The organism is Achromobacter sp. HZ34 (genome assembly GCF_002209485.1).
GTDB lineage: Bacteria > Pseudomonadota > Gammaproteobacteria > Burkholderiales > Burkholderiaceae_B > Bordetella_C.
The window spans coordinates 230687-288220 of record NZ_NJIX01000008.1; the positions used below are offsets into that span (position 1 = coordinate 230687).

Consider the following 57534-nt stretch of genomic DNA (forward strand, 5'->3'; position numbering starts at 1 on the left):
CTTCGCTGGTCATGAAATTCTGGTGGCACTCCGGCTGGCAGGACAGGTTGCGGCCCACCATGTCGGAGCTGTTGGCGATGTTCGACATCAACAGCAGGCGGGGCGTTTCGATCGAATACGCGGCCAGCACGAAAGCGCGCGCCGTCAGGCGGTGATCCGTGCCATCGGGCGACTTGTAGCGCACGGCGACGATCTTGCCCGCGCCATCGGCCTCCACCTGATAGACCACGGCGTCGGTCATCAGCTTCACGCCCACGCTCTCGGACTTGTAGGCGTGCACCGAACCGTTGTACAGCGCGCCGATGGGGCAAACCGGCGTGCAGGAGTTATTGCCCTGGCACGTGGGCCGGTCGTCATAGGGCCGCGAATTGCGTGCCGTGGGTTCGTTGAGGACCTTGAAGCCCGCCGCGCTGAGGATCTCGTCCGCGCGCTGCTGCATATAGGGCAGCGGCTGGGCCTTCATCGGATATGGCGTGGAGCGCGGGGGATAGGTACCGGCGCGGCCCGTGGCGCTCTGGTCGGCATCGTCCGGACCCGAGACACCCAACTCGACTTCCGCCTGCGCGTAGTAGGGCTCCAGCTCGTCATAGCCGATCGGCCAGTCGCGGCTGACGCCATACAGCGTCTGCATCTTGAAGTCATTGGGCAGGAAGCGATAACAGGCGCCCGCCCAGTGCCACGTCGTGCCGCCGACCAGGCGCAAATAGCTGGGATTGTTGATGGTCTTGCCGGTTTCTTCCAGATAGCCTTTGCTGTCCGACTTGGGCGCGTAGGCGGTGTCCGGATAAGGACCGTTGGGATTGCCCTTGACCGGGGTGTTGCGGAACTTCTCGACGATTTTCCAGCGTGGCACGCGCGGTCCCGCTTCCAGCAGGATGACGTGCTTGCCGGCTTTGCCCAGGCGGTGCGCGGCCAGGCTGCCGCACACACCGGAACCGACGACGATGACGTCGGCATCAAATTCTGTAGACATGAAAACTCTCGCATAGCTCCCGCCATCGGCCAGGCCGTGGACCTGCGCTGCGAAGCGGGACGTGGATCAGGCGGCGCTGACGGTCGGAAGGGGGGCGGGGGGTGGCTGCGGTACCCAGTAGCCGTAGCCGCCAAGCTGGTAGCTCGGTATCGTGGTGATGCCGGCGGTGGGCCGGTACATCAGCGCTTCGTGATAAGCGATCAATTGGGTGCTGGGGCCGCTGCCCACACGTCCCAGGTACCAGGCGCTGACGATCGCCACGGCGGTGGCGCGCAGCGCGGCATCCTGGCCGACGGTAGAGGTGTCGAACGCGGCCATGGTCGGCAAGGTGCCGGCCTGGCGCGCCCCTTCACAGGCCGCTGCCAGCGCGGCGTAACGTTGTTCGAAGTCTTTCTCGCCGGCGATGAGCGCCTGGAGGGTGCGGCGGGCGATGACCGGATCGAGATCGGACTTGCCGGTCAGGAAACTCGACAGGTCCAGAAATCGCTGGCTGGCGTCGGCGGCCGGCACCTGGGCCCAGGCAGCGGTCGACCAGGTCGGCGCCACGACGGTGGCCACGGACGCCAGCGCGGCGACCAGCAGATCCCGGCGGGCATATCTGGCCGGCGCCTGCGAGGCGCGGGAAGGGGCGGTTTTGCTCATGTGCTTGATACCGGTGAGAAGAGGCCTGAAATCTATGGCGAACTCGTCTCCCGCCCTGCTCCAGATGTAGGCCGGCCGTTCTTCCGGGACCGGTGCTCTACAGCGGAGATTGTATGAATCAGCAATAAATCCAAAACGACAAAGAACGGCAATTCAACGTCGTTCTTTGAAATTGAAGGTGAAATATCAGCTATTTGTCAGCCAAAGCTGAATATTTACTGAATAAAACGGGAGCAGCAAGCGATCCCGCAGACGCCCTCATCGGCTCCCCCTTCATAGACAGGCCCCCGCCCGCCGCGGTCCCGTTCAATCGAACAGATCGGGATCGGAGCGCGTGACGGCGTCATAGATAGGCTGGAAATGCAGCCATGCCATGAATGGCGTACCCAGATGCTTGGAGGAATGACGCGCGGCCTCTTCATTCATGGACAGCACGGGCGAACCGGTGGCTTCCGCCTTCAACTGGATCTCGCAGGCGCGCTCCGCCGCGATGAACCACCATGCGGCTTCCTCCACGCTTTCATGGCCCGCTGAAAACAGGCCGTGGTTCTGGTGAATGGCGATCTTGTTGTTGCCGAAGGCCTGCGCCACGGCATGTCCCGCACTGCGCTCCACCACCACCGCGCCAGCCTCTTCCTTGATCACGGCGTGCGCTTCGTAGAAGCAGGCCGCCGTCTGCGTGATGGGATCCAGCGGCCGGCCCAACGCCGCCCAGGCCATGCCATGCGTGGTATGGGCGTGACACGATGCCACCAGATGCGGATTGGCCTCGTGGATTGCCGCGTGCAGCACGAAGCCGGCGCGATTGACTGCCCACGTACCCTCCAGCACCGTGCCCTCATGGTCGACCAGCAACAGATCCGACACCCGCACCCGCCCAAAATCCATGGCGAAGGGGTTGGTCCAATAGAGGTTCGGATGCTCAGGATCGCGCACGGTGACGTGACCGGCGAATCCGTACTCATAACCGTAGCGCGCGAAGACGCGGCACACCGCGGCCAGACGCTCCTTGCGATGGCGCCGTTCCGCCTCGACGGACGCGTGCTCGGGATACTTCGGAAAATACAGGCCTTCCTGGCGAGGCCGATAGACGGTCTTGGGTTCTGCACTGCTCAATTCGATTCTCCTTGTCGCTACTACTTAAGATGCGCGCTGGTGCAGTTGCTTAGACCGCGTGTAAGCCTCGATGTCCGCGGCGGGCTGCTGACCCAGGCAGGCTTCGATCGCCTGGGCCAGCGCCAATGCGCGGAGTTCCTCGCCTTGCGGAACGACGATCTGCAAGCCCGCCGGCATGGCGCCCGGCCGCGGCAAGGGCACGCTGACCGCGCACAGATCCAGATAATTGACGGGTTGCGAGCACTGGGTCATGCCCATGGCCAGCGTCCAGTTGCGTGCTCTGTCTTGCAGTTCGGAAACCGTCGGCGCCGCCACGGTGGTGGTGGGTGTGATCCACGCCACGCAGTCCGCGAAGCGCTTGCCGGCCGCGGCCGCGTGGGCGGCGCGCCCGGTTTCCAGCGCCGCCAGTTGGGCGGCGGTCACGGTCAGGCCCCGCTCGCCCCGTTCAGCAACCAGCGGATCCATGTTCTTGCGTTGGGCAAGGAAGCGATCGGCGCCCATCAGCTTGATCAGGCAGGCAGGCAAGGCAACGGGAAAATAAGCGTCGCGGCCGCTGGCTTCGGGCACGTCGATGTCGTGCAGGACCGCGCCGGCGCGGCGCAATGCATCCAGCGCCGACTTCGTCGCCTCGGCGATCTCCGGTGCCAGGTCGCGATAAAAATAAGCGCGTGGCAGCCCCAGGGCCAGGCCCCGCAAGTCTTGCAGGGGTGGACAGGCGACGCCTTGCACCGCGGCGTAAACCAGGGCGGCATCCGCGGCGCTGGCGCTGATCAAGCCTATCGTGTCCAAGGCATGGGACAGCGGCAACACACCGTCGGTCGCCCACCGGCCCGCGCCCGTTTTCAGGCCGACGCGCCCACACAGGGCCGCCGGCACGCGCACGCTGCCGCCCGTATCGGTACCGAACGCCACGGCGCAAAGCCCCGCGCCCACGGCGGCGGCGGCACCTGAACTGGAGCCGCCGGTAACCCGCTCCCGCACCGGATCCCAAGGATTGCGGGGAGCGCCGCGCGGGGTGCTCAAGCCCGTGATGCCCAGGGCGAACTCCACGCTGCGCGTCTTGCCCAGGATCACGCAACCCAGCTCGCGCAAACGCTTGACGATACTGCCTTCCTCGCGCGGCATCAGGTCTTCGATAGGCACGCGGGTGCCGGCGTATGCCGGCATGCCCGCCACCGCGAAGTTGTCCTTGATCGAGATGGGCAAGCCGGCCAGCGGACCGGGATCGGCTCCCGCCGCCAGCATCGCATCCACCGCGCGCGCAGCCTTCAAGGCGCCGGCGGCATCCACGTGTTCGTACGCGCGTATCGCGCCATCCACCGCCGCGATGCGAGCCAGGTAGGCGGAGACGGCAGTTTCCGCGCTCAATCTGCCTTCCCGCAAGGCGCGTTGGTAGGCCGCGATGCCGCCCGCCGCGACGATGGGATCAGCTGTCAAGGACATGGCCGGCCCCCACTTTCACGGAATTTGCGCCAGCGGCTGGCGCATCCACGGTGATGTCGCGGCGGCTGGTTTCCGGTGACAGCCAGGCCGTGACCAGGCTGACGATGGCCGAAAGCGCGATGAAGCCGCCGATAGGCCAGATCGAACCCGACCACGCCGTCAAGGCCGTAGCCACCAGCGGCGCGGTGCCGTTGAAAATCGCGCCGCCGAATTGGTAGCCGATCGAGGCGCCGGAATAGCGCACCTTGGTGTCGAACAACTCCGCGAAGTAAGCCGATACCGAGCCGTACTGGCCGTAGTTGGCGACGCCCAGGCCCAGCGCCATGGCCAGCCAGAACAGCGCGGGAACACCCGAGTCGATCAGCCACATGACAGGGAACACGATCACCATGGCAAAGGTGACGTAGGCCATATAGACCCGCCGGCGGCCGTAGCGGTCGGACAGACGGGCAGCGATAGGCACCGAGATAAGGCCGACGGCGCCGCCAATCACATTGCCCATGGTGCTGACACTGGTGGAAAAGCCCAGATGGCCGACCGCATAAGTGGCGGCGAAAAAGGAATAGGTGCTGGAGCCAACGCCGTCGATACAGCGCAGCAAGGCTACCCGGATGATGTTGCCGGGGCTGCGCAGCACTTCGCTGACCGGCCGTTCAGCCTGCCCGCCCGCGGCCTTCAGCTTCTCGAAGGCGGGGGACTCGCTGATCTTCAACCGGATGAACAGTCCCACGCACAGCAGCACGACGCTGAGCAGGAAGGGAATGCGCCAGCCCCAGGCCAGGAACGCGTCCGGCGGCATCAGGGCGAAGGCCGCGAAGGTGCCGGTGGACAGGATCAGGCCGGCCGGTGCGCCCATATGCGCGGCGCTGCCATAGAGCGCGCGCTTGTTGGCTGGCGCATGCTCCACCGCCATCAGCACCGCGCCGCCCCATTCTCCGCCGACGGCGATGCCCTGCAGCAAGCGCAGCACCAGCAGTCCGATCGGCGCCCAGATGCCGATGCTCTCATAAGTGGGCAGCAAACCGACCAGCGTGGTCGACACGCCCATGATCACCAGGGTGGTCACCAACACCGACTTGCGGCCGATGCGGTCGCCGATATGGCCGAACAGCGCCCCGCCAAAGGGTCGCGCCAGATAGCCGACGGCGAAAGTCGAAAAGGAAATCAGCGTCCCGACCAGGGGATCGTAATTGGGGAAAAACAGCTTGCTGAACACCACGGCCGATGCAATGCCGTAGAGAAAGAAGTCGTACCACTCCACGGCCGTGCCGATAAAACTCGCCCAGGCCACGGTCCGGGCAAGATTGCCCGATGGGGTTTGCGCCATTTTCCGCCTCGCAATGTAATTGAATTAGTGCGGGCTACTCTACGCGCTACCCCATGCGGGGGAAATTCACGAATTCATGCCAGGCCATAAAGCCTGCTTATGTTGCGGTGCGTGATGGTTCGCCGTCAGATGGTTCGCCGTCAGCCAGCATCGCGCGCAAATGGGCAATGAATTCATCCATGATGCGCGAGACGGGACGGTGCTTGTGTTTGAGCAGGACGCTTTGCAACTGGATCGCCGGAGCCAGAGGCCGGCTGACCAGTCCTGGCAGCGGCATCGCCGACAAAAGGTCCGGCTCGACCAACGCGACGCCGGCGCCATGGTAAGCCAGCATGATCCCCGTGACGGACAGGCCGGTTTCCACGCTGATTTCCAGCTGGCAACCGGCCTGCCTGCAGGCCCGGTCCACGTAGGGCCTGAGCAGGGCCTGCGGCATGTAGGTGATGACCGGCGTTCCAGCCAGGTCGGAGATGCTGATGGAGGCCTGGGCGGCCAGCGGATGGGTGTCGGGCAGCACGCACGCGATACTGGCTGATGTCAGGATGCTTGCGTCGACGGCGGCATTGTCGATGGGTTGGTAGACGATGCCCAGATCCACTTCGGACTGCATCACCCGCTCCACCACCAGCGGGGAACTGAGCGCCTGCAGGGCAATGCGCACGCCCGGCCGTTCCCGCGAAAAGGTCGCCACGGCGCGTGCCAGGAAACCATTGGCGATGGGCGACGTCGCCGCTACGCTCAGCGTGCCCTTGAGGCCGCCGGCCAGGTCCTGGCTCAAGCGCTCGACCGCGCTTAGGCGCTCGAAGATCGCCGCCACGTCGGGCAACAAGGCCTGCGCCTCCGGCGTGGGCGTCAGGCGGCCGTGCGAACGCACGAACAGCGCCATGCCCAGCCTGGCCTCAAGATGCTTGAGCACGGCGCTCACCGCCGGCTGCGTCACGTTCAAGCTGCGCGCGGCGCCGGTGATGGAGCCGGTGTGCATGATCGCGTAAAAGACTTCTATATGCCTCAGGTTGATCATGGTCGGGACGTCGAGCGAATGGGAACGGCGATTTGGACCCCATCGTAGCGCACCCCGGCAGACGTCGACGACGCTGGATGATGGGCCTGGCAGGCATGAAGCCGTCAGGGCCAGCGGCCTTGCGACGGATCGGCCAGCAAAAGTGCGGCATCGAGCCAGAGGGCTGCCTGCGCGCCCGTCGGGTCGGCCAGCCTGGGGATGGTCCCGAGCAAGGGCGCGCCGTGGTGGCGCGCCAGGCGGTCGCGCAGGGTGTCGATGTTCTGCGGTAGCAGGCGCATCGATGGATCGACGGTGTTGGCGATCCAGCCGGCCAGGCGCAGGCCGCCGCGGACGATGGCTTGCGCCGTCAGCAATGCATGGCTCAGGCAGCCCAGGCGCATGCCGACGACAAGAATCACGGGAAGGTCCAGGGCGACGGCCAGGTCGCCAGTGTCCTGGTCGTCGTTCAAGGGCACGCGAAAGCCCCCTACCCCTTCCACGATGGTGACGTCGGCGTGCTGGATGACGGCGCGATGGCATTGGACGATGTAGTCCATGTCCATGGTCACGCCGGCCTGCCTGGCCACCAGGTGCGGCGCGGCGGGTTCGTGCAGCAGGTAAGGCGTGGACAGCGCGCGCGGCACGGACACCGTGACATTGGCGGCGAGCGCTTCCACGTCCTCATTGCGCCATTCTCCATCGGCGTCCTGTTCGGCACCGGCGGCGATGGGTTTCATGGCGGCCGTGGCATAGCCATGGGCCGCGAACGCGTGAAGCAGGCCGCAACTCGCCAGCGTCTTGCCGATTTCGGTATCGGTGCCGGCGATGAAGTACGACAGGCGGCGTGGTCGGGCTGTGGCGGGCGCGGTCGTGGCGGGTCGCGCTGTGGCGGGCGGGATCGTGACTGGCGCGGTCGTGGCGGGTCGGGTCATGCGAACAACACCTCGCAAAGGTGTTCGATCTCTGCTGCCTCATGGGCCGCGGACAGGGACAGGCGCAGGCGCGCGGTGCCCGCCGGCACGGTCGGCGGGCGCACGGCGGGAACCCAGAATCCATGCGTCAGCAAACGTTCCGCCAAAGCGAGCGCGGCGTGGTTCTCGCCAACCAGTATCGGCTGAATCGCGGTGTGCGATGACGGCAAGCGCATCGCGTTGCCTGGCGCTGCAAGCGTGGTCACGCGGAGGCCCTGGGCGCTGATGGATGCGGGGACGGCCGCGGCGGCGCCAGGGACGATGCCTGCCGAGGCCTTGTCGTGGTCGGCAAAAGTTGTCGAGGTGGCGGCAGCCCAGGACGACCCCATACTGCGCCCCAGCTGCGTCCGTATCGTTTCGATATGGGCGTTCAAGCGAGCCCGGCGCGCGGCGCCCTCGTCGCTGCGCATGATGGCTATGCTGCGGAGCGTCGCATGCGCCAGCGCCGGCGCCGCCGCGGTCGTGAAGACGTAGGTGCGCGCCCGCTGGATCAGCCATTCGATGACGGCGTCTTCCGCGACGACGAAAGCCCCTGCCGTGCCGGCGGCTTTCCCCAGCGTGCCCATGTAGATCAGCAGGGATGATCGCAACCCCAGCGCCGCGACGCTGCCGGCGCCATCCTGGCCCTGCACGCCGAAGCCGTGGGCGTCGTCGACGACCAGCCACGCCTGGTGCTGCTCGGCCAGCGCGAGCAAATCCGCCAGCGGCGCGATGTCACCGTCCATGCTGAAGACGGCGTCGGTGACGATGATCTTGGCGCCGTTGCCGTTGCCGTTGCTGTTGCCGCGGCCATTGCCATCACGCTCATCGCGATGCATTTCCTCGCCACCGCACTCGTCCGCCGCCAGCATCGCGCCCAGTGCTGCCGTATCGGCATGCGGATAGACGCGCACGTCGGCGCGGGCCAGGCGCGCGCCATCGATCAGCGAAGCGTGGTTCAGGGCATCGGAATAGATCGTGGCGCCAGGTCCGGCCAGCGCGGTCAGCATCGCCAGGTTCGCCATATATCCAGTGGAGAACGTCAACGCGCGCGGCTGCCGGGCGAAGCCGCCGCAGTACTCGGCCAGCGTGTCCTCCAGCAACGCATGGGCGCGCGAATGCCCGCCCAGCAGATGCGAGCCACCACTACCCACACCGTAGCGCCGCGCACCGTCCGCCAAGGCCTCGACCAGATCGGGATGATTCGCCAGGCCCAGGTAATCGTTGCTGGCGAAGGCGACCAGATTCCGGCCATCGATGCGGATGCGCGGCGCGCAGGGGGTATCGGCGATACGGCGCCGGCGGGTCAGGTCGCGCGCATCCAGATCAGCCAGGCCGGCGCGCAGGACATCGATGGGGGAACGGGTATTCATTACGTGGACTCCATGCGGGAGTGGCAGTCATGCCATGAACGGCCTCTGCCTCGGGGAAGGGATCAACGAACGGAAAGGCTCGTCAAACGAAAGGGCTCAACGAACGTTGGTGGAAAATGGGCGAGGATCGTCTCACCGCGCGTTTCACTGGCCTTCGCTCAATGTCTTTTCAAGCGCAGTGAGGGTGGCTGCGGCCAACTGCGCGATTTCTTCTTCATCCAGGATGTAGGGCGGCATCAGGTAAACCGTGCGCCCGATGGGACGCAGCAGCGCGCCCGCGGCCAACGCATGCTGCGCATATCGTTGGGCGAAAGTGGCCTGCCCCGCCTGGGCGGAAAAGGCCACGTCGAACGCGATGATTGCGCCCTGCCGCCGCAGGTGCTTGACCTGCGGGTGCGTGCGCAGCTCGCTCAAGGCCTGTTCCAGGGCATCGAAACGGACTCGATTGCCGGCAATCGCATCGGTCGTCTCGAACAGGTCCAGGGTAGCGAGGGCGGCCCGGCAGGCGAGCGGATTGCCGGTGTAGGAATGGGAGTGGAGGAAGCCGCGCGCGACCTCGTCCGCGTAGAACGCGGCGTGTATGGTGTCGGTCGCCAGCACCACGGACAGCGGCAGATACCCACCGCTGATGCCTTTGGACAAGCAAAGGAAATCTGGCCGGATGCCGGCCTGTTCGTGCGCGAAGAACGTACCGCTGCGGCCGAAACCGACGGCGATCTCGTCGGCGATCAGATGCACACCGTGTTCGTCGCAGAGCTTGCGCAAGCCGCTCAGGTACGAAGAATCGTGCATGGCCATGCCGGCGGCGCACTGCACCAGGGGTTCGACGATGATCGCGGCGATGTGGCTGGCGCGTGCCTCGAACAGCCTGGCCACCTCGGCCAGGGCACGGGTCGCGAGCTGCGCGGCGGATTCGCCCGGCAGTGCCAGCCGCGCATCCGGCGAGGGCACGCGATGCGCGTGGCGCAGCAGCGGGCCATACGCATCGCGGAACAGCGCGACGTCGGTGACGGCCAGCGCGCCCAGCGTTTCGCCGTGGTAGCCGTTGTCGAGGCAGACGAAATCGCGTTTGTCGGCGTGGCCGTGGTTACGCCAGAAATGGAAACTCATCTTCAGCGCGATCTCCACGGCCGACGCGCCGTCGGAGGCGAAAAAGGCATGGCCCAGGGTGTTGTCCGTCAAGGCCGACAACCGTTCAGCCAGGAGCACGGCCGGTTCATGCGTGCAGCCCGCGAGCATGACGTGTTCCAGCGTATTCAATTGCTCCGTCACGGCGGCGTTGATGGCGGGGTGGGCGTGGCCGAACAGATTGACCCACCAGGAACTGATTCCATCCAGATAACGCCGCCCGTGGGCATCCTGAAGCCAGGCGCCCTCGGCCCGCACGATAGGCAACAGGGGAACCCGTTCGTGCTGCTTCATCTGCGTACACGGATGCCATACGGCACGCAGACTGCGGGCCATCAGATCGGTTGTAGAGGGCTGCATACGGGATCTCCGCGAAATAACGGCGGCGATCGTAGGGAACAACTCCGTGGAAACGCAATCGCGAATTTCGGCGCCCGAAGCAGCCGGTTTGTCGACAACGCCAAGAAGTTAAAGGAAATTGCTGATGCGGCGAGCCGATCACGGCCCCTACGCCGACTTGGAGTCGGGCTCGCGTAGTCGTATCAAAATGCTTCTTTTAAATTAGGCTATTCGACGGGACAAGAAAGGGCCGGAGACACGGCAGTATTTGTGTCGCCCTGTTGATCCGGAGCAGTCGACGCTGCATTGATATCGTCAGAGGACGGATCCGTTCACTAGTCCGCGAACCAACGCAGCCTAGACCTCAATCACAAAGCCTGGATCGAACCGCGCGATGGTCTCGTACCTGGCATAGCCCCGCGGATTGGAAACCACACGGCCTGCGCCGATGCGATAGTCCACGGGGAAATGCGTATGGCCATGAATCCACAGAGCGGCGCGATCGACAAGATGATCGAGGTGGCTCGCGTACGCAGCGTCCAGCAGCCCCCGCGGGTCGCCGTGGCGAAGGCTCTTCGCGCTCGGAGCATGGTGGGTGACCACGACGGTCTTGTCTCCCTGGCCCGCAGCGAGCGCATCTTCGAGGAAGGCGCGGCTTTTCTCATGCATGGCCAGGGTTGCACGCGTTGTCAGCGGGTCGCCGACGTAACGGCCCAGCCCCGTCATTTCGTTGACTCGACGGATACGCGCCTCCGATGCAACGATCTGAACGTAGTCATTCATCCCCGTCTGCGCGCTTTGCATTGCCAATTCCTGCCGGGCGGCGCCGAACAAGCAGAAGTCGGTCCAGAGCGTTGCGCCCAGAAAGCGAACGCCATCCAAGATGACGGCATTGTTCTCAAGCAGATGAACGTGGGTGCCGCTGACCTTCTGGCTAGCCTCGCGCCAGAACGTGGGCATAGGCCGCTTCCCATAGAACTCGTGATTGCCACACACGTAGATGAGGGGACGTCACGCCGTCATTAACAGCAAAGCCGCAGATATCCTTGAACATGCCCTCGATTGTTGGCAGTTCCGCGGAGCCGAACCGGGCATCGCCAGTGGGCGATCAAGCGGAGCAAGCCGTAGGAGCCCAAGCAGGCGAAAAAAAACCAACCCGGTCAGGGTTGGTTTTTTGAATGGTGGTGGAGCCGGGGGGAATTGAACCCCCGTCCGTAAGCCCTCCGCAGGCAGTTCTACATGCGTAGTCGACCTATTTGGATTTAACTTCGAATCTTAGCCAGTCGACAGGCCGGACCGAAGCGAGTCATGTGATTTAAACGCACCCCGTCAGACCCCGGTGTACGCCGATTCTTTGTAAATGATACGGCTATGGTTCGAAGGGTTACCCCTCCTAGGAAGTTGCCTTCCTCCAACTGACCCAAAGACAGATCAGTGCCGCAGCTCATTTAGGCAGCACGCAGGGCGGGCTGTTGAGCGAAAACGTCTTCGTTGGCGTTTGTAAGTGTTCCAGTGGATTTACGAGCTGACTGGTGCTCGGCATGCCCTGACTGTTTCGCGACCCACGTCGAATCCGGATCGGCCCCAGTTGGACTGCGTAGTATACGCCTTTGCAGAACTTCCTGCCGGATGCAGGATCGCAGCAACCATCACGGCGCACGTCATCCCCCGGAAGGCGGATGGCCGTGCGTCATGAGGCAACACCCCTCACTGCGGCGTGATGCCCGCATCATGCGCCAGCCGCTGCCACTTGACCGTTTCCGCCTGGCCGAAACTGGCCAGCTCCTTGGCGCTGGCCGGATACGTCTCCAGCCCCGCCTGGGCGAAATGCTGCTTCACCGTGCTATCCCCCAAGCCTTTGAGCAGCGCCGCGGAAAGCCGGTCGACGACGGCTTGCGGCGTGCCCGCCGGCGCATACAGGCCATACCACCCCACCAGTTCGAAACCGGGCAAGGTGGCACCCAAGGGCGGTACGCCGGGCAAGGCGCCGATCTCCCGCGCCGGTGTCACCGCCAGCGCGCGCAACTTGCCGGACTTGATCTGCGGCGCGGCATTGGTCACGTCGATGATGGCGAAATCCAGCCGCCCGCCCAGCATGTCGACGACCAATTGCGGCACACCCGTATAGGGCACAGCCGTCGTCTCCAGGCCGGCCGCCTTGGTCATTCCCGCTGCCGCGCCCTGGTTGGCCGAATTGGCGTAGCCCCAGGTCAGCTTGCCAGGATGCTGGCGCGCATAGGCGATCAATTCGGCCGCTGTCTTGACAGGCAGATCCGGCCGCACGACCAGCACGAACGGCACCGAGCCGACGCGCGCGACCGGCACGAAGTCCGTCAGTGGCTTGTAGGGCACGTCCTTGATCAGGAAAGGCGCCGCGGCGATCGATGTATTGCTGCCCAGCAGCAGGGTGTAGCCATCCGGGGCGGCACGCACCACCTGCGCTGAACCTATGGTCGCCTGGGCACCAGGCCGATTCTCGACGATGAAGGACTGATGCAGGTCCTCGGTCAGGATGCGCGCCACTTCGCGCCCGACCATGTCGGTGGATGAGCCGGCTGCAAAAGGCACGACCACCTTCACCGCGGCCGTCGGATATTGCGAGGCCTGACTCGCGGCCGGTTTCGGGGCGCCCCCCGAGGCCGAGGCCGAACCTTGCCCCTGGGCCTGGACAGCCCCCTGAACCACAAACGTCAGGGCGAACGCGGCCAATGCCGCGCAAAAGCGTGCACGCATGAAAATCTCCTCTGGTGTCGAACATGCGCCGCTCTGCTGCCGGCATTGGCAGGAAGGCTCTTGAAGGATTCACGGGCCCTGGCGGCTGTGCCGGCAGTATTGGCCGCAACGTAGGCACGCACAATTTCCGCGCGCTGATGCGTTCATAACAGGTGGGAATGAATCGTCGGCCGTTTGGCTGAGGCTGGGAGCCGCGTCGCCACGGGATCCTTTTTGACAACGGGGAGATCCCATGCCCCTTTTTCGGGCTACTGCCCCATGTAGCCACGGTAGGGACTGCACAGATCATGGCAGGGACGAACCTCGCCAAGCCGCTTCCGGCGTGAACGCGTTCAACACATGAACGCGGAAAACAGTTCCCCATTCATACACGTCCATTAGATGGACACAACTTGCAACCGCGTTTGTCTGTGAGCTGAAAGCCGGTCTACCATCCGATGCAGAAATTCTATATACGCACACATGTTCGTATATAGAACATAATGATTTTTCTGGCCCAGGGCACGGAAAGGCAGGCACGGAAGAGACGCCCCCAGATTCGGACGACGCATCCGCCCTGCCCCGAAAAGGCTCGGGCCACTGCGAGAGTTCCGCATGACTTCTCCTCTGCAACACCTGGCCGTGATTGGCGCGGGCGCCATGGGTAGCGGTATTGCCGCCCTGTTCGCCGCGCGCGGCCTGGACGTCGTCCTCATCGATCCCATGGAAGGCGCACTCGAACGCGCCGCCCAGAACATCGACCGCCAGCTCCAGGTGCTTTCCTCGGGCGCCGTGGCGGTGCCCTCCACGATGCGGCGCATCCGCTATGAAGCCGGCCTGGAGGCCGCTTGCAGCGCCGAACTCGTCATCGAGGCCGTGCCTGAAAAGCTGGAACTCAAGCGCGACATCTTTACCCGCCTGGACAGCCTCTGTCCGCCCCACACCATCTTCGCCACCAACACGTCGGGCCTGTCCATCAACGCCCTGGCCGATGCCGTCACCCGGCGCGACCGCTTCGTCGGCATGCATTTCTTCACACCCGCCGACGTCATTCCGCTGGTCGAAGTGGTGCGCAACGACGACACCTCCGACGCCACCGTGACCCGCGTGATGACCGCCCTGCGCGATGCCGGCAAGCGCCCGGTGCTGGTACGCCGCGACATCCCCGGCTTCATCGCCAACCGCATCCAGCACGCCCTGGCGCGCGAAGCCATCTCCCTGCTGGAGAACGGCGTCGCCAGCGCCGAGGACATCGATGAAGTGGTCAAGTGGAGCCTGGGCATCCGCCTGGCCCTGACCGGCCCGCTGGAACAGCGCGACATGAACGGCATCGACGTCCACTGCGCGATCGCGGAATACCTGTATCCCGACCTCGAGAATCGCACGACGCCCTCGGACCTGCTGCGCGAGAAAGTGCGCGACGGCCATCTGGGCGCCAAGAGCGGACAGGGCTTCTACACCTGGGACGCCGAACGCCGCGACCGCGTGCTGCGCGACAAGAGCGCCGCGCTGGCCGAACTGGCGGCCTGGCTGGGCCAACGGCCGCCCGCCTGATTTCCAGGCGTGCGCGCCACGCCCGCGTCACTCGGGATCCACAGCGACGGATCGCAAAGCGCGGTGCATGCCACGCATGCCACTACCCCGATCATCCGATAACAACATTACGAGCCGTTTGGAGGCACCATGAGTCGACTCGCCAGTTTCTTCACCGAGCTGATGCGCAAGTATCTGCCCGATCCGTTTGTATTCGCCATCGGGCTGACCCTGCTGACGCTACTGCTGGCCTGGGGCGTCGAAGGCCAGGGCCTGGGCGCCATCACGCGCGAGTGGGGCAAGGGTTTCTGGAGCCTGCTCGCCTTCACCACGCAAATGGCCGTGATCCTGGCCATGGGCTACGTGCTGGCCACCGCGCCGCTGACCGACCGCCTGCTGGACCGCATCGTCAGCCACGTGCATCAACCGCGCACCGCCATCATCGTCGCCACCCTGGTGGGCGGCGTCGGCAGTTACCTGAACTGGGGTTTCGGCCTGGTGATCGGCGGCGTGGTCGCCAAGAAGCTGGCCAGCAAGGTCAAGGGCGTGCATTACCCCTTGATCATCGCGGCCGCCTACAGCGGTTTCACCATGTACGGCCTGGGCCTGTCGGCCAGCATCCCGGTGCTGATCGCCACGCCCGGTCATCCGCTGGCCAAGCAGATGGGCGTGATTCCGCTGTCGCAGACCATCTTCGCGACGCCGATGCTGTTGTTGAGCCTGGCCGTCATCATCACGTTGCCGCTGCTCAACGCGTGGCTGCATCCGAAGAACGCCAACGAAATCCGCGAAATCGACCCGGCCCTGGATGCCGCCCCGGCCAAGGTCGCCGGCGACGACGAAGACCAGGATACGCTGGCCTCACGCCTGAACAACAGCCGCATCCTCAGCATGCTGATCGGCCTGATGGGTATCGCCTACGTGGCGTTCACCTTCATCGACGGCGGCACGCTGGACCTGAACCTGATCAACTTCATCATCCTCTTCCTTGGCATCATCCTGCTGGGTACGCCGCTGGCCTACGTCAGCAAGCTGAATGAAGGCATCAAGACCATCGCCGGCATCATCCTGCAGTACCCCTTCTACGCCGGCATCATGGCCATCATGGCGGGCTCCGGCCTGGTGAACACGATCTCGCAGATCTTCGTCGACGTCGCCACGCCGGGCACCCTGCCCTTCTGGGGCCTGATCAGTTCCTTCGTGATCAACTTCTTCGCGCCCTCGGGCGGCGGCCACTGGGTGATCCAGGGGCCCTTCATGATAGAAGCCGCCAAGACCATCGGCAGCTCGATCGACCAGACTTCCATGTCGGTGATGCTGGGCAATGCCTGGAACGACCTGGTACAACCTTTCTGGATCCTGCCAGCGCTGGCGCTGTCCAAGCTGAAGCTGCGCGACATCATGGGCTATACCGTCATCATGATGGTATGGGTCGGCGTGCTGCATATCGCTACCGTGCTGGCCTGGGGCTTGATGACACACTGAGAAGGAAAGCTACGCCATGAAAACGCAAGCCTATCTGGTCACCGGCGCCAGCGCCGGCATCGGCGCCGCCATCGCCCGCGCCCTGCTCGATGCCGGCCGCCAGGTCGTCAACATCGACTATCGCCTGCCTGAAAATCCGCCTGCCGGCCTGGTGTCCTTCCAGGCCGACCTGACGGACCAGGCTCGAACGGAAGCCGTGGCGCGCCAGGTGACCGAAACCTATGACATCGTCGGCCTGGTCAACAATGCCGGCGCCACGCGTCCCGGCACGGCCGATACGGCGTCAATGGCCGACCTCGACTACGTCGTCAACCTGCATCTGCGCACCGCGCTGATCCTGACGCAGGCCGTGCTGCCGGCCATGCGGGCGGCCGGCTTCGGCCGCATCGTCAACATGGCCTCGCGCGCCGCGCTGGGCAAGCCGGAGCGCGTGGTGTACTCGGCCACCAAGGCAGGCCTGATCGGCATGACGCGCACCCTGGCGATGGAGCTGGGCGGCGACGGCATCACGGTCAACGCCATCGGCCCCGGTCCCATCGCCACCGACCTGTTCACCAAGAGCAATCCGGCAGGCGCGCCGCAAACCGAGCGCATCATCAACAGCATCGTGGTCAAGCGCCTGGGCACGCCGGAAGACGTGGCGCGCGCCGCCATGTTCTTCCTGGCGCCGGAGAACGGCTTCGTCACCGGGCAGATCCTGTATGTCTGCGGCGGCACCACGCTGGGCGTGGCGCCGGTCTGATAATTACACTGCCTGGCGCCGCGCCGGACGCACTACCCCCGGACGCATTACCCATTACCCTTTCCTGCATCACGCAGGAAAGCGACCCTACCCTCAGGAGATATCCATGCTCTTCATGGCCCAAATGCAGGTCAACCTGCCGCCCGATCTGGCACCCGAAATCGCCGACAAATTGAAGTCGGACGAGAAAGCCCTGTCCCAACGCCTGCAGCGCGAAGGCAAGTGGGTGCACCTGTGGCGCGTGGCCGGCCGCTACGCCAACGTCAGCATCTTCGACGTGGCGGACAACGATGAACTGCACACGCTGCTGTCGTCGCTGCCGCTGTTCCCCTACATGGACATCAATGTGACGGCGCTGGCGCGCCATCCCTCGGCGATCTGACGCCCGCGGTCCCCATTACATCCGCTGCTGCACCCTCCCGCTTTCTCCCCTCTCTCGCCTGAGTTCGCCATGCCCTACATCATCGAGACCTTCGACAAGCCGAACCACCAGCACGTGCGTCAGCAGCACCGCCCCGCGCACCTGGAATTCCTCCAGGAAAACGGCACGCTGCTGCTGGCCTGCGGCGCCAAGCTGCACGACGACGGCACCGACGTCGGTGGCGGCCTGTACGTGGTCGCGCTGGATACGCGGGAGGAAGCGGAACGCTTCATCGCCAACGACCCGTTCTCCAAGGCCGGCCTGTTCGAACGCGTGGTGATCACGCGCTGGCGCAAAGCCTACGTCGACGGCAAATGCCATCTGTGAAACCCATTCAACCGGAGCCCCCATGTCCTACGCCGATCTGAGCCAAGCTCGCCTGTATTACGTCCTGGACGGTGCGCAGGACGCGCCCGTGCTGGTCATGTCCAACTCGCTGGGTTCCAGCGCCGACATGTGGGCCCCGCAGATTCCTGAGCTGGCGCGCCACTTCCGCGTACTGCGCTATGACACGCGCGGCCATGGCCTGTCTTCCGCCCCGGCCGGCGACTACACCTTCAAGCAGTTGGCGGGCGACGTCACCGAACTGCTCGATCATCTGCAGATCGGCCGCGTGCATTTCTGCGGCCTGTCCATGGGCGGTCCCACCGGCCTGCAGTTCGCGTTGGACAATCCGGACCGCATCGACCGTCTGGTGCTGAGCAACACCGCGGCTCGCATCGGCGGCGTCGATGGCTGGAACCAACGTATCGAAGCCGTCAAGCGCGATACGCTGCATGCGATGGCGCCGGCCCTGATCGAGCGCTGGGTCACCCCGCGATGGCGCGCGGCCAACCCGGGCTTGGCCCAGGTACTGGTGGACATGATGCGCCGCCATTCCGACGCGGGCTACGCCGGCAACTGCGCCGCCCTGCGCGACGCCGACCTGCGCGAACAGGTGGGCCGCATCACCGCCCCCACGCTGGTCATCAGCGGCACGCACGACGTATCGACCACGCCGCAGCAGGGCCGTGAACTGGCCGCCGCCATCAGTGGCGCGCGCTACGAGGAACTGGACGCCGCGCACATTTCCAACTGGGAGCAGCCGCAGGCCTACGCCCGTCTGCTGGTCGATTTCCTGAAGGGGTGAGCCATGGCACGCTGGCAACAACGTCCGCCGGGATCGAACTGGGGCGAATTCGGTCCTGACGATCAATTGGGCCGCGCCAACCTGATCGGCGCGGAGCAAGTGCTGAAGGGCGCGCGCGAGATCCTTGCAGGCAAGACCTTCTGCCTGTCGCTGCCGCTGGACCTGCCGGGCGGCAATGTGCTGAACCCGCGCCGCCATCCGCCCCAGCTCAGTCCGACCCGCATGCAGGACACGCCTTATGTGAACTTTCCCCTGCGCAACTTGAATCCCGATGCCGTGGACGTGCTCAGCGACGACCAGGTGCTGCTGTCCATGCAGTACTCCACGCAGTGGGATTCGCTGGCGCACGTGGGCGCGCTGTTCGACGCCGACGGCGATGGCCGGGCCGAGCTGTGCTACTACAACGGCTATCGAGCCGGCATCGACGTGGTCGGCCCCAAGGATGCCACGCATGCCGGTTGCGGCTGCGATGGCGATGGCCCGTCGGCCGCGCTGAAGCTGGGCGTGGAGAACATGGCCGTCAAGGGCATGCAGGGCCGCGGAGTATTGGTCGATCTGCAGCGCCACTTCGGCACGGGGCGTACCCTGATCGGTGCCAAGGAACTGCTGCAGGTGCTGGCCGCCGACGGCATCGACGTCGAACGCGGCGACATGCTGGTACTGCGCACGGGCTTTGCCGAGGCGGTAGTGGAGATGGCGGGCGCACCGGATGCCGACGTGCTGCATCATTACGGCGCCGCACTGGACGGCACGGACGCCGCCCTGCTGCAATGGATCAGCGACAGCGGCATCGCGGCCTTGTGCGCGGACAACTATGCGGTAGAGGCCTACCCCGCCCGCGAACGGCAAGGGCCGCGCGCCATGCTGCCCCTGCATCATCACTGCCTGTTCAAGCTGGGCTTGCCGCTGGCCGAGCTGTGGTACCTGAAGGAACTGGGTGAATGGCTGCACGCCAACGGCCGCCATCGCTTCATGCTGACGGCGCCGCCGCTACGGTTGCCCCATGCGATCGGATCACCGGTAACGCCGATCGCGACGGTTTGAGATCAGTGGAGGGCCGCCCAGGCCAGGGTCGCGGAGAAGGCGCCCAGGACGACGGAGGCGCCGCGTTGCACATGCGCCGGATTGAGCCACGGCAGGCGGCCGCTGCCCAGTTGGGCGCCGAAGGCGATCCACAGCAGGCCGATGGGCAGTAGCAGCGCGGCGAATATGCCCATCGCCGCCAGATAGGCCGGTAACGCGGCAAACGCCACCGGCGGGAAGATGGTGCCGGCGAACAGCGCCGCCTTGGGATTGAGCAGGGTGGCGACGAACAGTGTCCTCAACCCGATCTCGCGGCGCTCTGCCGACGGCAGCGCCACCGCGCTGCGCCACATGTTCACCGCCAGCCAGGCGACGTAGACGCCGCAGACCACGCGGGTGACCGCCGGCAGCCAGGGGAGCTGGCGCGACGCCTGCACCAGGAATACGCCCCAGACGGTGATCGCCACCGTGTAGCCGGCCAGCTCCGCCGCGGTCAGCCTGGCCGCGCGCCGCACGCCCTGGCGCAAGCCCGCGGCAGCCAGCAGCGTATTGGTCGGGCCGGGCATGATCAGGACGACCATGATGCCGAAGGCCAGCAGTAGCGCGTTGGAATAGGAAAACATAGCGTTGTCTGAGGGTTGCAGGGGAATTCGCCTTGGGACTTGCAGCTTGCGATTTGCGACTTGCGACTTGCGACTTGCGACTTGCGACTTGCATGCCAGCGTAGGGCGGACCGGCGGCATGCCACGGCCTATGCCGCGTCCTGTCCAGTCATCACCATGTGGGCCAGCATGTCGGCGGTCAAGCCGACGACGGGACGGTCGATGACCTTGGTGCCCGCCTTCAGGATGGCCACGCGGTCGGCCAGGGCCGCGACGTCGGACATATTGTGGCTGATCAATATGACCGTCCGCCCTTCTTCCCGCAGACGGCGTATCAGGCCCAGTACCAGGGCCGTTTCCTTCACCCCCAGTGCGGCGGTCGGTTCGTCCATGATGACGATGTCCGCGTTCCAATGCAGCGCCCGGGCAATGGCCACCGCCTGGCGCTGGCCGCCCGACATGCGCTCGACCGGCCGCCGCATGTCCTCGATGGGCACTGACAAGCGTTGCAGATAGCCCAACGCTTCACGCCGCATGCGCGGCTTGTCCAGCACCCGGATGCCCGGCAGCAGCCGCCGTACGTGCTCGGCGCCCATGAAGATGTTCTCCACGATGGACAGGCGCGGCGCCAGGGCCAGGTCCTGGTAGATCGTGGCGATGCCCTGCGTCAGCGCATCATGCGGCGAACGGAAACGCACCGCCTGCCCCTTCAGGGCGATGGTGCCGCCACTGGGCGGCTGGGCGCCGGACACGATGCGGATCAGCGTGGACTTGCCCGCGCCGTTGTCGCCGCAGATGGCCAACACCTCTCCCGCATGCACATCCAGATCGACACCGTGCAGCGCCTGCACGGCGCCATAGGACTTGCTGATGTGCTTGAGCGACAGGACGACGGACATGTTCAGGGCTTCAGGTAATTCTGCACATTGTTCTTGTCCACCAACACCGCATTGGCGAACAGGTACGGGCCGGTGGTGATGCTGTCCTTGGACTGCTTTTTCACCACGATGGCATCCAGCGAGTCCACCGCGCGCTTGCCCATGTCCTCGAAGGGAATCATCACGGTCGCCGTGATCAGGCTTTGCGGGTCGGCGATGCGGCGATACGTTTCCGGGCCGCCGTCGATGGACACCAGCGTGATGTCGCCCTTCTTCATGCCATCCTGCTGCAGCAGGTCGTCGATGACGTAGGCCTGGCCGTCGAAGGACGCCCAGATGCCCTGGAACTTGCCCCGGTTCTGCATCAGCAGCGCGCGCATGCCATTGCGCACGTCATCGCGCCAGCTTTGCGTGCGGGCCATGGAGAACTTGGCCAGTTCCTTGACGGCGGTGTTTTCCGACAGCACCACATCCAGGACCTTGCCGCGGATGCGGGTACCGGCGTTGTTCTCGAAACGCGCGGTGATGATGTTGCCGCGATAGCCCAACTGGCCCAGCAGATACAGCGCGGCATCGGCGCCGACGGTGTATTCGTTGCTTTCCACGTCGAACAGCATGTGCGGGCTGGCGCCGGACATCACGCCGATGACGGGAATGCCGTGTTCCTTGGCCGACTGCAGCTGCGCGTCGGCCTCCACCGGCTTGCCCATGGCGACGACGATGGCGTCCACCTTGCGGTTGATCAGCGTGTCCAGCTGTTCCGCGTGCTTGGGCAGCGAACCTTCAGAGTTCAACAGCGTGACGTTCCAGCCCTTGGCCTTGGCTTCGGCGGCCGCCGCGTTGGCCACGCGCGCGTGCGTTTCGGAGGACATCTGGAAGGCCACGATGCCCAGCTCGAAGGCGTGCGCGGCGGACGTGCACAGCATCATCGCGGTAGCGCAGGCGTAGGCGGCAAATGGGAAGGCGAGTTTGGAAATCAGCTTGCGCATGATGGAAGTCCCCCGGAGTTATTTGATGCAATGGCCAGGCTGGAACGGCCAGGCCTGGATGAGACAGTCAGAATTTGAATGCGGTTTTCTTCAGCACGGTGGCCGACAAGGCAACCGATGCGATGATGATGGCGCCCAACACGATGTCCTGCACATAGTACGGCGCGCCCATCAGCACCAGGCCGTTGCCCAGCACTTTCAAGGTCAGCGCGCCGACCAGCGTGCCCGGCACGTTGGCGCGGCCGGGCTCGAACATGGTCATGCCCAGCAGCACCGAAGCGATGGCGTAAAGGAAATAATCGCCGGCCATATTGGGCGCGGCCGAGGACAGGCTGGCCGTCAGCAACACCGCGGTGGCGCCGGCCAGCAGGCCGGCCAGGGCCAGGCCCAGGCATTTCATGGCGCGGATGTTGATGCCGGCCAGGCGTGCCGATTCGCCTGCTTCGCCGGTGGCGGTCATGCGCGCACCGGTACGGGTCCACTTCACCAGGAACAAGGCGCCCAGCGTGACACCCGCCAGCCACCAGACCGGGGCCGGCACGCCCAGCCAGGCGCCGCGGCCCAGGCCGGTATAGCCGGTGGGCCAGCGGCCCACGAAGGAAACGCCATCGGTCAAGGCGAAAGCCAGGCCGCGGGCAATGGCGGCCATGCCCAGGGTGGCGATCAGCGACGGGACGCGCAGCACGGTGACGGCCATGCCGTTACCCAGGCCGCAGGCCAGGCCGACCAGCAGGCCTCCCGCCACGCCGACAGCCACCGGATGGCCGCCCTGGATCAGCGCGCCGGCAACCACCGCCGCCAGGCTGGCGACATCGGCGACGGAGAGGTCAAGTTCGGCGTTGATCAGGGCCAGCGTGAAGCCCAATGCCAGGATGGCGAGGAAACTGGTTTCCTTCAGGACATTGAGCAGGTTGCCGGGCGCGGCGAAATTCGGCGCGGCGATCGCAAAGAAGATCAGCAGGACCAGGCCGGCGACTGCGGTGCCGTAGGTTTCGAGAAAGTCACGCATGGGATTCGGGCAGGACGTCGAGTGGCTGGCGTGAGCGGGTCGGCCCGGCCGGAAAGCGGGAAAAGACGGGGATTTTCGTGGAAAACGGGGCACAAGTGAAGTGTTATCGGGCCAGCCGGCCTGCCGGGCATGCCGGACCGCCGCGCCGCCAGGGGGGCCGCTCGGCCGGCCGGCGATCAATGCAGGCTTACTTCGACATTCCGACAAGCGCCTTGGAGACGGGCGCCAGGGCGGCCTCGGTGGCGCGATATTGTTGGTACAGGGCGCCGTAATGCCGCTGGCGCGCGGGGTCGGGGAGGTACCGGCGGGCTTCGCGGACGACGCTTTCCTGCGCGGCCGCGAGCGAGGGGAAATGGCCGAGGCCGGTCCAGGCCACCACCGCCGCGCCCAGCGCGCCCGGTTCGCGCGCCGTGCCCACGCTAACCGGCCGGCCGCAGATGTCGGCCTTGACCTGGCACCAGGCTGCATTGGCCGCGGCACCACCACCGAAGCGGATTTCCGTCACCGCGGCGCCCAACGCGGCTTCGCCTCGTTCCAGCACCAGGCGATTGAGAAAGGCCACGCCTTCCAGGACGGCCCAGGCAAGATCGCCTGCGCCGTGCCGGCGATTCAACCCGACGAAGGCGCCGCGCAGGTCGGCGTCCCAGTAGGGGACGCGTTCGCCCTGTAGATAGGGCAGGAACAGCACTGGCTGCGGATCGCGCGGCGCGGCGAGCAGGGCTTCGACCCGAGCGGCCAGGCTCTGCTGGTCCGAGCCTGCGCCCTGCACTACGCTCAGCAGCCAGGCCATCGTATCGGCGCCATTCTGGCCAGGGCCGCCGATCTGGTGCAGGCCGTCGCCCCAATCGACCGTCATCAGGCCAGCTGCGCGCGGCGCGGACTGGCCGTGAGGGACGTCGGCGATGACGCCGAAAACCTCGGTGGTGCCGGAAATGTTGTAGGCATGGCCGGCGCGCAGCGCGCCCAGGCCGGCGACCGCGGCCCAGGTGTCATTGGCGCAGCAGAACACCGGCACGCCGGCAAGCTGCGCCAACGCACCCGGCAATCCCGCCGACACTGTCCCTACCGCGTCGGTCGGTGACAGCAGCGGCGGCAGCAGGCCGGCAGCCAGGCCAGCCGCCGCCAGCAGGCTTGGACGCAGCGGTGCCGCCGCCGCATGGAGCCGTGCCATCGACACGGGATCGCTCGCGCGCACGCCCGTCAGGCGGAAATTCAAGTAGTCCTTGGGTTCCAGCACGCAACACGCTTGCGCCAGGACGGTGGGCTCGTGGCGGCGTAGCCAGTCCAGCCGGGCCATAGGATGGAAAGCGTTGACCTGGGGCAATTCGGGGTGATCCTGCGGCAACCGGGCCAGCAAGGCTTCGATGTCGGGCGCGGCGCGTGTATCGCGCCACGTCAGCGCCGGGCGCAGGGGCTGGCCGGCGTCATCCAGCAGTATCTGCGTACGGGTGACGCCGCATATCGCGATGCCGCGGATCTCGGCGAACCGCGCCGGTGCCTGTGCCGCCAGCGCATCGGCCAGGGAAATGAGGATGGCCCACCATTCGTCCGCATCGATCTCGGCCTGTCCGCCCGCCGCGCCGGCGCCGTCGGTGGGGCTGGGCAAGGCATGCTCGGCCCAGACCTGCCCCTGCGCGTCGTAGAGCGCCGCACGGAAGCTCGTACCACCCAGATCGCAAGCAAGTACGACGCTCATGGCTCGACGCCGGGCAAGAAGGATTCAGATCCGGGCATGGGACGGACGCATGGCTTGAGACCAGTGAAGGCCTCGCACGGCTTGCGTGAGACGAAGACGTAAAAGGAGAACATGGCGGAATAGGAATGAGGCGACATGGCCCCGGCATATTACCGGAGGGCCTGCGCACATGACGCACCTCCCTGCGCCCCCATGTTTCCCTTGGTCCGGTGGGGTCCGACCTGGCCGTCCGGCCGGGCGGCCGGGTCGAGCCGGTAAGTCCGATCCCGGACCCAGGGCGCACAAAAAACAAAACCAGGATCACCTTTGGGTGGAGGCGCCCCGCTTGCCCTCCGCCATTTGGCCGGCATCAGGTGCGGTGCATAGGCTTTTTCTACGTCAAAAACCCATCGTGTGCCCGATAATCAAATCGGTTTTCACTGCTCCCCCCCTGAAAATGCGAACCAGGAGTCCCCCCATGTCCGACCCGCATGCTCCCTACCGTGCCCTGCGCAATACCGATCGGCTCATCGCCGAGGGCCAATACCGGCTGGAACGCCACCATCATCATCTGGAGTGGCTGCAAGAGCAGCATTGCAATGCGGAGGAAGCCGTCCAGGTCCTGCACGCATTGGAAGAAGAACTGGCATCCTTACGCCAGGAACGCGACGCACTCATCCGTTCGCTCGCGCAACCGCCAGTCGTTCATTGAACCGTCCCGCCGCGGCCGGAAAAGCGCCCGGCCCGGCACACCGTCCCGCCAGCTTGCTCACGAATCGATGACACCATCCACTGCATCGCTCACGCGTCGATGACTTTGCGTGTGAACGCGTCCAGGTAGTCCATCAACGCACTGGCGCCACGTTGCGCCACGACCGCATCCCCCGTGGCGATGCCCTCGGCCATGAGACCGTGCTGGCATGCCCCCGCCATCAGATCGCCTTCATGCCGATAGGCGTACCAGAAACGGCGGCATTGGATCACCAGGGGCGCCACGGCATTGACCGCGGAGACATTGCGGCAGGCCTCGTGGCACACGGCATCCAGCGCCTGGTCGGCGGCCATGTAAAGGTCCAGGTCGTCCTCATCGGCGGCCACCCGCATGCGGGCAGCGTGCGTCAGGATCGCATCGCGCTGCGCTGGCGTCGCCCGCCGCGCAGCCGCGCCGGAAATCAATTGCTCCAGCACCCGCCGCGTCTGCAGCACGTTCAGATGCTCCGCCAGTTCTATCGCCGCCACGCGCAAGCCGCGCCTGGGTTCCTGGCGTATCAGCCCCGCCGCCACCATGCGCAGCAGTGCTTCACGCACGGGGGTGCGTCCCAGGCCGATGCGCGCGCTCAACTCCGCCTCCGCCACGGCAGTGCCAGGCGCCAGCTGCAGCGTGGCGATCATGCTCTCCAGGCGGTCGTAGGCAACGTCCGCCGCCCGCCGCGCCGCCCGTGCCAGCGACGGGTGCTGCCCTGAAATCATGTCGTATGGTCCGTCCGCGCCCCGCCCCGCGCCTTGCGCCATTGCAGCAAGGCCAGCCACTCGCCGACGAACCCGCGCCGGAAGAAGGACACGCACAGGACGAAGATCAGGCCGATGACGATCGTCACCACATCGCCCAGCGTGGCCAGGTAGTTCTGCAGGCTGACCACCAGCGTCGCGCCCAGTACCGGCCCCCACACCGTGCCCAGGCCGCCCAGCAGCGTCATCAACAAGACTTCGGTGGAAGTCGGCAAGGACACATCGTTGAGCGCCACCAGCTGCAGCACCAGTGCCTTCAGCGATCCCGCAAGGCCCGCCACCGCCGCCGACAGCACGAAGGCCATCAGCTTGCAGCGGTCGGTGTCATAACCCAACGACACCGCCCGGGGCGAGTTGTCGCGGATGGCCTTGAGCACCTGCCCGAAGGGCGAATGGATGACGCGGTAGACGAACAGGAAGCCCAGCACGAACACGGCCAGGGTGAAGTAGTACATATGGCTGTCCACGCCCAGGTCGACCAGGCCCAGGAACTTGCCGCGCGGGATGCCTTGCATGCCGTCCTCGCCCCGCGTCCAGCGTATCTGCACAGCCATGAAATAGGCCACCTGCGACAACGCCAGCGTGATCATCGCGAAGTAGATGCCGGTGCGGCGTATGGCCAGGCTGCCGATGACGTAGCCCACGGCCGCCGCCATGGCCACGCCGCAGACGATGGCCAGTTCCGGCGGCAGGCCGCCGGGCCCGAACAGCAGCATCATCTGGCCGGTGGTGTAGCCGGCCCAGCCGAAAAAGGCCGCATGGCCGAAGGAAACCAGGCCGGTGTAGCCCGTCAGCAGGTTGAAGGCCACCGCGAACAGGGCGAAGCACAGCACCTTCATGACGAAGACCGGATACACCACTTGCGGAAACAGCGGCACCAGCAGCGCCGGCACCAGCAGCAGGACAAGGATGCGGATGGCCATGGGCATGCGCGCGATAGGAACCGACATCTTATTTCTCCTTGCCGAACAAGCCGGCAGGACGCACCAGCAACACCACGGCCATGACGACGAACACCACCACGGTGGACGCCTCCGGATAGAACACCTTCGTCAACCCTTCCAGCAAGCCCAGCGCCAGGCCCGTGACGATGGCCCCCATGATGGAACCCAGGCCGCCGATCACCACCACCGCGAACACGATATTCAGCAGGTTGGACCCCATCAGCGGATTGATCTGCATGACCGGTGCCGCCAGCACCCCGGCCACACCCGCCAGCGCGACGCCGAAACCATACGTCAGGGTGATCATCACCGGCACGTTGACACCGAAGGCCTGCAGCAGGCGCGGATTCTCCGTGCCGGCACGCAGCAGCGCGCCCAGGCGGGTCCGTTCGAACAGATACCAGGTAAGCAGGCACAGCGACAGGGACGCCACCACCACGAAAGCGCGATAGCCCGGCAGGTACATGAAGTCCAGGTCGAAACCGCCCTGCAGGAGTTCCGGCGGCTCATAGCCCACGCCGGAAATCCCGTAGAAATAACGAAAGCCCCCTTCCATCATCAAGGCGATGCCGAACGTCAGCAGCAAGCCATACAGATGGTCCAGGTGATACAGCCGCTTGAGCAACGTGCGCTCGATGACGACGCCCACGCCGCCGACGATGAGCGGCGCCAGCAGCAACGCCACCCAGAAATTGATCTGCACGCTTTCACCCAGCCATTGCGGCAGCTGCGTGAAGCCGATCCACGCCAGGAAGGCGGCCATCATGAACTGCGCGCCATGCGTGAAGTTGACGATGTTCAGCAGCCCGAAGATGATCGCCAGCCCCATGCTCAGGATGGCGTAGAAGCAGCCGTTGATCAGCCCCACCAGGAGCTGGGCCAGAAGAGACTGGTAGGAGATATCGAACATGTAGGGCACCGGGCTGGCGCCGTCGGCGACGGCGCGGGCATATCAGGCTTGGCGTGCCGCGCGCCGGGCCAGGCAGCCCCCCGCGCGGCACGGCTCAACGCATCAGGACTTGACCAGCGGGCAGGCAGCCTGCGGCTTGGGGAACACGTCCTCGCCCTTCAACACGGCCTTGACGTTGTAGTAGTCCCAAGGCGCCTTGGACTGCGCCGGCGTCTTGACCTGCAGCAGCAGCATGTCATGCACCAGGGCGCCATCGGCGCGCAGCTTGCCGTTGCGGATGACGGCGTCGTTGATGGTCATTTCGCGCAGCTTGGCCATCACGGCTGGCGCGTCGTCGGTACCGGCCGCTTCGATGGCCTTCAGATAGCTCAGCGTGGCGGAATACACACCGGCCTGCGACGCGGTGGGCATCTTCTTGGTCTTCTCGAAGAACTTGCGCGCCCAGGCACGCGACGCGTCGTCGTAGTCCCAATAGAACGCTTCCGTCAGGTACATGCCCTGCGCCTTCTGCAGGCCCATGCTGTGCACATCCGAGATATACGTCAACAGCGGCGCCACGGTCTGCTTCTTGGAGATGCCGAATTCGGCGGCCTGCTTCACGGCGTTGACCGTGTCGTTGCCGGCGTTGGCCAGCGCGATCACGTCGGCCTTGGAGGCCTGCGCCTTGAGCAGGAAAGACGAGAAGTCGTTGCCCGGGAAAGGATGGCGCGACACGCCCACCACTTCACCGCCGTTCTCCTTGATCACTTCCGTGGCGTCCTTCTCCAGCGAATGGCCGAAGGTGTAGTCAGCGGTGATGAAGTACCAGGTCTTCTTGCCTTCCTTGACCAGCGCACGCGCGGTGCCGGCGGCCAGGGCGTAGGTGTTGGTGGTCCATTGCGCATTCAGCGGCGAGCACTTTTCACCCAGGATGGCGGTGGACAGGCCGGCCGACGGCATGGTGATGCGGTTCTTCTGCCTGGCGATTTCCATCACCGCCAGCGCCGTGGAGGCGGTGGGAAAGTCGGTGATCATGTCGACCTTGCCCTGGTCGAACCATTCGCGCGCCAGGTTGGCGGCCACGTCCGGCTTGTTCTGGTGATCGGCGGCCACCACTTCGACGGGCTTGCCCAGCACCTTGTTGCCCATTTCCTCGGCAGCCATGCGGGCCGCCACCACCGAACCGTTGCCGGCCAGGTCGGAATAGACACCGGACAAGTCGGTCAAGACCCCTATCTTGACCACATCATCGCTGATACCGGCTGCCTGGGACGCGCCGGCGTAGCCCAGGAAACAAAGCGCTGCCGCGATTTTCTTGAATTTCATTCGAAACGCTCCATGAATGGATATGAGGTCTGGAAGACAACGTTTGGGAAGAAGACGGTTGGTGGTAATGCCTGGTGCTTGCTGCGGAGATGCCTGCTGCGGAGATGCCTGCTTCAGATACCCAGCAAGGCATTCAAACGATCCTGCGACGATTGCACCTCGCCCCGGTCGATGACCGCGGCGACGTTGCCGTGCTCGATGACATAGTGGCGGTCGGCCAGATGCTGCGCGAAGCGGAAGTTCTGTTCGACCAGCACCATGGTGTAGCCACGCTCCTTCAACTGGCGTATGACACGGCCCAGCGCCTGCACGATGACGGGCGCCAGGCCTTCGGTGATTTCGTCCAGCAGCAACAGCCGCGCGCCTGAACGCAGGATGCGCGCCATCGCCAGCATCTGCTGCTCGCCGCCCGACAGGCGCGTGCCCGGGCTGTGTGCCCGTTCGCGCAGATTGGGAAACATGGCGTAGATCTCGTCCAGCGACATGCCGTCGGGACCGACCTTGGGCAGCAACAGCAGGTTTTCCTCGGCGGTCAGCGAGGCGTAGATGCCGCGCTCCTCCGGGCAATAGCCGATGCCGCGGCGGGCGATGCGGTGCGATGGCAGGCCGATGGTCTCGACGCCATCGACCTTGATCGAGCCATGGCGCCGGCCCACCAGGCCCAGGATGGACTTGAGCGTGGAACTGCGGCCCGCGCCGTTGCGCCCCAGCAGGGTCACGCATTCGCCGGGACGCACATCCAGGTCGATGCCGTGCAGGACGTGCGACTCGCCGTACCAGGCATTCAGGCCGCGGATTTCCAGCATCGTGTCACTCATCGTCCGCTCCCATATAGGCTTCCCGCACGGCGGGATCGACGGCGACTTCGGCATACGGCCCTTCCGCCAGGATCTCGCCTCGCTGCAGCACGGTGATGGTGTCCGAGATATCGGCGACGACCTTCATATTGTGTTCGACCATCAGGATGGTGCGGCCCGCCGACACGGCCTTGATCAGGTGCTTGATGCGGTCGACGTCTTCATGGCCCATGCCCTGGGTCGGTTCGTCCAGCAACAGCAGTTCCGGTTCCAGCGCCAGGGTGGTGGCGATTTCCAGTGTGCGCTTGCGGCCATAAGGCAGGTCGCCGGCAGCGATGTGCAGATGTGTGCGCAGGCCGACCTGATCGAGTAATTCCTCGACGCGGTGATGCAGCTTTTCCAGCGAACGCTCCGCGCGCCAGAAGCAGTAGTCCACGCCCAGGCGCCGCTGCAGGGCCACGCGCACGTTCTCCAGCACGGACAGTTGGGCGAATACCGCGGAGATCTGGAAAGACCGCACGATGCCGCGCCGCGCCGTCTGCGCCGGCTTTTCCTGCGTGATGTCGATGCCGTCGAACAGGATGGCACCCCGCGTGGGCGCATGGAATTTGGTCAGCAGATTGAAGAACGTGGTCTTGCCCGCACCGTTGGGCCCGATCAGGGCATGGATAGCGCCCCGCCGCACCGCCAGGTCCACGTTGTTCACCGCCACGAAGCCGCGGAACTCCTTGGTGAGCCCCCGCGTCTGGAGAATGATGTCGCTTTGCATGTCAGATTCTGGACGAGCGCATCCCATGCTGCGGCCCTGCGGCCGCCGCCGGCGTGACGATGCGGGAAATGATGCGGATGGCGTCTTGAAGATCGGGCCTGCCGCGCGGTTCCTTCAATGGATCGCGCGGCAGGTTGGATGCAACGGGCTGCCCCCCGCAGGCTTAGCGCGACTGGTACGCGGCGGGGCGCTTTTCCAGCGCGGCGCGGATGATGCGCTCGACGCGCTCGCGCTCGGCGCCCACCAGCGGCAGGCGCGGACGGCGCACGTTCTCGTTGCCCACGCCGGCCAGGGTCTCGGCCAGCTTGATGTTCTGCACCAGCTTGGTCGACACGTCCAGGTGCAGCAAGGGCGTGAACCACTGGTACAGCGCCAGTGCCTCGGCCCATTTGCCGGCCTTCATCAGGTCGTACAGGGCGACGGTCTCGCGCGGGAAGGCGGTGACCAGGCCGGCCAGCAGGCCATCGGCGCCCAGGGCCAGGGCTTCGAACGACAGGTCGTCCACGCCAATGAACAACTGGTAGCGCTGGCCCAGCAGATTGCGCAGGTCCGTGATGCGGCGAATGTCGTCGCAGCTTTCCTTGATCGCCACCAGCCACTCGCAATCGGCCAGTTCGGCCATGTGCTCGGGCTTCAGGTCGACGCGGTAGGCCACCGGATTGTTGTAGATCATGCAAGGCTTCCTGGCGGCCTCGGCGATGGTGCGCACGCTGAGCATCGCTTCACGGGAATCGGCGACGTAGATCAGCGAAGGCATGATCATGAAGCCGTCGACACCGGCGTCGACCGCGGCCTTGACGTAACGCAGCGCCTCGCGGGTGCTGGTTTCGGAGACGTTGGCCAGGATGGGAACCCGTCCCGCGCTGACCTCGACGGCCGTCTTGGCCACCGCCACCTTTTCTTCCAGCGACAGGGTGCTGGCTTCGCCCAGCGAACCGCCGGTCACCAGGCCATGCACGCCGTTGTTGATGAGAAAGCTGAAATGCTTGCGCATTTCCGCATGGTCCAGCGTCTCATCGGCGTTGAATTTGGACGTAACGGCGGGGAAGACCCCTTGCCAGCGCGCGTTGCTCACCTGCTTCTCCTGGATAGGGTGGCGGGTTTCCGCCACATGGATTCCGATGTCGAATCCGATGGAACGCAGATTAATATCGCATAAATATATTTACAAGATATCCGGATTAGGGAGTTTCCCGGAGCGGGATTTCCCCGTGCCCCGTGCCCCGTGCCCCGTGCCCCGGGATGGGCCAGGGCACCGGCCGGTCAGGGGTCAGGGCCAGGCAGGAAATGTCATGCGCGCCAGGGACGTCTCATGAAAAATTCCCTCGCCAGCGCGGGGCTGGCGGGGGTACAGGGCGGCAGTCGATCTGCTCAGGCCAGCGCGCCGGGCGGACCCGACGGCGCCGCGGTGGCGCGCGCCGTGGATGGTGTCGCCAGGAACACGCGATAGACCAAACCTCCCAGGACGCCGCCCGCCAGGGGGGCAACCCAGAACAGCCAGAGCTGCTGCAGGGCCCACGTCCCCTGGAACAGCGCCACGCCCGTACTCCGCGCGGGATTCACGGACGTATTGGTGACGGGAATGCTGATCAGGTGGATCAGGGTCAGCGCCAGCCCGATGGCCAGCGGTGCGAAGCCCTTGGGCGCACGCTCGTCGGTGGCGCCGTTGATGATGATCAGGAACATGGCCGTCAGCACCACTTCCGTGATGAGGGCGGCCATCATGCTGTAACCACCGGGGGAATGCTGGCCGTAACCATTGCTGGCGAAGCCGGCCGTGGGATCGAAGCCGGTCTTGCCGCTGGCGATGAGGAACAGCACCGCACCCGCGACAGCGCCGCCGACGACCTGGGCGATGATGTAGGGGATCACATCCGCCGCCGGGGTGCGGCCACTGGCGAACAGCCCCAAGGTAACCGCCGGATTGAAATGCCCGCCCGAGATGTGGCCCACTGCATACGCCATGGTGACGACGGTCAGGCCGAAGGCCAGCGCCACCCCGGCGAAGCCGATGCCGTACTGCGGAAACGTCGCCGCCAGCACGGCCGACCCGCAACCGCCAAGCACCAACCAAAAAGTCCCGAAAAATTCCGCGAATAGTCGTCTGGTCATGAAGGTCTCCATCAGGGGAAGAAGCTACGCTGGCCATCCTAGAAAGACGGTCAGCGGCCCACAAGACAACAAACCGTGACAAAAGGCGTCCTGGACGAGGGCACGGCCACCCTCTTAGCCGCCTTTATGTTGTGGTAGCGGATCTCGAAAGACCGCCGGATATATCGCGCTGCTCAGCCGCACAGCGCGACTATAGGCTCGGCACGCACGGCCCGATACCGCCCTTCTCCACCGTCCGGTCGTCGCCGAATGCGATAATCCCTGCTTCCCACGGAGAAAATCTTGACCCGCATCGATGATCCCAGCCGCGACCGCGAAGTCGGTAACGCGGACTCCACCCACGACACCACCCGCATCGACGACGTGCGCATCGGTGCCGTGCGCCCGCTTATCTCGCCCGCCCTGCTGCTGGACGAACTGCCGATCACGCCTTCCCTGGAAGACCTGGTCGAGCGCAGCCGCGCCCAGATCGCCGACGTCCTGCACGGACGCGACGATCGCCTGGTGGTGGTGGTCGGCCCCTGTTCCATTCACGATCACGACCAGGCCATGGAGTACGCCCGCCTGTTGAAGACGGCGGCCGACGACCTGCGCGATGAATTGCTGATCGTCATGCGTGTGTATTTCGAGAAGCCGCGCACCACCGTGGGTTGGAAGGGCTATATCAACGACCCGCGCCTGGACGGCAGCTATCGCATCAACGAAGGCCTGCGCCGCGCGCGCGAACTGCTGCTGGATATCGGCAAGCTGGGGCTGCCGGTGGGCACGGAATTCCTCGACCTGCTCAGCCCGCAATTCATCGCCGACCTGATTTCCTGGGGGGCCATCGGCGCGCGCACCACCGAGAGCCAGAGCCATCGGCAGTTGTCGTCGGGCCTGAGCTGCCCGCTCGGCTTCAAGAATGGCACCGATGGCAGCGTGCAGGTGGCCTCCGACGCCATCGTCGCGGCGCGTGCCAAGCATGCTTTCATGGGGATGACCAAGATGGGCATGGCGGCCATCTTCGAGACGCGCGGCAACGATGACACGCACGTCATCCTGCGGGGCGGCAAGAAGGGTCCCAATTTCGATGCGGCCGGTGTCGAGGAAGCTTGTCAGAGCCTGCGCAAGGCGGGTTTGCGTGAGAAGGTGATGGTGGATTGCTCGCACGCCAATTCGAACAAGTCGCATGCGCGGCAGATCGATGTCAGCGCGGATATCGGTGCCCAGTTGATCGGTGGCGAGCAGCGCATTTGCGGGGTGATGATAGAAAGCCATCTGGAAGAAGGCCGGCAGGATCTCACGCCTGGTGTCCCGCTCAAGCGCGGAGTCTCCATCACCGACGCGTGCATCGGCTGGTCGCAGACCGCACCGGTCCTGGCCCAATTGGCCCAGGCCGTCCGCCAACGCCGCGAGCGCCTCGGCAGCCGTTAGAACGACAGCGGTACTTCGCTGTCAGGGTAGGAAAAAGGGAATTCCTGAAGGAATTCCCTTTTTATTTTTCAGCGTTATCGAACCGGAAGTCGCCGGAATCCTCTCACCAGGTCTTGGCAAAAAAATCCAGCACCCATCCTGCGCCCTTCCGATTCATATATATGATCTGATTGACTCAAATGAAATTTGAAAATAAGATGGCCGGGCATATCGATGAACGGCTGCCGACATCCGTCGAGCGGCCGCCGCAACCAGGAGGAAGACATGATTCACGCTGTACTGCACGACGCCAAGGACACGGTGGCCGTCGCGGTGGTGGAAGGCATCACCGCCGGCACCGAACTCAATGCCTGGATCATGGATGAAGACAAGATCATCCATGTGACGGCCAAGCAGGACATCCCCATCGGTCACAAGGTGGCCCTGAAGGACATGAACACCGGCGACACCATCTTCAAGTACGGCGTCGACATCGGCAAAGTGGTCGCCCCCATCCAGGTCGGCCAGCACGCCCACGTCCACAACATCAAGACCAAGCGCTGGTAAGCCTTCCCCACCCCATTCCCTGCCGAGAGGATTCCCAATGGCTGTCGTTTCCGCCTCCACCACATTCCGCGGCTATCGCCGCGACAACGGCCGCGTCGGTGTGCGCAATCACGTCATCGTGCTGCCGGTCGACGATATTTCCAATGCTGCCGCCGAAGCGGTCGCCAACAACATCAAGGGCACCCTGGCCCTGCCCCATCCTTATGGCCGCTTGCAGTTCGGCGAAGACCTTGAACTGCATTTCCGCACGCTGATCGGCACCGGCTGCAATCCCAACGTCGCCGCCGTCATCGTCATCGGCATCGAAGAAGGCTGGACCAAGCGCGTGGTCGACGGCATCGCCAGCACCGGCAAGCCGGTGGCCGGCTTCAGCATCGAACTGCATGGCGACCACGACACCATCATGCGTGCGTCCAAGCAGGCCAAGGAGTTCGTGCACTACGCCACCGCGCTGTATCGCACCGAATGCCCCATCGAAGACCTGTGGGTCTCGACCAAATGCGGCGAATCGGACACCACTTCCGGCTGTGGCGCCAACCCCACCGTCGGCAATGCCTTCGACAAGCTCTACACCCTGGGCACCACGCTGGTGTTCGGCGAGACCTCGGAACTGACCGGTGGTGAACACATCGTCGCCGCGCGCTGCGCCAACGACAAAGTGCGCGACGAATTCATGACCATGTTCAACCGCTACCAGGACATGATCGACCGCTGGAAAACCAGCGACCTGTCCGAGTCGCAACCCACCAAGGGGAACATCGCCGGCGGCCTCACCACCATCGAGGAAAAGGCGCTGGGCAACATCCAGAAGATCGGCAAGAAATGCCGCGTCGATGGCGTCCTGGACAAGGCTGAAATTCCCACGGGTTCGGGCTTGTGGTTCATGGACTCGTCATCGGCCGCCGCCGAGATGGTGACCCTGTGCGCGGCGTCGGGCTACGCCGTGCACTTCTTCCCGACCGGGCAAGGCAACGTCATCGGCAATCCCATCCTGCCGGTGATCAAGATCTGCGCCAACCCGCGTACCGTGCGCACCATGTCCGAGCACGTCGACGTCGACACGTCCGGTCTGCTGCAACGCGAAATCGATCTGGACCAGGCCGGCGACAAACTGCTCGAATGCATGCTGGCCACGGCCAATGGCCGCTGGACCGCGGCCGAGGCACTGGGCCATCGTGAATTCGTGCTGACGCGCCTGTACGAAAGCGCTTAACTTACCGCAGCAGCAAGGCATCATCCGCCGCCGGCACAGCGCCGGCGGCTTCCATGCAGGCTCATCAGGCGTACCGGCCCGAAGACGGCCGGGCGCCTGTTCGCCCGTCGCTCGGCGGGCCCACCGGAGGAGACCGACCATGCAGAAGAAGAACGATGTCATCGATAACGATAACTCCCTCATTGCCACGACGGCCGCGAGCCACGACGCGCCGGCATCGGCGCGGCGCCGCTCGACCCTGGGCGCGCTTGGCGCAGGCGCACTGGCGACACTGACGCCGTGGTTGCCGGCGTGGGCCGCCGACGCATCATCCAGCAAGTGGCCGGACAAGCCGATCAACTACGTCGTGCCCTTTCCGCCCGGCGGCCTGACCGACGTGGCGGCGCGGCAGGCCGCCAAGGCCTTGGGCATGGCGGAAAACTGGAACGTCGTGGTGGAGAACAAGCCTGGCGGCAGCGCCAACATCGGCGCCGCCTATGTTTCGCGCGCGCAACCCGACGGCTACACCTGGCTGGCGATGACACTGTCGCATGCGGCCAATGCCACCCTGTTCCAGGGCAAGGCGGGCTATGACCTGTTGAAGGATCTGGTCCCGGTGGCTTGTATGGCCTCGTCATCCATGATGGTGGTGGTCAATCCCAAGAGCCCCATCAAGAGCATGGCCGACTTGCTGCAGGCAGCCAAGAGCCGCTCGCTGTCGGCCGGCTCCAGTGGCAACGGCACCCCGCCGCATCTGACCCTGGCCCTGTACCAGAGCCTGACCGGCACCAAGCTGCTGCACGTCCCATACAAAGGCGGTGCGCCCTCGCTGACGGACCTGATGGGCGGCCAGGTCGACCTGATCTTCTCCAACTATCCCGAGTCGCTGGCCTATGTGAAGAGCGGCGCCTTGCGGGCGCTGGCGGTCAGCAGCAAGCAGCGCAGCCCGGATCTGCCTGATGTCCCCACCGTGGCGGAAGCGGGCCTGCCCGGCCTGGTGGTGTCCAACTTCACCGGCGTCATGGCCCCGGCCGGCACTCCGCAACCCTTGGTGGACCGCATCAGCAAAGCCATCGTGAAGCAGATCAAGCAACCTGAGATGACCAAGAATCTGGTCACCCTGGGCTTCGGCGCCCAACCCATGGAAGCCGCCGAATTCGGTCCTTACCTGAAAGGCGAAGTCGAACGCTGGGCCAAGATCATCCACGACGCGAATATCCAGGTTGGATAAGCAAGGATTCCCGGCCAGGCGCCAGACCGCGGGCTGCCCCCTGGCCGTGACGTACACGAGTACCTCAGGTACAGACTTACCAAAATCCAGGACAGGAACCAGCAATCATGCGTATCGTCATCTCCGAATTCATGGACACCCCCGCCGTGGACAGCCTCCGCCGCGACTTCGATGTCCAGTACGAACCCGACCTGGTAGACCGCCGCGATGACCTGCTACACGCCGTGCAATCGGCCGATGCCTTGATCGTTCGCAACCGCACCCGCGTCGACGCCCCCCTGCTGGCCGCCGCCCCCAAGCTGAAAGCCGTCGGCCGCCTCGGCGTCGGCCTGGACAACATCGACATGCCCGCCTGCGCGGCCCGCCGCATCGACGTCTTCCCCGCCACCGGCGCCAATGCCCGCTCCGTGGCCGAATACGTCATCGCCACGATCCTGCTGCTGCTGCGCGGGGCTTACCAGGCAAGCGCCCAGGTGGCAGCAGGCGACTGGCCGCGCAACGCGCTGTCCAATGGCCGCGAGGCCAACCAGCGCATACTGGGCATCGTCGGCTACGGCGGCATCGGCCGCCTCGTCGCCCGCCTCGCGCGTGGACTGGACATGCGCGTCATCGCCGCCGATCCCATCCTGGGCGCCGATGACCCCGCCTGGCGCGAAGGCCTGGCCGACCGTGCCGAACTGGACGACCTGCTGCGCCAGGCCGATGCCGTGACCCTGCACATCCCCCTGACCGACGCCACCCGTGGCTTGCTGGACGCCGAACGCATGGCCGGCATGAAGGACGGCGCCATCCTGATCAACACCGCGCGCGGCGGCATCATCGACGAAGCCGCGCTGGCCGACGCGTTGCGGTCGGGCAAGCTGGGCGGCGCCGCCATCGATGTGTTCGACAAGGAGCCCCTGTCCGCCAGCAGCGCCCTGGCCGGCGTCCCCAACCTGATCCTGACCCCGCACATCGCCGGCCTGACCGAAGAAGCCAACACCCGCGTATCGGACATGACCGCGCAACGTGTCGCCCAGGCCCTGCGCAAGGGATGAAAGGAACGCCATGGCGTACGATGCAGCCAAACTACGCACGCATCGTTGAATTGAATCGCAGAACCACGGAGTTACCGAGATGAGCACGCTGGACCTGGACACCCTCGAAGCCCTTTGCCGCGCCGCGCTGGAAAGCGCCGGCGCCAGCCCGAAGATGGCGCACGACACCGCCGCCGCGCTGATGTACGCGGAAGCGCGCGGCATCGCTTCGCATGGCGCTTCGCGCGTGCCGTTCTATGCCACCCACTTGCGCAATGGCCGCGCCGACGGCGCCGCGATGGCCGCCGTCGCGCGTGAACGCGGTGGCGCGGTGCTGGTCGACGCCCACGACGGCCTGGCCTTTCCCGCGTGCGCCCTGGCCATCGAGGAAGCCATCCGCCGGGCCGGCGAATACGGCGTGTCTTATGCCGGCGTCTGCAACAGCCATCACTTCGGCGTGGCCGCGTATCACCTGGACGCGGTGGCGCGGCGCGGCATGGTCGGCCTGGCCATGGGCAACTCGCCGGCCGCCATGCCGGCGCACGGCGGCAAGCGTCCGCTGTTCGGCACCAACCCCATCGCCGCGGCGTTTCCCCGCCGCGACGCCGCACCGCTGGTGATCGACCTGTCCTTGTCGGAAGTGGCACGCGGCAAGCTGATGGTGGCGGCGCGTGAAGGCCGCGAGATTCCGCTGGGCTGGGCGCTGGATGCGCAAGGCCAGCCCACTACCGACCCGAAGGCCGGGCTCGAAGGCAGCATGCTGCCCATGGGTGGAGCCAAGGGCGCCATGCTGGCACTGGTCGTGGAGTTGCTGGCCTGCGCCCTGACCGGCGCGCACTTCGGTTTCGAAGCCGATTCCTTCTTCACCGAAGCCGGCAATCGGGCGCGTATCGGCCAGGCTTTCCTCGTCATCGATCCCGGCGCGCTGGCGGGCCAGGCGGCCTATCTGGAGCGTGTGGAAACCCTGGTTTCCGCCATGCTGGAAGACAGCAATGTGCGCCTGCCCGGCCAACGCCGCGAGACCTTGGCCGACGGTGCCCGCACGGCCGGCGTGAACGTGCCCGACGCCCTGCTGGCGGAAATTCGCAAGCTGGCCGAGGGCCAGGGTTGAGACTCAGGTCCCTGATGGTGGCTTCGATGTTTTGACAGGGACGCCCGGGCACCGGGCGTAAGATGTTCACCTTGTCGCTAACAACCATCGAGAAGGGACCAGCATGGAGACAAGCAAGACCCTCAACGACAAGCCGCGGGTAGGCATCATCGGCGTAGGCCAGATGGGCCACGGCATTGCCAGCAATATCCTGAAGGCCGGCTATCCGCTGGTGCTGCTGGATCATCCCGGCAACCAGCCGGTCGATGACCTCCTGTCCGCCGGCGCCCGGTCCGCCGCAACGCCGGCCGACGTCGCGCGCCAGGTCGACATCGTCGTGCTGTGCGTCACCGGCACGCCCCAGGTCGAACAAGTCCTGCTGCAGGAAAATGGCGTATTGGCCGGACTGCGCCCGCAAGGCATCGTCATCGACTGCTCCACGGCCATCCCCTCTTCCACCCTGAGACTGGCCGCGGCGGTCACCCAGGCGGGCGGCCGCTTCCTGGATGCGCCGATGACGCGCACGCCCAAGGAAGCCGCCGAAGGACGCCTGAACCTGATCGTCGGCGGCGACCCCGCGCTGTTCGAAGCCTGCCTGCCGCTGCTGCGCAGCTACGCGGAAAATATCACCTTTGCCGGCCCGGTGGGCTCGGGCCACAGGCTCAAGTTGCTGCACAACTACGTGTCGCTGGGTTTCTCCGCCGTACTGGCCGAGGCGGCCGCCTGCGCCGAACGGGCCCAGGTGGACGCCGCCGTCCTGATGGACATCCTGGCCAAGGGGGGCGGCGACGGCGTGGTCCTGGGCCGCCTGCGCCCCTACATCGAGCACGGCGACACCGATGCCTTCCGCTTTTCCATCGCCAACGCGTTGAAGGATATGGGTTATTACACCGCGATGGCGGAGGAGACCGGCGCGCCGCACGCCACCGCCGAAGCCATCCGCGCCACCTACGCGGCCGCCAGCGATGCAGGCATCGCCCAGGCCCCGGTGCCGGAAATCATCGATTTCCTGGCCGGTGGAAAAGGAAAGTAGCGTCTGTCCCAAGCCTGCCCGCGGCACAGCCGCGTGGCGCGGCGCAACCGCACAAGGCCCCGTCAGGGGTTAGCATCCCCCGCCGTCAGCGCCGCCAACTCACGTTCATCGAAGCCAGCCGCGCGGCGTGCGTCCAGATTGAAGGGACCACGCTGGCGCGGCGCGGCATACCGTTGCGCCAACTCGGCATGCCAGGCCACCGGATCGTGCCCGCCCGTGTCGCACAACCAGCGGTACCAGCGATTGCCGATGGCAACGTGGCCGATCTCATCGCGCAGGATGATGTCCAGGATGGCCGCACCGCGCGCGTCGCCCACCGCGGCCAGCTTGGCGCGGATCATCGGCGAAGCGTCCAGCCCGCGCGCTTCCAGGACGCGCGGCACCAGCGCCAGACGCGCTGCCACGTCATCGCAAGTCCTGGCGGCCATATCCCACAAGCCGTTGTGGGCGGAGAAATCGCCATAGGCGTGGCCCAGCGTCGCCAGATGCTCGTTGAGCAAACGGAAATGGCTGGCCTCCTCGCGCGCCACGACGATCCAGTCGCGGTAGAAAGCGTCCGGCATGCCGGGAAAACGCCAGACGATGTCCAGCGCCAGGTTGACCGCATTGAATTCGATATGCGCCAGCGCATGAACCAGCGCGGCGCGCCCCTGCGGCGTACCCGCCGGCCGCGACTTCAGCCGGGCCGGGGCCACCAGCACGGGCTGCGCCGGCCGGCCAGGCAATGACGGCGGTGCGGCCAGCATCGCCGCCGGATCCACGGGCAGGGACTCGTCCAGCGCAGCGACGGCCGCCAGCTTGGCAGGCCAGTCCGCCAGGGCCAGCGCGGCCAAGGCGCCCTGGCGCAATTCGCTCGCCACGAAAATAGGTAGGTCTTCCATCGCGGCAGGTTAACAGCTACGTTCTTATAATCTCCAGGCGCTTGGCCTGGATGCGGCGTCTCACTCAACGCGACTTCTTATAATCTCCAGGCCCCCACCATGGGGCAACGCACCGCGGCATCACAGCCGCAAGCTCGACGTCCCCCTCACCGCCGCAACGTTGCACACGCCGCATCCATGACCGACTCCCAGCCAGCGTCCGACCCCACCGCCGATTCCGACGATCCCCGCCTGACGGTCACGCGTACGCTGGCCACCGTCGATCCGGCGCAATGGGACGCCCTGGCCGGTCCCCAGCCCTTCCTGTCGCACGCCTTCCTGTCGGCCCTGCACGACACCGGCTGTGCCGCGCCCGCCACGGGCTGGGTGCCCTACTACCTGATCCTGCGGCGGGCCGGCGCACTGGTGGGCGCCATGCCCCTGTACGTGAAAACCCATTCGCGCGGCGAATACGTGTTCGACCAGGCCTGGGCAGAGGCCTTCGAACGCCACGGCCTGGACTATTACCCCAAGCTGCTGGCAGCCGTGCCCTTTACCCCCGTCAGCGGGCCGCGCCTGCTCGCGCGCACCCACGCCGACCGCGTGCTGCTGGCGCGCGGCGCCGTCGAACTCACCCAGAGCCTGAAGCTGTCATCGCTGCACGTGCTGTTTCCCCAGGCCGAAGACCAGCGCGCCCTGGAAGAAGCCGGCTATCTGGTGCGCCAGGGCGTGCAATTCCACTGGGAAGACGCCGCTTACGGCAATTTCGACGCTTTCCTGGCCGCCCTCAGCCATGACAAGCGCAAGAAAATCCGCCAGGACCGCAAGAAGGTCGCGGCGGCGGGGATCACCTTCCGCTGGCTCAGCGGCGCGGCCATCGACGACGACGCGCTGTCTTTTTTCCACGCCTGCTATGTCGAGACCTACCGCAACCACTGGTCCTCGCCTTACCTGACGCTGGATTTCTTCCAACGCCTGCGCGAGCAATTGCCCGACGCCCTGGTGCTGATCCTGGCCTGCCGTGACGGCGCCCCCGTGGCGGCGGCGCTGAACATGACCGACGGCGAGGCCTTGTATGGCCGCCATTGGGGCGCCATGGAAGTCGTGCCGGGCCTGCATTTCGAGACCTGCTACCTGCAGGGCATCGAGTACTGCCTGGCGCACGGCCTGGGCCGCTTCGAGGGCGGCGCCCAGGGCGAACACAAGATCGCCCGCGGCCTGCTGCCCACGCCCACCTGTTCTGCCCATTGGATTACCGACCGCCGCTTCGCCGAGGCCATCGCCGATTTCCTGCAGCGCGAGGGCGACGCCATGACCGCTTATCGGGAAGACCTGGAAGGCCACACGCCCTTTCGCCAAGCACAGGGCCATCCAGGCGCATAGCCCCACCGCCCCCTCTGTCTGTTTTTGACAACGTCCTATCGACTACGCCACAAGTTCGAGTGATGCTTGAATTGATGTAACCGTTCGGCGTATTGTGACGGAACCTTGCTCGTCTATGAGACTTTCCCGCGCGCGACGGACCAGGGACGACGCCGACCATTCCATTCATGGCCAAGCGCCTGCAAAAACGGATAACGCGATGGGACACAGACGACCATGAAAAACCTCACTTTGCGGCAGCGCCTGCTGGCCAGCTTCGCCGCCATCCTCGTCATCATGCTGCTGATGGCGCTGGTGGACTACAGCCGGCTGCTGGCCATCGAGAGCGAGGCGCAAGGGATCCGCGGAGACTCCCTGCCGGGGCTGCAATACAGCGCCCGCATCCTCAACGACTGGCAAAAAGGCCACGACCAGTTGCGCCAGGGCATCGTGCGACAGACGCCGCTGCCGGCGCTGCGCGACGCCCTCGACAAAGCCGATGCCCAACTGGACGCGCAACTGCGCGGGTATGCACAGACTGTATTCATTCTGGACGACCGCCAGGTCTACGACACCTTCATGAAAACGGTGAGCGCCTACCGCCAGGCGCGCGCCGAGGTGGTGGCCAGCCAGCAAGCGGGCGACAACGCGCGCGCGCGGACGCTGCTGCAGGATGGCATCACCGATGTCTATTTGGACGGCCGCGCGCAACTGGCCAACATGGTCGACGAAAACAGCGCGCGCGCCGATCAATCTGTCCAGCACATCGTCGAGACACTGCGCCATGCCGAATGGATCCTGCTGGCCGGCCTGATCCTGGCGGTGCTGGCCGCCATCGCCTGCGCGGCCTTGCTGACCCGCGCCATCAACACGCCCATGCGCAAGATTGTCGACAGTCTGGGACGGTTCGGTAATGGGGATCTCAGCGCCCGCCTGCAGCTGGCGCGCCGGGACGAATTCGGCGCCATCGAGTCGGGCTTCAACCGCATGGCCGATGAACTGACCGACCTGGTCGGCAAGGCGCAGCGTTCCGCCATCCAGGTCGCGACCTCGGTGACGGAAATCGCCGCCACGTCGCGGCAGCAGCAAGCCACGGCCTCGGAAGTGGCGTCCACTACCACCGAAATCGGCGCCACCTCGCGCGAGATCGCCGCCACCGCGCGCGACCTGGTGCGCACCATGAGCGAGGTTTCCGCCGCCGCCGACCAGACCGCCACCCTGGCCGATGGCGGGCATCACGACCTGTCGCGCATGGAGCACACCATGCGCAGCGTGGTGGAAGCGGCCGGCACGGTCAACGGCAAGCTGGGCGTTCTGAACGAAAAAGCCGGCAACATCAACCAGGTCGTCACCACCATCAACAAGGTGGCCGACCAGACCAACCTGCTGTCCTTGAACGCGGCCATCGAAGCCGAGAAAGCGGGCGAGTACGGCCGCGGCTTCGTGGTCGTCGCCACCGAAATCCGTCGCCTGGCCGACCAGACCGCGGTGGCCACCTACGACATCGAGCAGATCGTGCGCGAGATCCAGTCGTCGGTCGCCGCCGGCGTGATGGGCATGGACAAGTTCTCGGAGGAAGTGCGACGCGGCATGCAGGACATGCAGCAGGTCGGCGAACAGTTGTCGCAGATCATCCAGCACGTGCAGACGCTGGCGCCGCGGGTGCAGGTGGTCAACGAGGGCATGCAGGCCCAGGCTACCGGCGCGGAACAGATCAACCAGGCCCTGACGCAGCTGGCCGATGCCACGCAACAGACCGTCGAATCGCTGCGCCAGTCCAGTCTGGCGATCGACGACCTGAACACCGTGGCGGGCGACCTGCGCGGCGGCGTGACACGCTTCAAGCTGTGATGAGCATCGTTGCCGGCACGCCCGTCCCCGGCCACCGCGCCGCCACGCAGCGGCGCCTGTTCCTGCGCTTTGCCATCGGGGCCGACACTTACGTGCTGGACACGCATGAGATCGTGCAAGTGCTGCCGCTGGCGCGCTACAAGCAGATGCCGGGCATGCCGGCCTGGGTGGCGGGACTGGCGATGTATCACGGCCGCGCATTGCCGGTCATCGACATGACGGCGCTGGCCACGGGCGCGGCGGCCGCGCGGCTGACGAGCACGCGCGTGGTGGTGGTGGACAGTCCCACGGGGGCCGATGCGAATGCCGATGCCGACCGCCGCGCGCCGCTGGGCTTGATCCTGGAGAAAGCCACGGAGACGGCGCATTACGATCCCGCGGCGTTCCTGCCGTCGGGCCTGGATCATCGCGACGCGCCCTATCTGGGACCGGTATTGGACACTGGCGCCGGGCTGCTGCAATGGCTGCGCGTGGATGACCTGGTACCCGTAGGGGTGCGCGAACGCCTGTTTGGCGCCGCGGCAGAGGCCGGGACATGAATCGCCCAGGGCCATCCGCCGGCGCCGGCCAAGCCGGTAGCGACGTGCCGTCCCGGGAGGCAGGGCGGGAAGCCTCGGCCCGTGGTCTCGCTGAAGGTGCCATGCCAGCTGCCATGAAGGCTGCCTTCAACGATCTGCTCAAGCAACGGATCGGCCTGGATGCCGACGCCATCGGCCAGGCAACCATAGACCGCGCCGTGCGCCTGCGCGCCCAGGCCTGCCACGCGGCCGATGCCGCTGAATATTGGCGACAACTGGCCGGCTCGCGCGAGGAGCAGCAGCACCTGATCGAAACCGTGGTGGTGCCGGAGACCTCGTTCTTCCGCCACCCGCAATCGATGGACACCTTGGCTCTGCTGGCCCGCCAGCGTCTGGCACAGGGCGGCCAGTTGCGCTTGCTCAGCCTGCCCTGTTCCAGCGGCGAGGAAGCCTATACGCTGGGCATGGCGCTGCTGGATGCCGGCATCGACGCCAGCCGGTTTTCCGTGATCGGCGTGGACATCAGCGCGCGGTTGGTGCAGCACGCCCGCCATGGGGTATATGGCCGCAATTCCTTCCGTGGCGATGCGTTGGGTTTTCGCGCGCGGCATTTCAGCGAGACGGCGGCCGGGTATTCCGTTTTGCCCCGGGTTCGGGCCGAGGTGTCCTTCCAGACGGGCAATCTGCTGGCACCCGTGCTGGACCTGCCGCCGGCCGGCTTCGACTTCGTGTTCTGCCGCAACCTGCTTATCTATTTCGACGAAGCCACCCAGCGGGCCGCCGTGAATGTGCTGATGGGGCTGGCGCGGCCCGATGGTTATCTTTTCGTCGGTCCCGCCGAAGCCAGCCTGTTGACGCGCATGGGCTTGCGGCAGATCGACGCGCCCGGCGCGTTCGCGTTCCATCGGGAGATGCCGCCGGCCGCGGCTCGGCCCCATGGCGCCGGACGCGCTGCGGCGCATGGTGCCAAGGTAGCGGCGAGGCCGTCTTCGAGCGCAAGCTCGGGGGGAACCCACCGTTCCGTTGCAGGAGCGACAGCGCGGGCCGCCGCGGGCGCGAATGGCGGCACGGTGGGGCCGTCGGCTTTGCCAGCGTTCGCGGCGACCCGCGAGAGCGCGCCGCGCGGCGCCGCCGCGCCCGCAACGCCCTCGAACGCAACGCCCTCCAACGCTATAGCCTCGAACGCTAAAGCCTTGAATGCTACAGCCTTGAATGCTACAGCCTTGAATGCTACAGCCTTGAATGCCGCGGCCACGAACGCCGCCGCATCGGCGTCCCTGGCGTCCCTGGCGGCCGTACAGGCCTTGGCCGATGCCGGCCGGATTCCGGCGGCCCTGGACGCGGGGGCGCGGCATCTGGAACAGCATGGGGCGTCCGCGGCGGCGTACTACCTGATCGGTGTGCTGCACGACGCCGCCGGCGCCACTGCCTCGGCAGAAGCCGCTTATCGCAAGGCGCTCTACCTGGAACCGGACCATCACGAAGCGCTGCTGCACCTGGCCTCGGTGGCCGAGGCGCGTGGCGATGCCACGGCGGCGCGCCAGCTGCGCCAACGCGCGGCCCGTGCGGGAGCCCGACATGGTTGAACACGCCGCCGCGCCCATCGACGACTGCTGGAACCGCATCGGCATCCGCGGCGACATGTCGTGCCCGCGCTTGCGCGAACACATCCACTGCCGCAACTGCCCCGTCTACGCCACGGCCGCCCGGCGACTGCTGGACCGGCATCCCGCGACATATGACGACGCGGACGACAGCGTCAGCATCGCCCAGGTCCGGAGCAGCACCAATGACGGCAGCCTCGGCGCCGCCCAGGCCCGGCACGGAATCGGGGGCGAGCAAGCCAACGCCCTCGCCAAGGCGCCGGGCGTGCCGGGCCACACCTCCCCCCATGCAGGCAACGCCGTCACCGTCTCGGCGCTGGTCTTTCGCCTGGGCGCCGAATGGCTGGCGCTGCCCACGTCGACACTGACCGAGGTGGCGACGATGCGGGCGATCCACACGCTGCCGCGCCGCAGCGGCGTCGTGACGGGCGTCTGCAATATCCGTGGCCGCCTGCTGGCCTGCATTTCCTTGCCGGTACTGCTGGGCCTGAGCACGCAAGCTCCGGCTGTCGCCGCGCCGGTACCTTCAGCCACTTCGGCGGCATCGGCCAGGGCACCGCGCCTGCTGATCCTCAACAGCACCCCACGCGCGGTCGTCGTCCCGGTCGACGAGGTTGAAGGCATCCATGCCTACGACGCCGACGCCTTGAGTCCGGTCCCCGCCACCCTGGGCGCCGAACGCTACACCCGCGCCATCGCGCGCCATGGCGAGCGCACGATAGGCGTGCTGGACGGCGAGCGCCTGTTGCGCGCCATCGACCGGAGCCTGGCATGAATCCCGGCGACGATATCCGCGACGCTTCCCTGCTGGACCTGTTCCTGATGGAGGCGCGCACCCAGGTGCAGGTGCTCAACACCGGCCTGCTGGCGCTGGAACGGGACGCCACCGCCGCCGACCAGCTGGAAGCCTGCATGCGGGCGGCCCATTCCATGAAGGGCGCGGCGCGCATCGTCGGCCTGGAAGGCGGGGTACGTGTCGCCCATGTGATGGAAGACCTGCTCGTCGATGCCCAGGCCGGCCGGCGCCATCTGAGCGCGGCGGACATCGATCTGCTGCTGCGGGGTGCCGACTTGTTGCTGAAGCTGCCCGGCATGGGCGCCGCCGATGCCATCCTGCAAGCCGATGCCTACGTCACCGTACTGACGACGCATCTTCGCAGCGGCCTCGTGCCAAGCTCCATAGGGATCGGGACTGGGGAAGGCGGCACTGCCACGGAAGGCGGACCGTTGGCGCCAGCGCCGGTCACCGAACGCCCTCGCACGGTTCTCCCCTCGGACATCCTGCCCGCCTTCAGCGCGGAACCGGAATCCAGACCGACGCCGCGCCCGGCGCAGCCAGCCGCGGCACAGGCGGACACCGACCGCGACCTGCGCGTCAATGCCGAAACGCTGGACCGCCTGCTGGGCCTGAGCAGCGAAACCCTGGTCGAATCCCATCGCCTGGGCCCCTTCGCGGCCTCGCTGCTGCAACTCAAGCGCATGCAGGAGCAACTGTCGCGCACGCTGGCCGGCGCCGAACAGGGCCCGGCCGACGCCGACAGCCTGCGCGCCACGCTGGCGCAGGCGCGCCAACTGGCCGACGCCTGCCAGCAGACCCTGGGCGACCGCATGGCCCAGGCCGACCAGTTCGGCTGGCGCATCGGCGATCTGGCGCAACGGCTCTACGATGCCTCACTGGCCTGCCGCATGCGTCCCTTCGGCGACACCACGGGCGGCCTGCCGCGCATGATCCGGGACCTTGCCCGCGACCTCGGCAAGCAGGCGCGGCTGGTGGTCCTGGGCGACACCACCCGGGTCGACCGCGACGTCCTGGAAAGACTGGACGCGCCGCTGAATCACCTGCTGCGCAACGCCGTCGACCACGGCATCGAACCGCCCGCGCAACGCCTGGCGCAGGGCAAGCCGGCCGTGGGCACCGTCACGCTGGAGGCCCGCCACAGCGCCGGCATGCTGCTGATCGAAGTTGCCGACGACGGCGCCGGTATCGACCTGGACGACCTGCGCGAGGAAATCGTGCAACGCCAGTTGGCCAATGCGGAAACCGCCGCCGCCCTCAGCGAAAGCGAATTGCTCAGCTTCCTGTTCCTGCCCGGCTTCACGACCCGCGACGCGGTGACGGAGGTGTCCGGCCGCGGCGTCGGGCTGGACGTGGTGCAGGACATGATGCGCCAGCTGCGCGGCACCGCCCGCGTCCACCAGCGGCCGGGCGCGGGCACCCGCTTCACGCTGGAGATGCCGCTGTCCCTGTCGGTCGCGCGTTGCCTGATTGTCGACATTGGCGACGAGCGCTACGCCTTCCCGCTCGCCTACGTCCAGCGGGCCCTGGCCATTCCGCGCGACGCCATCGCCCAGCTGGAGGGCCGCCAGCACTTCACCCACGAAGGCCGGCAGATCGGCCTGGTGGCCGGCCGCCTGCTGCTGCAATATCCGGCGGGAGCGCCGCCCGCGGGTGAAGTGCCGGTGATCCTGCTGGGCGATGCCACCCAGACCTTCGGCATCGCGGTGGACCGCTATGTGGCGGAACGCACATTGGTGGTGCAGCCCCTGGATCCGCGCCTGGGCAAGATGCAGGACATCCTGGCGGGCGCCCTGATGGACGACGGTACGCCGGTCCTGATCGTGGACGTGGAGGATCTGCTGCGGTCGATCGAAAAGCGCGTGGCCAGCGGCGATCTGCTGCGCGTGGGCGATGGCGCGCAAGCCGAAGCCCAGCGCCGCAAGCGGGTATTGGTCATCGACGATTCGCTGACGGTGCGCGAGCTGGAACGCAAACTGCTGCAGAATCGCGGCTATGAGGTCGCCGTGGCGGTCGACGGCATGGACGGCTGGAATATGCTGCGCGCCGGCACCTATGACCTGGTCGTGACCGATGTGGATATGCCGCGTATGGATGGCATTGAACTAGTGACGCGCATACGCCACGATACCCGCCTGCAGTCCATGCATGTCATGGTAGTGTCCTATAAGGACCGGCCCGAAGACCGGCAACGCGGCCTGGATGCCGGCGCGGATTACTACCTGGGCAAAAGCAGCTTCCACGACGACGCCCTGCTGCAGGCGGTAGAAGACTTGATCGGACGCGCTCGATGAAAATAGGCATCGTCAACGATATGCCGCTGGCGGTAGAGGCCCTGCAAAGGGCGCTCGCGTTCGACCCCGAACTGCGCGTGGTCTGGGTGGCCAGCGACGGCGCGCAAGCCGTGGACGCCTGCATGGCGCAACGCCCGGACGTCATCCTGATGGACCTGCTGATGCCCGTGATGGATGGCGTGGAAGCGACGCGCCGCATCATGGCGCAAACGCCCTGCGCCATCATCGTCGTCACCAGTGACATGGACCGCCATACCTCGCGGGTCTTCGATGCCATGGGCCACGGCGCCGTCGACGTCATCGACACACCGCGCCTGGGCGCCCCCAACCCGCGCGCGGCGGCGGCCGCCCTGCTGCGCAAGATCCGCAACGTCGGCTGGCTGATCGGCGCCTACGACCGCGGCCGTCCGGCGCAGGCTGCCACGGCCGCGCACCCCCTGGCCGCCGGTGCCGCGCCCCGCCTGATCGGCATCGGTGCCAGCGCCGGTGGACCGCCGTCGCTGGCCACGCTGCTGGGCGGTTTGCCGGGCGATTTCCCCGCTGCCATCGTGCTGGTGCAGCATGTGGACGCCAGTTTCGCCGCCGGCATGGCCACCTGGCTGGACGAGCAGATCGAGCTGCCCGTACGCCTTGCTGCCAACGGCGAACGCCCGCAGCCTGGAACCGTATTGCTGGCTGGTACGGACGACCATCTCGTGCTGCATAATGATGGCACTTTGCGATATACGCGGGAGCCAGCCGAAGGCCTGTACCGACCGTCCATCGACGTATTCTTCGACAGCGTGGCGCGCCATTGCCGGGCACCGGCCATCGGCGTCGTGCTTACCGGCATGGGCCGCGATGGCGCCTTGGGCCTGCGGGCAATGCGAGAACGCGGCATGCTGACGATTGCCCAGGACCGGGCGTCCAGCGCGGTCTACGGCATGCCCAAGGCCGCCGCCGAGCTCAACGCCGCCGGGGAGATTCTGCCGCTGGACCGCATTGCCGCCAGGTTGATCGCCGCGCTCGGGATGGGCGCCAGCGTGCAGAGAACATAACAAAGGAAGACCTATGGAACCCGTCATGGATTACACCGGCGGATTGGGCCAGCGGCCGCAGAATGCGATGGTGTTGCTGGTGGACGACCAGATCATGGTCGGTGAAGCGATACGGCGCGCCCTGGCCGATGAGCCGAATATCGACTTTCATTTCTGCGCCGATCCGCATGAGGCGCTCAACGTCGCCACCCAGACCCGGCCTACGGTCATCCTGCAAGACCTGGTGCTGCCCGGCGTCGACGGACTGACGCTGGTGCGCGCCTATCGCGCCAACCCCGCCACGCGCGACATCCCCATCATCGTGCTGTCGACCAAGGAAGACGCAGTGGTCAAGAGCGCCGCCTTCAGCGCGGGCGCCAACGATTACCTGGTCAAGCTGCCCGACACCATCGAACTGGTGGCGCGCATCCGCTACCACTCGCGCAGCTATCTTGCCATGCTGCAGCGCGACGAGGCCTACCAGGCCTTGCGGCAGAGCCAGCAGCAATTGCTGGAGACCAATCTGGAATTGCGGCGCCTGACCAATTCCGATGGGTTGACCGGCCTGGCCAATCGCCGTTATTTCGACGGCTACCTTGGCGCCGAATGGAAGCGCGCGTTGCGCGAACGGCTGGACCTGAGCCTGCTGATGATCGACGTCGATCACTTCAAGAGCTACAACGATGCCTATGGCCATATGGCCGGCGACGAAGTATTGAAGAAAGTGGCCTCGACCATCGCCAGCTGCTGCGACCGTTCCACCGATCTGCCGGCGCGTTTCGGCGGCGAGGAGTTCGCCGTCGTGCTGCCGGGGACGCCGGCCGGCGGTGTGCGGCTGATTGCCGAGAAGATCCGCCGCTCCATCGAAGCCCTGCGCATTCCTCATCGCGATTCAGCGACCGCGGAATGGCTGACCATCAGCGTAGGCATGGCCACGTTGATGCCGGAACGGCTGGACTCCTTCACCCAGCTGATCGACGCCGCCGACCGCGGCCTGTACGAAGCCAAACGCCACGGCCGTAACCGGGTCATGGCGCAGGAAGCATGATAAGAATAAGAATTATTGCTATTATTGTGGGCTTGCTGCATCGCGCTGGCCTGCCGTCTTTCGCCGTATGTCTTCTCCGCCCAAATCCGCCAAGGGTTGGCTCGCCCATTACCGCGAGCTGATGGGCGCATGGCGTCGCAAGAATCCGCAGGATGGCGAAGACGCCATGCAGGACGCGGTGGTCGGCATGCTGGAAAGCGGCCTCAGCAGCATCCGGGATCCGCGCGCTTACCTGTCGCGCAGTACCGCCAACGGACTGGTGGACCGCCATCGCCGCCGCGGTGTGCTCGACGTCCGTCCGCTCGATGAGCTGGACGAGAGCGACCAGCCGGCCGTCCAGGACGGCCAGTCCGCGCTTTACGCCAAGCAGGTGCTCGATATCTTGATGAGCGGCCTGGAAGAATTGCCGCCGAGCTGCCGCAAGGTGTATATCCAGCATCGCCTGGAAGGCTGGAGCCATACGGAAATCGCCCAGGATATGGGGATTTCCCGCAGCATGGTGGAAAAGCATATGAACCGCGCGCTCCTGCATCTGCATGAAAAGTTGCGGAGCTACACGCCATGACGAACCTGCGCGCAATGCCTCCCGTTTTCGAGCTTCGTCCTGGACCCTGGCCGCGGGGGATGTGGCCATGAACGCCAACGCCGACATCCAGGGCGACGACGGGATCCGCGAGCGCGCGGCGTACTGGCTGACGCGCATCCATTCGGGCGAGGCCACCCACGCGGAAGTGGACGCCTGTGCCGCGTGGCGCCGCGCCGACCCCGCGCACGATCGCATGTATCGCAGCATGGACTACGTCTGGCGCGCGTCGCAGCATCTGCCCGAACAGCAGTTGCGGGCGCTGCTGGATAGCAGCGGCGCCGCCATGCCTGCCGACCGTGCCAGCGACACGGTCACTGGCGGAGCCGCCGGTCAGCGTCCCGCCAAGGCCGAAGCCAAGGCCATTACCCATGCCTCCTGGTCGCGCCGCCGCTTCGCCTATGGCGCCGGCGCGGTGAGCGCGGCCGCGGTTGCGGCCGCGCTGCTGCCTAATCTGCGCAGCGATCCCGCGCAATACGAAGCCACGTTCGAGACGGCGCTCGGCGAACGCCGGCAAATCGCGTTGCCCGACGATTCGGTGGTGGATCTGAATGGCAAGACCCACCTGCGCGTGGCGCTGTACGGCGACCGCCGGGAGGTGGAATTGCTCGCCGGGGAAGCGTTTTTCAGCGTTCGGCGCGATACCGCCCGGCCATTCACGGTGCAGGCCGGTGAAGCGCTCGTGACGGTGACCGGTACGCGTTTCGACGTGCGGCGCGACGCCGCCAGCGTGGACGTCAGTGTCGAGTCCGGGTCTGTCAATGTCGCCGCGGGGCCCTGGTGGCATAGGCGCCGGCGTGATCTCGTGGCCGACCAGGCGGTACGGGTGGGCACGGACCGGCGCATCAGCGACGTGACCCGTGTCACGACCCAAAACCTCACTGCCTGGCGCGAAGGCAAGATCGTGTTCAAGGACGCGCCGCTGGTCCTGGTGGTCGCGGAGGTTAACCGCTACCTTGCGCTGCCGGCCCAATTCGACGCTGCTCCGCTCGCTGACTTCCGCATCGCCGGCGTGTTCAACCTGGATGCGCCCCAAGCGGTACTCGAAGCCCTGCCCGCGATCGCCCCGGTGCGCGTGCTGCGCCTGCCAAACGGCGCGCTACGCATCGTGGCGGCGCGTTAGCGCCCACAACATCAAAGCACACGGCGCCTGCCCGCCAAGACGTGAAATGCCAGCGCGCCGAAGCCGTCGAATTTCAACGGTTACACAATAGTTCTCGTTTTCATTGAGGTGTTCGCCAAGCTCATCCGTCATTTCCTATGAGGGAGACCGTCCGCACTCGTGCGCGCGGTCTCAGGAGAAGCCCGGGCCCAGGGCGCAGGCGCGACGGCGCCAGTCTTAGCTATCACTCTGGAAAACAGCACACCGTGGAAATTCAAGCTCGACGCAAGGCCGGCGCCCCCCGGACGGCCTTGCTGATAGGATCGTTGTCGATATCGCTCGCACTCGCCCTGGGGACTGCCGTCACGCAAGCCAACGCGCAGAACACCATCGTTCGCCTCGACATGCCCGCCCAGGCGCTGGGCGATGCCCTGCTGCAACTGGGCCGGCAAACCTCCTTGCAGATCCTCTATGCCCAGGACCTCGTGCGCGGCCTGCAAGCGCCCGCCGTATCCGGCACGTTGACGCCTGAACAGGCCCTGGGCCAGTTGCTGCAAGGCAGTGGCATCGAATACGTGCGCACAGGCAATACCGTGACCCTGGCCAAGCCGCCGTCCACCGGCGCGGCGCAGATGGAAACCGTCAAGGTGGTGGGCGCGAACGACGCCACCACCGAAGGTTCGGGCACCTATGCAGCCAGCGGCGCATCCTTGTTCAAGGGTGCCAATTCGCTGAAAGAGATTCCCCAGTCCGTATCCGTGCTGACCCGCCAGCAGATCGAGGACCAGAATCTCACCACCATCGAAAGCGCGCTCAACCACATGACCGGCGCGCGCGTGTCGGACTTCGACCGAGGCGAGTCTGTCTACGCACGCGGCTACACGGCCAACAAGGAAATCGACGGCGTGCCGCAACAGAACGCGGCCAGCGCCATCGACACCGTGCTGTACGACCGCATCGAATTCCTGCGCGGCCCCTCCGGCCTGCTTAGCGGCACGGGCAACCCGGGCGGCACCGTCAACTATGTCTTGAAACGGCCGCAGCCGGAGTTCAGCGTCAAGGGCGCGGTGACGGTGGGATCCTGGAACACCAGGCGCGGTGAACTGGACGTCACCGGCCCCTTGCTGGAAAACGGCAAGCTGCGCGGACGCGGCGTGTTGATGCAGCAAAGCACCGACGGCTGGCACGATCTGGGCGACGAGAACAAACGCGTCCTGTTCGGCGCACTGGAATACGACTTCACGCCGGACACCACGCTGGGCGTGAGCTACGCCCATTCCGAATACAAGTACTACAACAGCTACGGCCTGCCGACGTACTCGACTGGCAATGTCGTATCGCGCAGTTCTTACCTGGCACCGGACCGGCGCACCACGCAGATCGACGACCGCCTCATGGTGGATTTGAAGCATCGCTTCGCCAACGGCTGGAGCGGACGCGCGGCCTACAGCTATGCCAGCTACAGCCAGAAAGGCTACGCCGGCTACGCGGCCAGCACGGTGGATGCCAATACGGGCCTGGCCAACTATTCGCTCGGCTATCTGAACAACAATTCGCGCTGGAACAGCGTGGACGTCAACGTGTCCGGACCGGTGCGGCTGTTCGAACGCGAGCATGTGCTGACGTTCGGCTACAGCTCGGCCATCTCCGACGCGAAGACGGGTTCGCACTACACCACCGTCAGGAATCGGGACGTCCTCAACGATCACGATTACGACGCCATCATCGCGGCGTCCGACCTGGAAGACATTCCCAACCGCACGGAGACGTACACGCAACAGAGCGGCGTCTACGCCAACGCGCGCATCAAGCTGGCGGACCCCTTGACGCTGGTGCTGGGCAGCCGCTGGACCGACTATTCCAGCAAGACCCGCTCGGTCGGCGCAACCCCCACCGACTGGACGACGGGTGCCGCGCAGGCCAGCAAGAAGTTCACGCCCTATGGCGGGCTGGTGTGGGACGTCAACGAACAGGTGACGCTATACGCCAGCTATGCCGACATCTTCATCCCGCAAACGCAGCAGGATGCCCAGGGCAACGCCCTGGATCCGCGCGTGGGCTGGCAGACGGAAGTCGGCGCCAAGACGTCATGGATGGATGGCGCGCTGGATGCCACCGTGGCCCTGTTCCGTATCCGCGACAAGAACCGCGCCATGGTGGATCCGGACAATGTCGGCTGCGGCGGCACCAGCGCCGGCACGTGCTATCGCGCCGCGGGTGAAGTGCAAAGCCAGGGGGTCGAGTTCGAGGTGACCGGCAGGCCGACCCCGCAATGGGACATCATCACCGGCTACACCTACAACAGCAATAAATACCTGAGCGATTCGAACGCGGCCAATGTGGGCAAGCGCTTCCAGGCGCCGGAGCATATGTTCAAGCTCTGGACGCAATACCACTTCGTGGACGAGTTCAATGCCGCCCTGGCCGGCTGGACCGTCGGCGGCGGCATGTATGTGCAAAGCGACATCGACAACGACACGGTGCGGCAACGGGGTTACGCCACGTTCAGTGCCCGTGTCGCGTATCGCATCAACGATCGCTGGGAAGCCAGCGTGCTTGCCAACAACCTGTTCGACCGCACGTACCTGCGCACGACCGGCTATGCCGCCTACTACAACAGCTATGGCGAACCACGCAATGTGATGCTGACGTTGCGGGGCAAGTTCTAGACCGGCGGCGTCTCAGGGCGCGGCGGCGCCACAATGCATCAGAGAAACCGATCCAGCAGCTTGCGGCTCGGTTTGTCCATCGCTGACAGATCGCGGACCAGGTAATGGATGCCGTGGCTGTCGGCGATCAATAACGTATGCGCACCCAGGCGGCGGATGTCTTCCTCGCCGCGCAGCACGAAGGTGGTCGGGCCGCGATCGGTCATCACGTCCCAGCTGCTGGGCGTGGCATAACCTTGCACCGCCACGATGCGCTGGATCTCCGGCATGAATTCCCGGCTGGCCAGCTCTTCGCGCAGCAGCGCGGCGATGTCCGCCGGCAGGTCTTCCAGGCGTTCGATCCAGACGATCTCATGGCCCTCGGCGTCGACCAGCGAAAGCCCGCGATCCGGATCGCTGATGGGAAACGCGCGCACCGGCAGCACACCTTCGCGCACGACGCCATCGGTGCCGGTATGGACCAGGCGCCCCTGGGCGTTGCGATGCAATGTGAAAGCGTTTGAACTCATGGCAGCACCAGATCGTCATCGTCGTCTTCCACCTGCGCCTCGGCTTCCGCCGCGCGCGCCTGCGCCTGGTAAAGACGATAGTAGGCACCCTCGCGCGCCATCAGCTCGTCATGGCCACCCTGCTCGACGATCTGTCCGCGATCCAGCACCACCAGCTGATCCGCCTTGCGCAAGGTACTCAGGCGATGCGCGATGGCAATCGTGGTGCGCCCGCGCACAAGGTTATCCAGGGCGATCTGGATTTCCTTCTCGGTGGCGGTATCGACCGATGAAGTCGCTTCATCGAGAATCAGGATGCGCGGATCGATCAGCAAGGCGCGGGCGATGGAAATACGCTGCCGTTCGCCGCCCGACAAGGCCTGCCCGCGCTCGCCCACCAGCGAATCGTAGCCATGCGGCAAACGCAGGATGAATTCGTGCGCATGCGCCGCGCGGGCGGCAGCGATGATGTCCTCGCGCGTGGCGTCCGGCTTGCCGTAGGCGATATTTTCGGCAATCGTGCCGAAGAACAGGAAAGGCTCCTGCAGCACCAGGCCGATATTGCCCCGATACTGCGCCACCGACATGGCGCGGATGTCGATGCCGTCCACCAGGATGGCGCCTTCGGACACGTCGTAGAAGCGGCAGATCAGATTGATCAGCGTGCTCTTGCCCGAACCGCTATGCCCCACCAGGCCCACCATCTTGCCCGGTTCGATGTTCAGGTCCAGGCCGCGTATCACGGAGCGGTTACCGTAGCGGAACCCCACGCCACGCAACTCGATACGGCCTTCCAGATGCGGCACCGGCACGGGCCGGGCGGGTTCCGGTACGCTGGACACGTGATCCAGGATATCGAAGATGCGCTTGGCCCCCGCCGCTGCCTTCTGCGTCACCGACACGATGCGGCTCATGGAATCCAGCCGCGTATAGAACCGGCCGATATAAGCCAGGAACGCCGCCAGCACACCCACCGTGATCTGATGG

53 protein-coding genes and 1 other RNA gene (2 of these 54 only partly in view) are annotated in these 57534 nt (G+C 65.8%); 26 read left to right on the forward strand and 28 right to left on the reverse strand.

Annotation, left to right across the window (positions count from 1 at the left end):
- The 12 genes from CEY05_RS26965 to CEY05_RS27020 form a co-directional block, all read right to left on the reverse strand.
- Positions 1-973, reverse strand: the 5' portion of a protein-coding gene (locus CEY05_RS26965; protein ID WP_088600351.1) for a GMC family oxidoreductase. It extends 617 nt beyond the left edge of the window; the window shows 973 of its 1590 coding nt (coding positions 1-973); its start codon is at positions 971-973; the stop codon falls past the left edge of the window.
- Between the two features lie 66 nt (positions 974-1039).
- Positions 1040-1615, reverse strand: a complete 576-nt coding sequence (locus tag CEY05_RS26970; protein ID WP_088600352.1) for a sugar dehydrogenase complex small subunit — start codon at positions 1613-1615, stop codon at positions 1040-1042.
- 306 nt (positions 1616-1921) lie between these two features.
- A complete protein-coding gene (locus tag CEY05_RS26975) occupies positions 1922-2731 on the reverse strand; it encodes a class II aldolase/adducin family protein (RefSeq protein ID WP_088600353.1) in 810 nt (269 codons plus the stop codon).
- Between the two features lie 24 nt (positions 2732-2755).
- Complete coding sequence (locus CEY05_RS26980) at positions 2756-4174, reverse strand: amidase (protein ID WP_088600354.1); 1419 nt, start codon at positions 4172-4174, stop codon at positions 2756-2758.
- Positions 4158-5501, reverse strand: a complete 1344-nt coding sequence (locus CEY05_RS26985; RefSeq protein WP_088600355.1) for an MFS transporter — start codon at positions 5499-5501, stop codon at positions 4158-4160. Before CEY05_RS26985 ends, CEY05_RS26980 begins: the two co-directional genes overlap by 17 nt.
- Positions 5502-5598: 97 nt before the next feature.
- Complete coding sequence (locus CEY05_RS26990; RefSeq protein WP_088600356.1) at positions 5599-6522, reverse strand: LysR family transcriptional regulator; 924 nt, start codon at positions 6520-6522, stop codon at positions 5599-5601.
- 104 nt (positions 6523-6626) lie between these two features.
- The gene (gene bioD, locus CEY05_RS26995; RefSeq protein ID WP_088600357.1) at positions 6627-7433 is read right to left on the reverse strand and encodes a dethiobiotin synthase; all 807 of its coding nucleotides are present in this window, start codon (positions 7431-7433) and stop codon (positions 6627-6629) included.
- Positions 7430-8824, reverse strand: a complete 1395-nt coding sequence (locus tag CEY05_RS27000) for an 8-amino-7-oxononanoate synthase (protein WP_088600358.1) — start codon at positions 8822-8824, stop codon at positions 7430-7432. Before CEY05_RS27000 ends, bioD begins: the two co-directional genes overlap by 4 nt.
- Before the next feature lie 144 nt (positions 8825-8968).
- Entirely contained in the window at positions 8969-10312 is a 1344-nt protein-coding gene (gene bioA, locus CEY05_RS27005) for an adenosylmethionine--8-amino-7-oxononanoate transaminase (protein ID WP_088600359.1), read from the reverse strand.
- A 336-nt stretch (positions 10313-10648) separates the two neighbouring features.
- A complete protein-coding gene (locus CEY05_RS27010) occupies positions 10649-11287 on the reverse strand; it encodes a phosphoesterase (protein WP_158219436.1) in 639 nt (212 codons plus the stop codon).
- A gap of 186 nt (positions 11288-11473) precedes the next feature.
- Positions 11474-11877: a transfer-messenger RNA gene (ssrA, locus tag CEY05_RS27015) on the reverse strand.
- Positions 11878-11998: 121 nt separating this feature from the next.
- Positions 11999-13024, reverse strand: coding sequence for a tripartite tricarboxylate transporter substrate binding protein (locus CEY05_RS27020; RefSeq protein ID WP_088600361.1), 1026 nt, complete (start codon positions 13022-13024; stop codon positions 11999-12001).
- Between the two features lie 594 nt (positions 13025-13618).
- Here CEY05_RS27020 and CEY05_RS27025 point away from each other — a divergent pair.
- From CEY05_RS27025 to CEY05_RS27055, 7 genes are all read left to right on the forward strand, one after another.
- On the forward strand, positions 13619-14557 hold the full coding sequence (locus CEY05_RS27025; protein WP_088600362.1) for a 3-hydroxyacyl-CoA dehydrogenase family protein: 939 nt from the start codon (positions 13619-13621) through the stop codon (positions 14555-14557).
- 129 nt (positions 14558-14686) lie between these two features.
- On the forward strand, positions 14687-16021 hold the full coding sequence (locus tag CEY05_RS27030) for a short-chain fatty acid transporter (protein ID WP_088600363.1): 1335 nt from the start codon (positions 14687-14689) through the stop codon (positions 16019-16021).
- A 16-nt stretch (positions 16022-16037) separates the two neighbouring features.
- Positions 16038-16763, forward strand: coding sequence for an SDR family oxidoreductase (locus tag CEY05_RS27035; RefSeq protein ID WP_088600364.1), 726 nt, complete (start codon positions 16038-16040; stop codon positions 16761-16763).
- A gap of 106 nt (positions 16764-16869) precedes the next feature.
- Complete coding sequence (gene catC, locus CEY05_RS27040; RefSeq protein ID WP_088600365.1) at positions 16870-17145, forward strand: muconolactone Delta-isomerase; 276 nt, start codon at positions 16870-16872, stop codon at positions 17143-17145.
- Between the two features lie 69 nt (positions 17146-17214).
- Entirely contained in the window at positions 17215-17511 is a 297-nt protein-coding gene (locus CEY05_RS27045) for a YciI family protein (RefSeq protein WP_088600366.1), read from the forward strand.
- A gap of 22 nt (positions 17512-17533) precedes the next feature.
- Positions 17534-18313: a 3-oxoadipate enol-lactonase gene (pcaD, locus tag CEY05_RS27050; RefSeq protein ID WP_088600367.1), complete on the forward strand. Its 780-nt coding sequence runs from the start codon at positions 17534-17536 to the stop codon at positions 18311-18313.
- Between the two features lie 3 nt (positions 18314-18316).
- Positions 18317-19357: a cyclase family protein gene (locus CEY05_RS27055; RefSeq protein WP_088600368.1), complete on the forward strand. Its 1041-nt coding sequence runs from the start codon at positions 18317-18319 to the stop codon at positions 19355-19357.
- Positions 19358-19359: 2 nt separating this feature from the next.
- On the opposite strand, the gene CEY05_RS27060 is transcribed toward CEY05_RS27055, so the two are convergent.
- The 5 genes from CEY05_RS27060 to CEY05_RS27080 all read right to left on the reverse strand — a co-directional run bounded on the left by CEY05_RS27060 (position 19360) and on the right by CEY05_RS27080 (position 24510).
- Positions 19360-19959: a LysE family translocator gene (locus CEY05_RS27060; protein WP_088600369.1), complete on the reverse strand. Its 600-nt coding sequence runs from the start codon at positions 19957-19959 to the stop codon at positions 19360-19362.
- A gap of 128 nt (positions 19960-20087) precedes the next feature.
- Positions 20088-20837 carry an ATP-binding cassette domain-containing protein gene (locus tag CEY05_RS27065; protein ID WP_088600370.1) on the reverse strand — a complete coding sequence of 250 codons (750 nt, stop codon included), beginning with the start codon at positions 20835-20837 and terminating at the stop codon, positions 20088-20090.
- Positions 20838-20839: 2 nt separating this feature from the next.
- The gene (locus CEY05_RS27070) at positions 20840-21805 is read right to left on the reverse strand and encodes a substrate-binding domain-containing protein (RefSeq protein ID WP_088600371.1); all 966 of its coding nucleotides are present in this window, start codon (positions 21803-21805) and stop codon (positions 20840-20842) included.
- A gap of 67 nt (positions 21806-21872) precedes the next feature.
- Positions 21873-22814: an ABC transporter permease gene (locus CEY05_RS27075; protein ID WP_088600372.1), complete on the reverse strand. Its 942-nt coding sequence runs from the start codon at positions 22812-22814 to the stop codon at positions 21873-21875.
- Between the two features lie 187 nt (positions 22815-23001).
- Positions 23002-24510 (reverse strand): FGGY-family carbohydrate kinase, encoded by a 1509-nt coding sequence (locus tag CEY05_RS27080; RefSeq protein ID WP_088600373.1) that lies wholly within the window; start codon positions 24508-24510, stop codon positions 23002-23004.
- 457 nt (positions 24511-24967) lie between these two features.
- On the opposite strand from CEY05_RS27080, the gene CEY05_RS27085 reads away from it, so the two are divergent.
- The gene (locus CEY05_RS27085; protein ID WP_088600374.1) at positions 24968-25201 is read left to right on the forward strand and encodes a hypothetical protein; all 234 of its coding nucleotides are present in this window, start codon (positions 24968-24970) and stop codon (positions 25199-25201) included.
- Between the two features lie 89 nt (positions 25202-25290).
- On the opposite strand, the gene CEY05_RS27090 is transcribed toward CEY05_RS27085, so the two are convergent.
- The 8 genes from CEY05_RS27090 to aqpZ all read right to left on the reverse strand — a co-directional run bounded on the left by CEY05_RS27090 (position 25291) and on the right by aqpZ (position 32835).
- Positions 25291-25959 carry a GntR family transcriptional regulator gene (locus CEY05_RS27090; protein ID WP_088600467.1) on the reverse strand — a complete coding sequence of 223 codons (669 nt, stop codon included), beginning with the start codon at positions 25957-25959 and terminating at the stop codon, positions 25291-25293.
- Positions 25956-26948, reverse strand: a complete 993-nt coding sequence (locus tag CEY05_RS27095; RefSeq protein ID WP_369825995.1) for a branched-chain amino acid ABC transporter permease — start codon at positions 26946-26948, stop codon at positions 25956-25958. The genes CEY05_RS27090 and CEY05_RS27095 overlap by 4 nt, the downstream gene beginning before the upstream one ends.
- A gap of 1 nt (position 26949) precedes the next feature.
- The gene (locus CEY05_RS27100) at positions 26950-27852 is read right to left on the reverse strand and encodes a branched-chain amino acid ABC transporter permease (protein ID WP_088600375.1); all 903 of its coding nucleotides are present in this window, start codon (positions 27850-27852) and stop codon (positions 26950-26952) included.
- 102 nt (positions 27853-27954) lie between these two features.
- Positions 27955-29157: an ABC transporter substrate-binding protein gene (locus CEY05_RS27105; protein WP_088600376.1), complete on the reverse strand. Its 1203-nt coding sequence runs from the start codon at positions 29155-29157 to the stop codon at positions 27955-27957.
- Positions 29158-29270: 113 nt separating this feature from the next.
- Positions 29271-29975 carry an ABC transporter ATP-binding protein gene (locus CEY05_RS27110; RefSeq protein WP_233161725.1) on the reverse strand — a complete coding sequence of 235 codons (705 nt, stop codon included), beginning with the start codon at positions 29973-29975 and terminating at the stop codon, positions 29271-29273.
- Positions 29968-30723 carry an ABC transporter ATP-binding protein gene (locus CEY05_RS27115; protein ID WP_088600378.1) on the reverse strand — a complete coding sequence of 252 codons (756 nt, stop codon included), beginning with the start codon at positions 30721-30723 and terminating at the stop codon, positions 29968-29970. Before CEY05_RS27115 ends, CEY05_RS27110 begins: the two co-directional genes overlap by 8 nt.
- A gap of 163 nt (positions 30724-30886) precedes the next feature.
- A complete protein-coding gene (locus CEY05_RS27120; RefSeq protein ID WP_088600379.1) occupies positions 30887-31798 on the reverse strand; it encodes a dihydrodipicolinate synthase family protein in 912 nt (303 codons plus the stop codon).
- 296 nt (positions 31799-32094) lie between these two features.
- Positions 32095-32835: an aquaporin Z gene (gene aqpZ / locus CEY05_RS27125; protein WP_088600380.1), complete on the reverse strand. Its 741-nt coding sequence runs from the start codon at positions 32833-32835 to the stop codon at positions 32095-32097.
- 282 nt (positions 32836-33117) lie between these two features.
- On the opposite strand from aqpZ, the gene CEY05_RS27130 reads away from it, so the two are divergent.
- The 7 genes from CEY05_RS27130 (at position 33118) to CEY05_RS27160 (ending at position 40356) form a co-directional block, all read left to right on the forward strand.
- On the forward strand, positions 33118-34248 hold the full coding sequence (locus CEY05_RS27130; protein WP_088600381.1) for a 3-deoxy-7-phosphoheptulonate synthase: 1131 nt from the start codon (positions 33118-33120) through the stop codon (positions 34246-34248).
- Positions 34249-34512: 264 nt separating this feature from the next.
- A complete protein-coding gene (locus tag CEY05_RS27135) occupies positions 34513-34794 on the forward strand; it encodes a UxaA family hydrolase (protein WP_057655842.1) in 282 nt (93 codons plus the stop codon).
- Positions 34795-34831: 37 nt separating this feature from the next.
- Complete coding sequence (locus CEY05_RS27140) at positions 34832-36007, forward strand: UxaA family hydrolase (protein ID WP_088600382.1); 1176 nt, start codon at positions 34832-34834, stop codon at positions 36005-36007.
- Between the two features lie 139 nt (positions 36008-36146).
- Entirely contained in the window at positions 36147-37217 is a 1071-nt protein-coding gene (locus CEY05_RS27145) for a tripartite tricarboxylate transporter substrate binding protein (RefSeq protein ID WP_088600383.1), read from the forward strand.
- A gap of 107 nt (positions 37218-37324) precedes the next feature.
- The gene (locus tag CEY05_RS27150; protein ID WP_088600384.1) at positions 37325-38254 is read left to right on the forward strand and encodes a hydroxyacid dehydrogenase; all 930 of its coding nucleotides are present in this window, start codon (positions 37325-37327) and stop codon (positions 38252-38254) included.
- Positions 38255-38333: 79 nt separating this feature from the next.
- Complete coding sequence (locus tag CEY05_RS27155; protein ID WP_088600385.1) at positions 38334-39344, forward strand: Ldh family oxidoreductase; 1011 nt, start codon at positions 38334-38336, stop codon at positions 39342-39344.
- 103 nt (positions 39345-39447) lie between these two features.
- Positions 39448-40356, forward strand: a complete 909-nt coding sequence (locus tag CEY05_RS27160) for an NAD(P)-dependent oxidoreductase (protein WP_088600386.1) — start codon at positions 39448-39450, stop codon at positions 40354-40356.
- A gap of 62 nt (positions 40357-40418) precedes the next feature.
- Here CEY05_RS27160 and CEY05_RS27165 read toward each other — a convergent pair whose 3' ends face one another.
- Positions 40419-41237 carry a ferritin-like domain-containing protein gene (locus CEY05_RS27165; RefSeq protein WP_088600387.1) on the reverse strand — a complete coding sequence of 273 codons (819 nt, stop codon included), beginning with the start codon at positions 41235-41237 and terminating at the stop codon, positions 40419-40421.
- A gap of 177 nt (positions 41238-41414) precedes the next feature.
- Between CEY05_RS27165 and CEY05_RS27170 the strand changes: the two genes are divergently transcribed.
- The 11 genes from CEY05_RS27170 to CEY05_RS27220 all read left to right on the forward strand — a co-directional run bounded on the left by CEY05_RS27170 (position 41415) and on the right by CEY05_RS27220 (position 56059).
- Positions 41415-42599: a GNAT family N-acetyltransferase gene (locus CEY05_RS27170; protein WP_088600388.1), complete on the forward strand. Its 1185-nt coding sequence runs from the start codon at positions 41415-41417 to the stop codon at positions 42597-42599.
- Between the two features lie 216 nt (positions 42600-42815).
- Positions 42816-44429, forward strand: coding sequence for a methyl-accepting chemotaxis protein (locus CEY05_RS27175; RefSeq protein WP_088600389.1), 1614 nt, complete (start codon positions 42816-42818; stop codon positions 44427-44429).
- On the forward strand, positions 44429-44968 hold the full coding sequence (locus tag CEY05_RS27180) for a chemotaxis protein CheW (RefSeq protein ID WP_088600390.1): 540 nt from the start codon (positions 44429-44431) through the stop codon (positions 44966-44968). The genes CEY05_RS27175 and CEY05_RS27180 overlap by 1 nt, the downstream gene beginning before the upstream one ends.
- A 101-nt stretch (positions 44969-45069) precedes the next feature.
- Positions 45070-46533 (forward strand): protein-glutamate O-methyltransferase CheR, encoded by a 1464-nt coding sequence (locus CEY05_RS27185; protein ID WP_233161726.1) that lies wholly within the window; start codon positions 45070-45072, stop codon positions 46531-46533.
- On the forward strand, positions 46526-47326 hold the full coding sequence (locus tag CEY05_RS27190) for a chemotaxis protein CheW (RefSeq protein ID WP_088600469.1): 801 nt from the start codon (positions 46526-46528) through the stop codon (positions 47324-47326). Before CEY05_RS27185 ends, CEY05_RS27190 begins: the two co-directional genes overlap by 8 nt.
- A complete protein-coding gene (locus tag CEY05_RS27195; RefSeq protein ID WP_088600392.1) occupies positions 47323-49641 on the forward strand; it encodes a hybrid sensor histidine kinase/response regulator in 2319 nt (772 codons plus the stop codon). Before CEY05_RS27190 ends, CEY05_RS27195 begins: the two co-directional genes overlap by 4 nt.
- Positions 49638-50678: a chemotaxis response regulator protein-glutamate methylesterase gene (locus CEY05_RS27200; protein ID WP_088600393.1), complete on the forward strand. Its 1041-nt coding sequence runs from the start codon at positions 49638-49640 to the stop codon at positions 50676-50678. Before CEY05_RS27195 ends, CEY05_RS27200 begins: the two co-directional genes overlap by 4 nt.
- Positions 50679-50691: 13 nt before the next feature.
- Positions 50692-51705, forward strand: a complete 1014-nt coding sequence (locus tag CEY05_RS27205; RefSeq protein ID WP_088600394.1) for a PleD family two-component system response regulator — start codon at positions 50692-50694, stop codon at positions 51703-51705.
- A 67-nt stretch (positions 51706-51772) separates the two neighbouring features.
- Complete coding sequence (locus CEY05_RS27210; RefSeq protein WP_088600395.1) at positions 51773-52270, forward strand: sigma-70 family RNA polymerase sigma factor; 498 nt, start codon at positions 51773-51775, stop codon at positions 52268-52270.
- 67 nt (positions 52271-52337) lie between these two features.
- The gene (locus tag CEY05_RS27215) at positions 52338-53411 is read left to right on the forward strand and encodes a FecR domain-containing protein (RefSeq protein WP_088600396.1); all 1074 of its coding nucleotides are present in this window, start codon (positions 52338-52340) and stop codon (positions 53409-53411) included.
- 245 nt (positions 53412-53656) lie between these two features.
- The gene (locus CEY05_RS27220; protein WP_158219437.1) at positions 53657-56059 is read left to right on the forward strand and encodes a TonB-dependent receptor; all 2403 of its coding nucleotides are present in this window, start codon (positions 53657-53659) and stop codon (positions 56057-56059) included.
- 38 nt (positions 56060-56097) lie between these two features.
- Here the strand turns inward: CEY05_RS27220 and CEY05_RS27225 are convergent, their stop codons facing one another.
- The gene (locus CEY05_RS27225) at positions 56098-56568 is read right to left on the reverse strand and encodes a DUF1854 domain-containing protein (RefSeq protein ID WP_088600398.1); all 471 of its coding nucleotides are present in this window, start codon (positions 56566-56568) and stop codon (positions 56098-56100) included.
- Positions 56565-57534, reverse strand: the final stretch of a protein-coding gene (locus CEY05_RS27230) for an ABC transporter ATP-binding protein (protein WP_088600399.1). It continues 1334 nt past the right edge of the window; 970 of the gene's 2304 nt are visible here — the last part of the coding sequence; its start codon lies off the right edge, out of view; it ends in the stop codon at positions 56565-56567. The genes CEY05_RS27225 and CEY05_RS27230 overlap by 4 nt, the downstream gene beginning before the upstream one ends.

Bases quoted from the DNA above. Each gene is read 5' to 3' on its own strand.
- CEY05_RS26970 (WP_088600352.1), bottom strand. From the start codon at position 1,615: ATGAGCAAAACCGCCCCTTCCCGCGCCTCGCAGGCGCCGGCCAGATAT.
- CEY05_RS26980 (WP_088600354.1), bottom strand. From the start codon at position 4,174: ATGTCCTTGACAGCTGATCCCATCGTCGCGGCGGGCGGCATCGCGGCC.
- CEY05_RS26985 (WP_088600355.1), bottom strand. From the start codon at position 5,501: ATGGCGCAAACCCCATCGGGCAATCTTGCCCGGACCGTGGCCTGGGCG.
- CEY05_RS26990 (WP_088600356.1), bottom strand. From the start codon at position 6,522: ATGATCAACCTGAGGCATATAGAAGTCTTTTACGCGATCATGCACACC.
- bioD (WP_088600357.1), bottom strand. From the start codon at position 7,433: ATGACCCGACCCGCCACGACCGCGCCAGTCACGATCCCGCCCGCCACA.
- CEY05_RS27000 (WP_088600358.1), bottom strand. From the start codon at position 8,824: ATGAATACCCGTTCCCCCATCGATGTCCTGCGCGCCGGCCTGGCTGAT.
- bioA (WP_088600359.1), bottom strand. From the start codon at position 10,312: ATGCAGCCCTCTACAACCGATCTGATGGCCCGCAGTCTGCGTGCCGTA.
- CEY05_RS27020 (WP_088600361.1), bottom strand. From the start codon at position 13,024: ATGCGTGCACGCTTTTGCGCGGCATTGGCCGCGTTCGCCCTGACGTTT.
- CEY05_RS27025 (WP_088600362.1), top strand. From the start codon at position 13,619: ATGACTTCTCCTCTGCAACACCTGGCCGTGATTGGCGCGGGCGCCATG.
- CEY05_RS27030 (WP_088600363.1), top strand. From the start codon at position 14,687: ATGAGTCGACTCGCCAGTTTCTTCACCGAGCTGATGCGCAAGTATCTG.
- CEY05_RS27035 (WP_088600364.1), top strand. From the start codon at position 16,038: ATGAAAACGCAAGCCTATCTGGTCACCGGCGCCAGCGCCGGCATCGGC.
- catC (WP_088600365.1), top strand. From the start codon at position 16,870: ATGCTCTTCATGGCCCAAATGCAGGTCAACCTGCCGCCCGATCTGGCA.
- CEY05_RS27045 (WP_088600366.1), top strand. From the start codon at position 17,215: ATGCCCTACATCATCGAGACCTTCGACAAGCCGAACCACCAGCACGTG.
- pcaD (WP_088600367.1), top strand. From the start codon at position 17,534: ATGTCCTACGCCGATCTGAGCCAAGCTCGCCTGTATTACGTCCTGGAC.
- CEY05_RS27055 (WP_088600368.1), top strand. From the start codon at position 18,317: ATGGCACGCTGGCAACAACGTCCGCCGGGATCGAACTGGGGCGAATTC.
- CEY05_RS27060 (WP_088600369.1), bottom strand. From the start codon at position 19,959: ATGTTTTCCTATTCCAACGCGCTACTGCTGGCCTTCGGCATCATGGTC.
- CEY05_RS27065 (WP_088600370.1), bottom strand. From the start codon at position 20,837: ATGTCCGTCGTCCTGTCGCTCAAGCACATCAGCAAGTCCTATGGCGCC.
- CEY05_RS27070 (WP_088600371.1), bottom strand. From the start codon at position 21,805: ATGCGCAAGCTGATTTCCAAACTCGCCTTCCCATTTGCCGCCTACGCC.
- CEY05_RS27075 (WP_088600372.1), bottom strand. From the start codon at position 22,814: ATGCGTGACTTTCTCGAAACCTACGGCACCGCAGTCGCCGGCCTGGTC.
- CEY05_RS27080 (WP_088600373.1), bottom strand. From the start codon at position 24,510: ATGAGCGTCGTACTTGCTTGCGATCTGGGTGGTACGAGCTTCCGTGCG.
- CEY05_RS27085 (WP_088600374.1), top strand. From the start codon at position 24,968: ATGTCCGACCCGCATGCTCCCTACCGTGCCCTGCGCAATACCGATCGG.
- CEY05_RS27090 (WP_088600467.1), bottom strand. From the start codon at position 25,959: ATGATTTCAGGGCAGCACCCGTCGCTGGCACGGGCGGCGCGGCGGGCG.
- CEY05_RS27095 (WP_369825995.1), bottom strand. From the start codon at position 26,948: ATGTCGGTTCCTATCGCGCGCATGCCCATGGCCATCCGCATCCTTGTC.
- CEY05_RS27100 (WP_088600375.1), bottom strand. From the start codon at position 27,852: ATGTTCGATATCTCCTACCAGTCTCTTCTGGCCCAGCTCCTGGTGGGG.
- CEY05_RS27105 (WP_088600376.1), bottom strand. From the start codon at position 29,157: ATGAAATTCAAGAAAATCGCGGCAGCGCTTTGTTTCCTGGGCTACGCC.
- CEY05_RS27110 (WP_233161725.1), bottom strand. From the start codon at position 29,975: ATGAGTGACACGATGCTGGAAATCCGCGGCCTGAATGCCTGGTACGGC.
- CEY05_RS27115 (WP_088600378.1), bottom strand. From the start codon at position 30,723: ATGCAAAGCGACATCATTCTCCAGACGCGGGGGCTCACCAAGGAGTTC.
- aqpZ (WP_088600380.1), bottom strand. From the start codon at position 32,835: ATGACCAGACGACTATTCGCGGAATTTTTCGGGACTTTTTGGTTGGTG.
- CEY05_RS27135 (WP_057655842.1), top strand. From the start codon at position 34,513: ATGATTCACGCTGTACTGCACGACGCCAAGGACACGGTGGCCGTCGCG.
- CEY05_RS27140 (WP_088600382.1), top strand. From the start codon at position 34,832: ATGGCTGTCGTTTCCGCCTCCACCACATTCCGCGGCTATCGCCGCGAC.
- CEY05_RS27145 (WP_088600383.1), top strand. From the start codon at position 36,147: ATGCAGAAGAAGAACGATGTCATCGATAACGATAACTCCCTCATTGCC.
- CEY05_RS27150 (WP_088600384.1), top strand. From the start codon at position 37,325: ATGCGTATCGTCATCTCCGAATTCATGGACACCCCCGCCGTGGACAGC.
- CEY05_RS27155 (WP_088600385.1), top strand. From the start codon at position 38,334: ATGAGCACGCTGGACCTGGACACCCTCGAAGCCCTTTGCCGCGCCGCG.
- CEY05_RS27160 (WP_088600386.1), top strand. From the start codon at position 39,448: ATGGAGACAAGCAAGACCCTCAACGACAAGCCGCGGGTAGGCATCATC.
- CEY05_RS27165 (WP_088600387.1), bottom strand. From the start codon at position 41,237: ATGGAAGACCTACCTATTTTCGTGGCGAGCGAATTGCGCCAGGGCGCC.
- CEY05_RS27170 (WP_088600388.1), top strand. From the start codon at position 41,415: ATGACCGACTCCCAGCCAGCGTCCGACCCCACCGCCGATTCCGACGAT.
- CEY05_RS27175 (WP_088600389.1), top strand. From the start codon at position 42,816: ATGAAAAACCTCACTTTGCGGCAGCGCCTGCTGGCCAGCTTCGCCGCC.
- CEY05_RS27180 (WP_088600390.1), top strand. From the start codon at position 44,429: ATGAGCATCGTTGCCGGCACGCCCGTCCCCGGCCACCGCGCCGCCACG.
- CEY05_RS27185 (WP_233161726.1), top strand. From the start codon at position 45,070: ATGCCAGCTGCCATGAAGGCTGCCTTCAACGATCTGCTCAAGCAACGG.
- CEY05_RS27190 (WP_088600469.1), top strand. From the start codon at position 46,526: ATGGTTGAACACGCCGCCGCGCCCATCGACGACTGCTGGAACCGCATC.
- CEY05_RS27195 (WP_088600392.1), top strand. From the start codon at position 47,323: ATGAATCCCGGCGACGATATCCGCGACGCTTCCCTGCTGGACCTGTTC.
- CEY05_RS27200 (WP_088600393.1), top strand. From the start codon at position 49,638: ATGAAAATAGGCATCGTCAACGATATGCCGCTGGCGGTAGAGGCCCTG.
- CEY05_RS27205 (WP_088600394.1), top strand. From the start codon at position 50,692: ATGGAACCCGTCATGGATTACACCGGCGGATTGGGCCAGCGGCCGCAG.
- CEY05_RS27210 (WP_088600395.1), top strand. From the start codon at position 51,773: ATGTCTTCTCCGCCCAAATCCGCCAAGGGTTGGCTCGCCCATTACCGC.
- CEY05_RS27215 (WP_088600396.1), top strand. From the start codon at position 52,338: ATGAACGCCAACGCCGACATCCAGGGCGACGACGGGATCCGCGAGCGC.
- CEY05_RS27225 (WP_088600398.1), bottom strand. From the start codon at position 56,568: ATGAGTTCAAACGCTTTCACATTGCATCGCAACGCCCAGGGGCGCCTG.